The organism is Variovorax sp. DAIF25 (assembly GCF_050711835.1).
Taxonomy (GTDB): domain Bacteria; phylum Pseudomonadota; class Gammaproteobacteria; order Burkholderiales; family Burkholderiaceae_C; genus Variovorax.
Window position 1 is genome coordinate 6,682,234 of the sequence record NZ_CP136636.1, and the last position, 55,422, is coordinate 6,737,655.

Consider the following 55,422-nt stretch of genomic DNA (forward strand, 5'->3'; position numbering starts at 1 on the left):
GTCGCCATCGACACGCAGGTGCGTGAAGCCGCGCGGCCGCGCCCAGTCGGCCAGCTCGGTGTAGACGCCCTTGCGGTTGCTCACCAGCGGCGCGAGCAGGCCGATATGCTGGCCCTTGAAGTTGCGCATCAGCTGCGCCGCGATGCTGTCGGGCGTCTGCGGCTGCACGGCCGCGCCGTCCTTCACGCAGTGCTGCACGCCGAGCTTCACGAACAGCAGGCGCAGGAAGTGCCAGACCTCGGTGGTGGTGCCCACCGTGCTCTTGCGGCCGCCGCGCGACAGGCGCTGCTCGATCGCCACCGTCGGCGGAATGCCGTAGACGGCATCGACCTCGGGCCGGCCCGCGGGCTGCACGATGCTGCGCGCATAGGCGTTGAGCGATTCGAGATAGCGGCGCTGGCCTTCGTTGAACAGGATGTCGAAGGCCAGCGTGGACTTGCCCGAGCCGCTGACGCCCGTGACCACGCTGAACTTGCCGCGCGGGATGTTGACGCTGAGGTTCTTGAGGTTGTGCTCGCGCGCGTTCACGATCTCGACCGCGTCGGCGCCCGGCGCCTTCTTGGCCTGCGCGATGTAGCGCCGCGCCGCGCGCTCGGCCACCTTGTAGGCGCCCGGGCCGATCGCGAGTTCGTAGTCGGCCAGCGCGGCGCCCGTGAGCGAGGCGCGGTTCTCGCGCAGTTGCTCGGGCGTGCCCTCGGCCACCACCTGGCCGCCGCCCTCGCCGCCTTCGGGGCCGAGGTCGATGCACCAGTCGCTGGCGCGGATCACGTCGAGGTTGTGCTCGATCACGATCAGCGAATGGCCGGCGTCGAGCAGCTTGCGCAGCGCGCGCATGAGGCGCGCGATGTCGTCGAAGTGCAGGCCGGTGGTGGGCTCGTCGAACAGGAACAGCGTGCCCTTGCGCGCCACCGCCTGCTTGCTCGAGGTCGCGCCCTTCGCGGCCTCGGCCAGGAAACCCGCGAGCTTGAGGCGCTGCGCCTCGCCGCCCGACAGCGTGGGCACGGGCTGGCCCAGCTTCACGTAGTCGAGGCCCACGTCGGAGATCGGCTGCAAGACGCGCAGAACGTCGCGGTCGGCATCGAACAGCGCCGCGGCCTCGGCCACGGTCAGCTCGAGGATGTCGGCCACGTTGTAGCTCTTGCCGTGGCGCTCGATGCGCACCTCGAGGATCTCGGGCCGGTAGCGCTTGCCGTCGCAGTCGGGGCAGCGCAGGTAGACGTCCGAGAGGAACTGCATCTCGACGTGCTCGAAGCCCGAGCCGCCGCAGGTGGGGCAGCGGCCGTCGCCCGAGTTGAAGCTGAACTTGCTCGCGGTGTAGCCGCGCTGGCGCGAGATCGGCGCGGTGGCGAAGATCTCGCGGATCGCGTCCCAGGCACCGACGTAGCTCGCGGGGTTGGAACGCGCGGTCTTGCCGATCGGCGACTGGTCGACGAACACCACGTCGCCGAGGTGGTCGGCGCCGAGCAGGCGGTCGTGCGCGCCGGGCGTCTCGGTGGCCTTGCCGAAGTGGCGCATCAGCGCGGGCGCGAGCACGTCCTGCACCAGCGTCGACTTGCCCGAACCGCTGACGCCGGTCACGCAGACCAGGCGCGCGAGCGGGAACTCCACGCTGATGTCCTTGAGGTTGTGCTCGCGCACGCCCTCGAGGATGAGCCGGTGCGTGTTCTCGCTGACCAGCCGCTTGAAGCCCATGCCGATCTTCTTGCGCCCGCCCAGGTACTGGCCGGTCAGCGTGTCGGCATCGCGCAGCGCGTCGGTGCTGCCGTCGAACACGATCTGGCCGCCGCGCGCGCCGGGGCCCGGGCCCATGTCGATCACGCGGTCGGCCGCGAGCATCACGGCGGGGTCGTGCTCGACCACCACCAGCGTGTTGCCCGCGTCGCGCAGCCGCAGCATGGCCTCGGTGATGCGGTTCATGTCGCGCGGATGCAGCCCGATGCTGGGCTCGTCGAGCACGAACAGCGTGTTGACCAGCGAGGTGCCGAGCGCGGTCGTGAGGTTGATGCGCTGCACCTCGCCGCCGCTGAGCGTGCGGCTCTGGCGGTCGAGCGTGAGGTAGCCGATGCCGACGTCGTGCAGATAGCGCAGCCGGGTCGTGATCTCCTCGAACAGCAGCTTGAGCGCCTGGACCTCGCCGGCCGCGCTCGAGCGCTGCGCCTCGCCGGCCGTGGCGATGCCGCCGGCCGTCATGCGGTCGAACAGCTGGCGCAGCCGCTCGATCGGCAGCAGCATCAGGTCATGCAGGCACAGGCCCGGCAGCGCCTCGAGCTGCGCGCGCGTCCACTTCACGCCGATCGGCAGGAAGCGCTTCTCGGGCGGCAGCACCGCGTCGGCGTCTTCCTTGCTGCCGATGCGCCACAGCAGGCTTTCGAGCTTGAGCCGCGCGCCGGCGCAGGTGGGGCACGGCGTGTAGCTGCGGTACTTCGACAAGAGCACGCGGATGTGCATCTTGTAGGCCTTGCTCTCGAGGTAGCCGAAGAAGCGGCGGATGCCGTACCACTGCTTGTTCCAGTTGCCCTCCTTGTAGTTGGGCGTGCCCTCGATCACCCAGTGCTTCTGCTCGGCGGTCAGCTTGTTCCAGGGCGTGTCGCGCGGAATGCCGGCGGCCTCGGCGTGGCGCATGAGGTCGTCCTGCGCCTCCTTCCAGGCCGGGGTCTGGATGGTCTTGATCGCGCCCGCGCGCAGGGTGAGCTTGTCGTTCGGGATCACGAGGCCGAGGTCGACGCCGATCACGCGGCCGAAGCCGCGGCAGGTGTCGCAGGCGCCGACGGCCGAGTTGAACGAGAACATCGAGGGGATCGGGTCGCCGTAGCGGATGTCGCTCTCGGGGCAGTGCAGGCCCGTGGAGAACTTCCACACGTCGGTCACGGCGTTCTCCTCGGCCCCGGTCGCATGCACGGTCACGCGCCCGCTGCCGCGCTTGAGCGCGACCTCGATCGCCTCGACCACGCGCGAGCGCTCGGCGCTCGAGGCGCGGAAGCGGTCGGCCACCACGTCGAGCACCTTGCGCGGACCGGTGGGCGTGGCCACCTCGCGCTCGGCCTGCACGCGCGTGAAGCCGCTGGCCGACAGCCACTGCGTGACCTCGTCGGCCGTGGTGCTCGCGGGCAGCTCGACCGGGAAGGTCACGACCAGCCGCGGATCGCCCGCGGCCGCCGCGCGCTCGACGATCTGCGCATAGATGCTGTCGGGCGAGTCGTGGCGCACCGGCAGCGCGGTCTCGCGGTCGAACAGGTCGGCCGCGCGCGCATAGAGCAGCTTCAGGTGGTCGTTGAGCTCGGTCATCGTGCCGACCGTGGAGCGCGAGGAGCGCACCGGGTTGGTCTGGTCGATGGCGATCGCGGGCGGCACGCCCTCGACCTTGTCGACCGCCGGCTTGTCCATGCGGTCGAGGAACTGGCGGGCGTAGGCGGAGAAGGTTTCGACGTAGCGCCGCTGGCCCTCGGCGTACAGGGTGTCGAACACGAGGCTCGACTTGCCCGAGCCGCTGGGCCCGGTGACCACGGTCATCTCGCCGGTGCGGATGTCGAGGTCGAGATTCTGGAGGTTGTGCTGGCGTGCGCCACGGATGCGGATGGAGCCCTGTGTCATGAGTGCCTTGGGGGTGGGGCAAACATTCTAGGGAGTGGTCCATGACGCGCCGGTGCACCCCGCTGGAAGGACGGTGGCTGCGCAGGGGTTTGTCCGAATGGTGGTTTGAATACTTTTGGAAACAAATAAGGCGTTGGTTTGCAACGGTGGCAGCGCCATCGCAAAGAAGGGGACGACCGCACATGACGAACAAGCACGGCCGCCTGCGCGCGGCCCTGATCGCGCTCGGCGCGCTGGTCTGGCTGCCCGCGCAGGCGCAGATCCTGATCGGCCAGACCGCCGGCATGACCGGCCCGGTGGCCGCCAGCGTCAACGAGACCATCGGCGGCGCGCAGCTCGTGATCGATGCCGCCAATGCGCAGGGCGGCGTGCACGGCGAGAAGATCGAGGTGATCCGGCTCGACGACGGCTTCGACGTCAAGCGCGCGGGAGAGAACGGCCGCGCGCTGATCGAGGACCGGAAGGTGCTCGCGCTCTTCATGAGCCGCGGCACGCCGCATTCGCAGGCCATCATTCCCTGGCTCGACAAGCACGGCGTGGCGCTGATCGGGCCTTCCACCGGCGCGATGGTGCTGCACAAGCCGGTGCAGAGGAACGTGTTCAACGTGCGCGCCACCTACCAGCGCGAGGCCGAGAAGGCGGTGCAGCACCTGCTGACCATCGGCATGGTGCGCATCGCGGTCGTGCACGTGACCGACTCCTTCGGCGCCGATGCGCTCGAGGGCGCGATGACCGGCTTCGGCAAGGCCAAGGCCCAGCCCGCGGCCACCGTGCCGGCCGACCGCGACAAGCCCGACTACGCGGCCATCGTGCCCGCCATCGTCCAGGCCAAGGCGCAGGCGGTGCTGTGGATCGGCTCGGGCAGCGCGGTGGTCGACGGCATCAAGGCGCTGCGCGCGGCCGGCTCGGCGGCGCAGGTGGTCACGCTGTCGAACAACGCCTCCTCGGGCTTCATCAAGCAGCTCGGCGAGGCCAGCCGCGGCGTGGTGGTCACGCAGGTGTTCCCGAGCGAGCGTTCGATCAGCTACCCGATGGTGAAGGAGGCGATCGCGCTCGCGAAGGCCAAGGGCCAGAACGAGCTCTCGCCCGCGGCGCTCGAGGGCTTCGCCTCGGCCAAGGTGCTGGTGGAGGCGCTGCGGCGCGCAGGCCCCAAACCCACGCGCGCCCGCGTGGTGGCCGCGCTCGACGGCCTGCGCGACTACGACCTCGGCGGCCTCGAGATCAGCTACACGCCGCAGGACCACAGCGGCATCGATTTCGCCGACCTCTCGATCATCAGCGAGGGCCGCTTCAAGCGCTGAAGCGCCGCCTTTCCCTCTCGACGAAGCCGGGCCCAGCGCCCGGCTTTTTGCTTTTGCAAACAACGGTTTGACAGGGTTTGCACGAGGAATCGCATGTCACGTCTAGCTACACATAATTGCATTTGCTGACATGGACACGAATCTCGACGGGAAAGGTTTTGTCGATGAAGAAGAAGAAAAGGATCCCGCGCCTGCGCGCCGCCGCATTGCTGCTCGCACTCGCGGCGACCGGCGCCTCGGCCCAGATCGTGATCGGCCAGTCGGCCGACCTGTCGGGGCCGGTGGCGGCCAGCGTGAAGGAGACGATCATGGGCTCGCAGCTGGTCATCGACCAGGTCAATGCCCAGGGCGGCATCAACGGCGAGCAGATCGAGGTCATCCGCATGGACGACGGCCTCGATGCCAAGCGCTCGCTCGAGAACTCGCGCATCCTGATCGAGGACAAGAAGGTGGTCGCGCTGCTGCTCAACCGCGGCACGCCCAACACGCTCGCGGTGATCCCGCTGCTCGACAAGCACGGCGTGCCGCTGGTCGGCCCGTCGACCGGCGCGATGGCGCTGCACAAGCCGGTGCAGAAGAACATCTTCAACGTGCGCTCCACCTACCAGCGCGAGGCCGAGAAGGCGGTGGTGCACCTGCAGACCACGGGCATCCAGCGCATCGCGGTGGTGCAGGCCGACGACTCCTTCGGCAAGGACGGCCTCGAGGGCGCGAACCGCGGCTTCGAGAAGGCCAACCTCAAGCCGGTGGTGATCGCGCTGGCCGACCGCAACAAGCCCGACTTCGCGGCCATCGTGCCGAAGCTCGTCGAGGCCAATGCGCAGGCCGTGCTGTGGATCGGCTCGGGCACTTCGGTGTCCGACGGCGTGAAGGCGCTGCGCGCCGCGGGCTCGGCCGCGCAGGTGGTCACGCTGTCGAACAACGCGGCCTCGGGCTTCATCAAGGACCTCGGCAGCGCGAGCCGCGGCGTGATCATCACGCAGGTGTTCCCCTACGAGCGCTCGTTCGGCAATCCGCTGATCAAGGAGGCCCTGGCGCTCGCCAAGGCCAAGGGCCAGGAAGACCTGTCGCCCGCGCTGCTCGAAGGCTTCGTGGCGACCAAGGTGCTGGTGGAGGCGCTGCGCCGCACCGGGCCGAAGCCCACGCGCGCGCGGCTGCTGGCCACGCTCAATGCCTTCCAGTACGACCCGGGTGGCGGACTCGACATCTCGTTTTCGCCGACCGATCACACGGGCATCGAATACGTCGACCTCTCGATCGTGAGCGACGGCCGCTTCAAGCGCTAGGCAGCGCTTCGGAGATTTACTTCGGCGCGCTCGCGGCCGCAGCCGGTGCAGCAGGCGCCGGCTCGTGCACTTCCACGCCGTGCTTCTCGCCCGACATGTCGACCTTGTCGCCGGCCTTCGAGATCACGTACAGCGCGATGGCCGCGAAGATGGCGAAGCCGACTGCGATTTTCCACATGGGTTCTGTCTCCTGGGATGGGTAATGCGGGGTTCAAGAAAAAGGCCTCACGCCGAGGGTCGGCATGAAGCCTCTTTGTTGAACGGAGGACGCGTAGCGCCCTCCTTTCATCGGCGCCTTGGCGCTCAGTCGTGGGCGTAGATGTCCACGTCCTTCGTTTCGCGGATGAACAGCGTGCCGATCACCAGCGTGACGCCCGCGATGATGATCGGGTACCAGAGGCCGTTGTACATGTTGCCGGTCGAAGCCACGATGGCGAAGGCGGTGGTCGGCAGCAGGCCGCCGAACCAGCCGTTGCCGATGTGGTACGGCAGGCTCATCGAGGTGTAGCGGATGCGCGTGGGGAACAGCTCGACCAGCATCGCGGCGATCGGCCCGTAGACCATGGTCACCAGCAGCACCAGCCAGAACAGCAGCAGCACCGTCAGCAGCTTGTTCATCTTCGCGGGGTCGGCCTTGGCCGGGTAGCCCGCGATCTTCAGGTCTTCGGCCACGCCCTTCTTGAAGGCGGCGATCTCCTTGGCGGAGGCTTCGTCGAACTTGAGGTTCACGACGTTGCCGATCGGTGCTTCCACCGTCTTGTCGCCGATCTTCACGACGGCCTTCGAACCCGGCGCGCCGGCCACGTTCTCATAGCTCACCGAGTTCTGCACCAGGTAGCGCTTGGCGATGTCGCAGGAGCTGCGGAAGTCGATCTCGCGGGCCACCGGATTGCCCTGGAACGAGCAGGTCGCGGGGTCGGCGGTCACGGTCACGCCCGCGGTGGCCTGGGCCTTCGCGAGGTCGGGGTTGGCGGCCTCGGTCAGCATCTTGAAGACCGGGAAGTAGGTCACCACGGCCAGCAGGCAGCCGGCCATGATGATCGGCTTGCGGCCGATCTTGTCCGACAGCGTGCCGAAGATCACGAAGAACGGGGTGCCGAGCAGCAGCGCGGCGGCGATCATCAGGTTGGCGGTGGTCGCATCGACCTTGAGCTGCGCGGTCAGGAAGAAGAGCGCGTAGAACTGGCCCGAGTACCAGACCACGGCCTGGCCGGCGGTCAGGCCCACGAGTGCCAGGATCACGATCTTGAGGTTCTTCCACTCGCCGAAGGATTCGGCCAGCGGCGCCTTCGAGGTCTTGCCCTCGGCCTTCATGCGCTGGAACGCCGGCGATTCCGACAGCGACAGCCGGATCCACACCGAGATGCCCAGCAGCAGGATCGAGACCAGGAACGGAATGCGCCAGCCCCAGTCGTTGAACACCGCTTCGCCCAGGCCTTCGCGCACGCCCAGGATCACGATCAGGCTCAGGAACAGGCCGAGCGTGGCCGTGGTCTGGATCCACGAGGTGTAGGCACCGCGCTTGCCGTGCGGCGCGTGCTCGGCCACGTAGGTGGCGGCACCGCCGTACTCGCCGCCGAGCGCGAGGCCCTGCAGCATGCGCAGCGCGATCAGGATCACCGGCGCCGCGACGCCGATGGTCGCGTAGCTGGGCAGCAGGCCGACGATGAAGGTCGACAGGCCCATGATCAGGATCGTGACCAGGAAGGTGTACTTGCGCCCGATCATGTCGCCGAGCCGGCCGAACACGATGGCGCCGAACGGACGCACCAGGAAGCCGGCCGCGAAGGCCAGCAGCGCGAAGATGAAGGCCGCGCCCGCATCGAGGCCGCTGAAGAACTGCTTCGCGATGATCGCCGCGAGCGAACCGTAGAGGTAGAAGTCGTACCACTCGAACACGGTTCCCAGCGAAGAAGCGAAGATGACCTTCTTCTCCTCCGCCGACATGGGCCGGGGGGCCGGATGCGGCACTCCCCGTGAATCTAGTGTGGCTGCCATTGATCGTCTCCTGTGTATGCGTTCATGCGGCGCCCGAATTCGGGACCGTGGGGCATTCTTGGAGGCGCGACTGACCCGAGCCTTTCGCGAAACTGAACGGGCGCTTACGGATTAAGGTGAAACCCTCGACGCACGTTTCAGCCTGTAAGAAATGCAGCGTCGGTGCTGCGGATGCTCAGTTTTTGCTGCTGCGCAGCAGGGCCGGACGCTGGTCGGCCTCGGCCCATTGCGGGCCATCGAACCAGGCATCGCCCGCGAGGTAGGCGCGCAGCATCGCGAGGCCGTCGAAGCCCCAGAACAGCCGGCCGTCGACCGCATAGGCCGGCGTGCCGAACACGCCGAGCGCGATCGCGTCCGCGGTATTGCGCTGGAGCAGGGCCTTGCTCTCGTCGCTGCCGGCATCGCGACGCGGTTGCAGTTGCGCGGTGAGCGCGGCCAGCCGCGCGGGATCGGCCGCCTCGAGGCCGCCGCGCCAGACGTGGCGGAAGACGGTCTCGGCCACCAGCCGGCTCACGCGGCCGTCGTCGGAGGTGGAGAGCGCGAGCCGCAGGTGCGCGAGCGGGTTGTAGGGATGCGAGGCCGGCATCGCGATCTCGATGCCGTGCTGGTGGCCCAGCCACAGCACGTGGCGGTAGGTCCAGCCGCGCTTGGCGGGAATCTCGGCCGGCCCGAGCTGGCCGTGCGCCTTGAGCACCGCGCCCAGCAGCACCGGCCGGTAGTCCACGCTGTAGCTCAGGCCCTCGAGCGCCTGCGGCAGCTGCTCGAACGCGAGATAGGCATAGGGCGAGATGAAGTCCAGGTAGAAGTCGATGTGCTTCATGCGTCGATGTCTCCGATGGCCGGCGCGCGCCAGATGCCGGCCCGGGCCCGCCACTCTATCGCGCGCCAGACCTGCCGCCGCTCGTCGTCCTCCATGCGGCTCCAGCCCGCGATCTCGGGGATGGTGCGCAGGCAGCCCTCACAGAAGCCGCTGAGCCGGTCCATGCGGCACACCGAGCTGCAGGGCGAGGGCACCGGCTCGGCCCGCTCGCGCAGCTCGGCGGCGCGGTCGGCCAGGGCCTGTGCTTCGGCGACGTTCACGCCGCGGCCACCACCACGTCGGCCACCGGCGCGCCCGTGAGCGTCTCGAGGTCGTGCGGGCGCAGCTGGAACACCGCATGCGGATGGCCCGCGGCGGCCCAGATCTCCTCGAAGCGGAACAGCTCGCGGTCGATCAGCACCACCGGCTTCGTGACATGGCCCACGGGCGACACGCCGCCGATGGTGAAGCCGGTGCGCGCCTTCACGAAGTCGGCGTCGGCGCGGCCGGTCTTGCCGACGATCGCGTCGACCTTCTTCTCGTCGACGCGCCGGTCGCCCGAGGTGATGACCAGCACCGCGACCTCGTCGCTCTTGCGCCGGAAGATGATGCTCTTGGCGATCTGGCCGACCGCGATGCCGAGCGCGTCGGCCGCCTGCTGCGCGGTGCGGCAGGCGTCGTCGAGCATGCGCGGCGCATGCGGATGGCCGGCGTCCTGGAGCACGCGCGCGACGCGCTGGACACCGTCGGGAAGGGAATGGAGTTCGGAGCCGCACATGGCTTGGGTCTTCGGAGTTCGTGGGGGCGTGCGCCCCGCGTTGCAGGCACCCGAGCATACGAAAAAGCCCCGGGCGCCGGCGCCGCGGCCGCGCGGCCACCCTTTCGGGCACCGCACCAATGCGGACAGCGCCGCACCGCCGCCGCGCCACTTTGGGTGCGATTGCGGTGCGCGCACGGGCCGCCACCGCTCTTTTTCGGCGGCATGGATATTGCTCGACCCCATCGCGGACCTCCCGGCCTGGGTGGGTCCGCAGTGCCTCCGCTAACGACGGCGGGGTTCGAGCGAGCCGATGGCGATGAGCCACCGGATTCGTTTGTCCATCCGATTATTCGCATCCGTTCCGTCGCGGAGGCCCCCTGCCGCTGTCGCCCCGACAGCCCCGGTGGCCTGCATCCGAGGACCGGCTGCCCCCGCAGGACCTCACCATGAAAATCGCAGTCATCGGCCACGGCATGGTCGGCCACAAGTTCCTCGAGCAGCTCCACGCGCTCGGCATTCCCGGCGCGGAAGTCACCGTCCTGTGCGAGGAGCCGCGGCCGGCCTACGACCGGGTGCACCTGTCCGAGTTCTTCGCGGGCAAGACGGCCGAAGACCTCTCGCTGGTCGAGCCCGGCTTCTTCGAGCGCAGCGGCTTCACGCTGCGCCTGGCCGCGCGCGCGGTGGCGGTCGAGCGCCGCAACAACACCGTCACCACGGCCGACGGCGAGGTCGTGGCCTACGACAAGCTGGTGCTGGCCACCGGCTCCTTCCCCTTCGTGCCCGCGGTGCCGGGCCGCGACCGGCCCCACTGCTTCGTCTACCGCACCATCGAGGACCTCGAGGCGATGAAGGAATGCGGCGCGCGCTCGCGCAGCGGCGTGGTGGTGGGCGGCGGCCTGCTCGGCCTCGAATGCGCGAAGGCGCTGCGCGACATGGGCCTCGAGACCCACGTGGTGGAGTTCGCACCGCGGCTGATGGCGGTGCAGGTCGACGAGGGCGGCGGCCGCGCGCTGCGCGAGAGCATCGAGGCGCTGGGCCTGCACGTGCACACCGGCCGCAACACGGTGGAGATCGTCGACGGCGCCGCCGCGCGCCACCGCATGGTGTTCGCCGACGGCAGCTACCTCGAGACCGACATGATCGTGTTCTCGGCCGGCATCCGCCCGCGCGACGAACTCGCGCGCCAGTGCCTGCTGGCCGTGGGCCCGCGCGGCGGCGTGGCGGTCGACGACCACTGCCGCACCAGCGACCGCGACGTCTACGCGATCGGCGAATGCGCCTCGTGGAACGAACAGACCTTCGGCCTGGTCGCGCCCGGCTACGACATGGCGCGCGTGGCGGCGCGCCACATCGCGGGCGAGCAGGAAGCCGCCTTCACCGGCGCCGACATGAGCACCAAGCTCAAGCTGATGGGCGTGGACGTGGCGAGCATCGGCGACGCGCACGGCAGGACGCCGAAGTCGCGCGCCTACCAGTTCATCGACGAGCGCAAGAAGGTCTACAAGAAGATCGTCGTCAGCGAGGACGGCAAGCTGCTGCTCGGTGCCGTGCTGGTAGGCGATGCTGCCGAATACGGCACCCTGCTGCAGATGGCACTCAACGGCATCGCGCTGCCCGAGGATCCCGAGTTCCTGATCCTGCCCTCGAGCGACGGCAAGGCGAAGCCGGGCCTGGGCGTCGAGGCCCTGCCCGACAGCGCCCAGATCTGCTCGTGCAACGACGTCAGCAAGGGGCAGATCTGCGCGGCCGTGGGCCAGGGCGCCTGCACCCCGGCCGCGATGAAGGCCTGCACCAAGGCGGGCGCCACCTGCGGCGGCTGCGTGCCGCTGGTCACGCAGGTCATGAAGATGGAGATGGCCAGGCGCGGCATGGCGGTCGACAACCACCTCTGCGAGCACTTCCCCTACTCGCGCCAGGAGCTCTACCACCTGATCCGCGTGGGCGAGATCCGCAGCTTCGCCGACCTGCTCGCCAAGCACGGCAAGGGCCTGGGCTGCGACATCTGCAAGCCCGTGGCCGCGAGCATCTTCGCCTCGTGCTGGAACGAGTTCGTGCTCAAGAAGGACCTGGCCGCGCTGCAGGACAGCAACGACTACTTCCTCGGCAACATCCAGAAGGACGGCACCTACTCGGTGGTGCCGCGCATGCCGGGCGGCGAGGTCACGCCCGACGAGCTGATCGCGGTCGGCCAGGTGGCGAAGAAGTACGGCCTCTACACCAAGATCACCGGCGGCGCGCGCGTGGACATGTTCGGCGCGCGCGTCGAGCAGCTGCCCGCGATCTGGGAGGAACTGATCGCGGCCGGCTTCGAGTCGGGCCATGCCTACGGCAAGTCGCTGCGCACGGTGAAGAGCTGCGTCGGCTCGACCTGGTGCCGCTACGGCGTGGACGACAGCGTGGGCCTCGCGGTCGAGCTCGAGAACCGCTACAAGGGCCTGCGCGCCCCGCACAAGATCAAGTTCGGCGTCTCGGGCTGCACGCGCGAATGCGCCGAGGCGCAGGGCAAGGACGTGGGCGTGATCGCCACCGACAAGGGCTGGAACCTCTACGTCTGCGGCAACGGCGGCATGAAGCCGCGCCATGCCGAGCTGCTCGCGAGCGACCTGTCGAAGGCCGAGCTGATCCGCCTGATCGACCGCTTCCTGATGTTCTACGTGCGCACCGCCGACCGGCTGCAGCGCACCAGCACCTGGCGCGAGAGTCTCGAGGGCGGCCTCGACTACCTCAAGGGCGTGCTGCTGCAGGACACGCTGGGCCTCCACGCCGAGCTCGAGACCCAGATGCAGGCCGTGGTCGACACCTACCAGTGCGAGTGGAAGACCGCCGTCAACGACCCGGCCACGCGCCAGCGCTTCCGCTCCTTCGTCAACAGCGACAAACCCGACGAGCACATCGTGTTCGTGAGCGAGCGCGGCCAGAAGCGGCCCGCGCGCGCCGAGGAGCGCACCGAGGCCGCCGACGTCTCGATGGCCTGATGCACAACGAAAGAGGAAGAGCCCCATGACCCAGCAAGACCTGCACTGGACCGCCGTGTGCGCGGCCACCGACATCCTGCCCGACACCGGCGTGTGCGCGCTGGTCGAGGGCGTGCACGTGGCGATCTTCCGCGTCGGCCAGGAGGCCACGCTCTACGCCATCGACAACGTCGATCCGAAGGCCGGCGCCAGCGTGCTCTCGCGCGGGCTGGTCGGCAGCCTCGGCGACCGCGTCGTGGTCGCCTCGCCGCTCTACAAGAACCACTTCGACCTGCGCAGCGGCGAATGCCTCGAGGCGCCCGAGCACTCGGTGCGCGCGCATGCGGTGCGCGAGCACGAGGGCCGCGTGCTCGTCGCGCTGGCCTGAGCCGCGCTCCCCTTCCCCGGCATTCCACTTCTTCCCAAGGATCCCCATGGCCTACCTAGCCCCCGCCGAGTTCGTCACCAAGATGGTCGATGCCGGCGAATCCAAGCTGCTGATGTCCACGCGCGACACGCTGATCCGCTCGTACATGGCCGGCGCCATCCTCGCGCTGGCGGCGGCCTTCGCGGTCAGCATCACGGTCAACACCGGCAATGCGCTGGTCGGCGCGATGCTGTTCCCGGTCGGCTTCATCATGCTGTACCTGCTGGGTTTCGACCTGCTGACCGGCGTCTTCACGCTGGCGCCGCTCGCGGTGCTCGACAAGCGCCCCGGTGCCACCTGGGGCGGTGTGATGCGCAACTGGGGCCTGGTGTTCGTCGGCAACTTCGCGGGCGCGCTCACGGTCGCGGTGTTCATGGCGATCATCTTCACCTTCGGTTTCAGCGAGGCGCCCAACGCCATCGGCGAGCGGCTGGGCCACATCGGCGAGGGCCGCACGGTCGGCTACTCCGCGCACGGCGCGGCCGGCATGCTGACGCTGTTCATCCGCGGCGTGATGTGCAACTGGATGGTGTCGACCGGCGTGGTCGCGGCCATGATGTCGACCACCGTCTCGGGCAAGGCGATCGGCATGTGGATGCCCGTGATGATCTTCTTCTACATGGGCTTCGAACATTCGATCGTCAACATGTTCCTGTTCCCCACCGGCCTGATGCTCGGCGGCAAGTTCACGCTGATGGACTACCTGATCTGGAACGAGCTGCCCACCGTGATCGGCAACCTGGTCGGCGGCCTGAGCTTCGTCGGCCTCACGCTCTACGCCACGCACTACAAGACGGCGCCCAAGCGCGTCGCGGGCTGATCGCGCGCCCATGGCCGCCGGGCGCCCGCCGCGCGTCACGCTGGGCCAGCACTCGCTGGCCGGCGTCGGGTCGGCGGTCAACCAGGACTTCCATGGCGCGATGCTGCCCGAAGGGGCGCAGCGCGCCGCCAAGGGCATCGCGCTCGCGCTGGCCGACGGCATCGGCTCGAGCCGCGTGAGCCAGGTCGCGAGCGCGGCCGCCGTGCGCGGCTTCCTCGAGGACTACTACGCCACCTCCGACGCCTGGTCGGTGCGCCGCGCGGCGCAGCGCGTGCTGGGCGCCACCAACTCCTGGCTGCATGCGCAGACCATGCGCAGCGACGCGCGCTTCGACAAGGACAGCGGCTACGTCTGCACCTTCAGCGCGCTGATCCTCAAGGGCCGCGAGCTGCACCTGCTGCACGTGGGCGATGCACGCATCTACCGCGTGCACGCGAGCGCGCTCGAGCAGCTCACCGACGACCACCGCGTGCATGTCTCGTCGGTGGAGTCGTACCTGGGCCGCGCGCTGGGCGCGGGCCCCAACGTCGAGATCGACTACCGCTGCTGGGAGGCCGAGGCCTGCGAGGTCTACCTGCTCGCCACCGATGGCGCGCATGCGCACCTCGATGCCGCCGCCGTGAACGACGCACTGGTGCGCTGCGCCGGCGACCTCGACGCGGCCGCGCAGCGCCTGGTGCAGATCGCCCGCGCGCGCGGCGGCCAGGACGATGCCACCGTGCAGCTGCTGCGCATCGACGAACTGCCCGCGCCCGATGCGCCGGCGCTGCCGCTCGAGCGCGAAGGGCTCGCACTGCCGCCGGTGCTCGCGCCACGCGACCGCTTCGAGGGCTTCACGCTGGTACGCGAGATCCACCTGAGTTCGCGCAGCCATGTCTACCTCGCCACCGACGACGCCAGCGGCCGCCCCGCGGTGCTGAAGCTGCCCTCGGTGGACCTGCGCGAGGACGCTGCCTACCTCGACCGCTTCGTGCTCGAGGAATGGGTGGCGCGGCGCATCGACAGCCCGCACGTGCTCAAGGCCTGGCCGCTGGAGCGCGCGCGCGGCCACCTGTTCGTGGCGATGGAGTACGTGGAGGGCCAGACGCTCGCGCAGTGGATGGTCGACCACCCGCGGCCCTCGCTCGACAGCGTGCGCGCCATCGTCGCGCAGCTCGCGCGCGGCCTGCAGGCGATGCACGGCAAGGAGATGCTGCACCAGGACCTGCGGCCCGAGAACGCGATGATCGACCGCGCGGGCACGGTCAAGCTGATCGACCTGGCCGCCACCCACGTGGCCGGGCTCAACGACGGCGGCGGCGAGCCGCGCGCACTCGCGATCGAGGGCACGCCGCAGTACACCGCGCCCGAGTACTTCACGGGCCAGGGCGGCACGGCGCGCTCCGACCTGTTCTCGCTGGCCGTGATCGCCTACCGCATGCTGAGCGGCCAACTGCCCTACGGGCTGCAGGCTTCGCGCATCCGCGGCGCGGCCGATGCCCATCGCCTGCGCTATGTGCCGCTGCGCCAGTTCCGGCCCGAGCTGCCGGCCTGGGTCGACGCGGTGCTGCAGAAGGCGCTGCATCCGCAGCCCGCGAAGCGGCAGCAGGCGGTGTCGGAGTTCGCGCACGACCTGCAGTCACCGGGCGCCGAGTTCCTGCGCGCGCGAATGCCGGCGCTGATCGAGCGCCGGCCGGTGCTGTTCTGGCAATGCACCACGGTGCTGCTGGCCGTGGCGGTGGTGGTGCTGCTCGGTCTGCGCGCCTTCGGGCGCTGAAGACGCTCAGCCCGCGCGCTTGGTGCGGATCGCCTTCGAAGCGCGCGAGTTCGGCTCGCGGCCCAGCGCTTCGCTGATGTAGACGCCGGCGTCGATCAGCTTGTCGAGATCGATGCCGGTCTCGATGCCCATGCCGTGCAGCATGTAGACCACGTCCTCGGTCGCCACGTTGCCGGTCGCGCCCTTGGCATAGGGGCAGCCGCCGAGGCCGGCCGAGGACGACTGGAAGTTCCAAACGCCCAGCTCGAGCACCGCCAGCGTGTTGACCAGCGCCTGCCCGTAGGTGTCGTGGAAGTGGCCGGAGATGGCGTCGACGCCGAAGTGGGCCAGCGTGGCCTCCATCGCCGCCTGCACCTTGCGCGGCGTGCCCACGCCGATGGTGTCGGCCACGTCGACGCGCTGCACGCCGATGCCCTTCATCAGCTGCGCGAGGTAGCCGACCTTGGCCGGGGCGATCTCGCCTTCGTAGGGGCAGCCGACCGTGCACGACATCGCGCCGCGCACGCGGATGCCTTTTTCGAGCGCCGCGGCCACCACGGGCGCGAAGCGCTCGATGCTCTCGGCGATCGAGCAGTTGATGTTCTTCTGGCTGAAGGCCTCGCTGGCGGCGCCGAACACCACGATCTCGTCGGGCCATTCCGCGCGCGGCGCGGCGATGGCAGCCTCGAAGCCCTTGAGGTTGGGCGTGAGCACCGAGTAGCGCACGCCGGGCTTGCGCTTTATGCCGTGCATCACCTCGGCGTTGTCGGCCATCTGCGGCACCCACTTCGGGCTCACGAAGCTGGTGACCTCGATCTCCTCGAGGCCGGCGTCCTGCAGCCGGTGCACCAGGCCGATCTTGGTTTCGGCCGAAACCGGCTGCTTCTCGTTCTGCAGCCCGTCGCGCGGGCCGACGTCGACGATCTGGACGCGGGTGGGGAGTTTCATGGCTTGTCTCTGGTGTCGCGGGAGGATGGAAAAGCGGGATCCATTGTCCGGCAGATGGGCCCGGCCTGCCTGGTACACAAGGCGCGGAAGGTAGCAATGCGCGCCAGAGCGGTTGCAAATGGTGCCAGTCGTTGACTAGCCGTCGCTGCGCTCGAGCATGCTGGTGCGGAACGCCATCTTGCGCACGATGGCCGCGAAGGCGCGCGTGGGCGCCGCCTCGCGCGCCTTCGGCGCCCACAGCATGCCGGGCGTGCGCACCGGCGTCGGGCTCTCGAGCCGCACGGTCGCGAGCCCCGAGTTCGGCAGCACCGCGTTGGCCGAGACGATGGCCGCGAGCCGCGTCTTCGCCACCAGCCCCATGATCGGCGCCAGCGTGTTGATCTCGGCCACCACCTGCGGCTCGGCGCCGCAGGAACGGAAGCACTCGTCGAGCATCTGCCGCGTGGCGAAGCTTGCGGGCAGCAGCGCCATCGGCAGCCGGTGCAGCTCGACCATGCGCAGGCGCTTGCGCCGCGCCAGCGGATGGTCGTGCGCCACCACCAGCACCATCTCCTCGTTGTAGAGCGGCTCGAACTGCAGCGGCCCGGGCTGGGCCGGCCGGTAGGCGATGCCGAGGTCGAGCGTGCCCTGCTGCAGCCGCTGGCCGATCAGGTCGGCCGCGAGTTCGTCGACCCTCACGCGCACGCGCGGATAGCGCTGCTGGAAGCCCGCGATGCAGTCGGGAATGAAGCCGAGGTTGAAGGTGTGGGTCGAGCCGATGCGCAGTTCGCCGGCCGCCTCCTGCGGGTCCTCGCGCAGCGCGCCGAGGCCGCGGTCGATCTCCTGCAGCGCGCGCGTGGCGTGATGCAGGAAGGCCTCGCCGGCCTCGGTCAGCGCCACGCGCTTGCCGATGCGGTCGAACAGCGGCCGGCCCAGTTCCTCCTCGAGCTGCTTGATCTGGTGCGACAGCGTGGACTGCGTGACGTGCAGCCGCTCGGCCGCGCGCGTGAAGTTGAGCGAGCCGGCCAGGGCGCTGAAGTAGCGCAGGTGCCGCAGTTCCATGGAGGCCTTCCGTTGCGTCGAACGATCGATGCCATCGATGGTATCCATGCAAAACCATCATTGTTAAAAATCGGGCCGCCTGCATAGAGTTCGCTCCCATCCCGCGAGGGCATGACACGACACGACAGCAGGAGACACACGAGTGCACAAGGTCCTCAGCGGCATCAAGGTGCTGGAGCAAGGCACGTTCATCACGGGCCCGGCGGCCGGCATGTTCCTGGCCGACCTCGGCGCCGAGGTGGTCAAGGTGGAGCAGCCCGGCAGCGGCGATCCGTTCCGTTCGTTCCGCGGCGGGCTCTACAGCCCGCACTTCCAGACCTACAACCGCAACAAGCGCAGCGTCACGCTCAACCCCAAGCTGGTCGAGGACGCGGCGGTGTTCGACGAGCTGGTGAAGGACTCGGACGTCTACATCCAGAACTTCCGCCCCGGCGCGGCCGAGCGGCTGGGCGCGGGCGAGACGCGGCTGCGCGAACTCAATCCACGGCTGATCTACTGCGCCATCAGCGGCTTCGGCCAGACCGGCCCGGCCGCGGCGCGCCCGGCCTACGACACGGTGGCGCAGGCGGCCAGCGCCTTCCTCAAGCTGCTGGTGAACCCGGCCAATCCGCGCGTGGTGGGCCCGGCCGTGGCCGACGCGATGACCGGCTTCTACGCGGCCTACGGCGTGCTCGGCGCGCTGGTCGAGCGCGGGCGCACCGGCCAGGGCCGCAAGGTCGAGGTCTCGATGCTCGAGGCCATGTGCCACTTCAACCTCGACGCCTTCACGCACTACTTCTCCGAGAACGAGATCATGGGTCCGTTCAGCCGGCCCAGCGTCTCGCAGTCGTACGTGCTCGAGTGCGCCGACGGCCTGTGGATCGCGCTGCACATGTCCTCGCCCGAGAAGTTCTGGCAGGGCCTGGCCAACGCGATCGAGCGGCCCGACCTGTTCCAGGATGCGCGCTTCGCCACGCGCGAGGGCCGCATCGCGCACCAGAACGACCTGATCGCGCTGCTCGACGGCCTGTTCCGCGCGCGCACGCGCGCCGACTGGTGCGCGCGGCTCGAGGCCGAGGACGTGCCGCATGCGCCCATGTACGACACGCGCGAGGCCATGGAGGACCCGCAGGCGCGCCACCTGCAGCTCGAGGTCAGCGCACCGCATCCCGAGGGCGGCGACTGGCGCACCATCCGCTCGCCCGTGAGCTTCGACGGCGAGCGCGCGCTCGAGGTCACGGCGCCGCCGGTGCTGGGCGCCGACAACGCGGCGATCGTCGAACCCATACGCCGACGCCTGCAGCAGCGCTGACGCATTCCCACCCCAGAAGAAAAGAACGGAGACAAGCCCCATGACCCCATCGAACGCCGACGAACTGACCCGGGCCGCGCTGCAGCGCCTGGACGGCGCGGCCGACCCGCGCTTCGCGCGCATCATGCAGTCGCTGATCGAGCACCTGCACGCCTTCATCCGCGAGGTCGACCTGCAGCCCGACGAATGGATGGCGGGCATCGAGTTCCTCACCGCCGTCGGCCAGGCCTGCGACGACAAGCGCCAGGAGTTCATCCTGCTGTCGGACACGCTGGGCGCCTCGATGATGGTGGTGATGCTCGACCAGCTGCGCGCCGCCGCGCGCGCCGGCAGGAACGGCGAGGCGCTGCCCGCGACCGAGACCACCGAGGCCACCGTGCAGGGCCCCTACTACTGGGACGGCGCGCCCGAGCTGCCACTGGGCGCCGACATCGCGCCGGGCGTGTGCGGCGAACCGGCCTTCTACAGCGGCCGCGTCAGCGACACGCGCGGCGAGCCGCTCGCGAACGCGCTGCTCGACATCTGGTCGGGCGACGGCGAGGGCGTCTACGACATGCAGGTCGAGGGCGCGGGCATGGCGGCGCGCGCGCGCATCCGCACCGACGCCGAGGGCCGCTACTGGTTCTGGTCGATCAAGCCCTCGTACTACCCGGTGCCGGTCGACGGCCCGGTGGGCCGCATGCTCGACGGCATGGGCCGCCATCCGAACCGGCCCGGCCACATCCACATGAAGGTGGCGGCCGAGGGCCACGTGCCGGTGACCACGCACCTGTTCGTCGCGGGCAGCCCCTACATCGACTCCGATGCGGTGTTCGGCGTGCGGCCCAGCCTGCTGGTCGACTTCGAGGCCCATGCGCCGGGCCGCGCGCCCGACGGCCGCGCGCTCGAGCGGCCGTACTGGTCCGCGCACTACGACTTCCATCTGCAACCCGCCACCTCGAACGCCCTCCCATGAAAATCGGCAAATCCACCGTCCCGCGCACCGCCATCTGCACCTCGGACGAACACACCATCGTCGTGCGCGGCCAGGACCTCTGCCGCGACCTGATCGGCCGCGTCTCGTTCTCGGACTACTTCTTCCTGCTGCTCACCGGCCGCCGTCCCGACGCCGCCTGCAGCGCGGTGCTCGACGCCACGCTGGTGGCGATCGCCGAGCACGGCCTGGTGCCCAGCGTGCAGGCCAGCCGCATGACCTTCGCGGCCGCGCCCGATGCGCTGCAGGGCGCGGTGGCCGCGGGCATCCTGGGCTGCGGCTCGGTGATCCTCGGCGCCTCGGAGACCGCGGGCCGGCTGTTCGCCGGCGTGGCGGCGCGCGTCGACGCGGGCGAGGCGCTCGACGCCGTGGCGACCGACACCATCCGCGCGCTGAAGGAAGGCCGCCAGGCCATCCCCGGCTACGGCCATCCGCTGCACAAGGCCAACGATCCGCGCGTGGACCGGCTGATCGAGGTCGCGACCGAGGCCGGCGCCGACCTGCGCTACGTGCAGATCGCGCAGGCGCTCGAGCGCGCCATCCCCGCCATCGTGGGCCGCGAGCTGCGCATGAACGTCTCGGCCGCGATCCCGGCCGTGCTGCTGGGCGTGGGCTTCCCGGTGGCCTCGCTGCGCGGCGTGCCGATCCTCGCGCGCACCGCGGGACTGATCGCGCACCTGGCCGAGGAGGCCGAGACGCCGAGCGGCTTCGCGCTGTCCTACCAGGCCACGCGCGAGCTGCAGTACGAGGGCGAGCTGCCCGCCGGCTTCGGGAGCGCGGCATGAAGCGCCGCCTGCTGCTGGCCGGCGCGCTGCTGGCCACGGGCGCGGCGCTCGCGCAGGCACCGGGCGCGGCGCGGCCGCTGAAGATCGTCGTGCCCTTCGGTGCCGGCACCTCGACCGACATCGTCGGCCGCATCCTGGCCGATGCGCTGGGCCGCCAGCTCGGCACCGGCGCGATCGTCGAGAACAAGCCCGGCGCGGGCGGCGCCATCGGCAGCGAGCAGGTCGCGCGCGCCGGCACCGACGGGCAGACCCTGCTGCTGGGCACGGTGGGCACGCACGCCATCAACCCCTCGCTCTACAAGCGGCTGAGCTACCAGCCGCTGCGCGACTTCGTGCCGCTGGGCTTCATCGGCGCCACGCCCACGCTGCTGGTGGTGCCCGCCGGCTCGCCGTGGAAGCGCGTGGCCGACCTGGGCAACGCGAACGGCAACGTGAACTTCGCCTCGGCCGGCAACGGCACCTCGGGCCACCTGGCCGGCGAGCTGCTCAACGTGCGGCTCGGCAAGAGCTTCATGCACGTGCCCTACCGCGACGGCGCGCAGGCCATGACCGAGCTGATGGCCGGCAACGTGCAGTTCATGTTCTATCACCCGGCCGCGGTGCTGCCGCAGGTGCGCGCGGGCAAGCTGCGCGCGATCGGCGCCTCGGGCGCGAAGCGCAGCGCCGCCGCGCCCGAGGTGCCCACGCTGATGGAGCAGGGCGTGAAGGACTTCGACCTCGTCGCCTGGTTCATGTTGTACGCGCCCGCCGGCATGCCCGCTGCGCAGCGCGACCGGCTGCGCGAGGCCACGCGCCAGGTGCTGGCCCAGCCCGAGGTGCGCGAGAAGCTCGCGCAGCAAGGCATCGAGCAGGCCGAGATGAATGCCGACCAGCTCGACGCCTTCGCGCGCACCGAGATCGCCAAGTGGGGCGAGGCGGTGCAGCGCTCGGGCGCGCAGGTCGATTGATCGGTTCGATAGGAAGTTCGATAAAAAAGCGGGACCTCCCGCGACAGGAGACAGACATGCGTACCCGATTCCAATGGCTGGCCGGCCTCTTCCTGGCCCTGGCCTGCAGTCTCGCCCTGGCCCAGGGCACGGCCTGGCCCAACAAGCCGATCCGCATCGTGGTGGGCTTCGCGCCCGGCACGCCGCCGGACATCTTCGCGCGGCTCTACGGCGACTACATGGGCAAGCAGCTCGGCGTGCCGGTGGTGATCGACAACAAGCCGGGCACGGCCGGCAACCTCGCGTCCGACACCGTGGCCAAGGCGCCGCCCGACGGCTACACCTTCCTCTACAACCTCTCGACCGCGTTCACGATCAACCCCTACATCTACGCCAAGCTGCCCTTCGATCCGCAGAAGGACCTGGTGCCGGTCGCCACCACGATGCGGCAGGGACTGGTGCTGATCGCGAGCCCGAAGCTGCCCGCGAAGTCGATCAAGGAACTGCTGGCCGCCGCGAAAGCGAAGCCGGGCTCGATCTCGCATGCCTCCTACGGCGCGGGCAGCCCCTCGCACTTGATCGTGGAATGGCTCAAGGACGAGACCGGCACCGACATGCTGCACGTGCCCTACCGCGCGAGCCCGGTGGCCGACGTGATCGGCGGCCAGGTCGACACGGTGATGGAGCCGATCGCCACCGGCTATCCGCTGATCAGCAGCGGCCGCGTGCAGGCGCTGGCCTATTCGGGCCCGAGCCGGCATCCGGCCATGCCCGAGGTGCCCACGCTCGCCGAGGTGGTGCCGGGCCTCACGATGACCTCGTGGCACGGCCTGTGGGCGCCGGCCGCGACGCCGGCCGCGATCCAGCAGCGCTTCAACGCCGTGATGATCGAGGCCAGCAAGGACCCCGATCTCGCGAAGCGCATCCGCGAGCTCAACAGCGAGCCGCTGGGCCTCACGCAGGCCGAGATGGCCGCGGCGCTGCGGCGCGACGCGGAGATCTACAGCCGCATCGTGAAGGCGAAGAACATCCGCGTCGACTGAGCTCAGTAGGACTTCGGCAGCCCGAGCGCCTTCTCGGCGATGAAGTTCAGGATCATCTGCGGGCTCACGGGCGCGATGCGCGGGATGTAGCTCTCGCGCAGCAGCCGCTCGACGTGGTATTCCTTCGCGTAGCCCATGCCGCCGAGCGTGAGCACCGCGTTCTGGCAGGCGTCGTGCGCGGCCTCGGCCGCGAGGTACTTGGCGGCATTGGCCTCGATGCCGCAGGGCTCGCCCGCGTCGTAGAGCGTGGCGGCCTTGAGCATCATCAGGTCGGCCGCCTCGAGGTTGGCCCAGGCGCGCGCGAGCGGATGCGCCACGCCCTGGTTCTGGCCGATCGGCCGGCCGAACACCACGCGCTCCTGCGCGTACTGCGAGGCGATGCGCAGCGCCGCGCGGCCGATGCCGATGGCTTCCGCCGCGATCAGGATGCGCTCGGGATTGAGCCCGTGCAGGATGTACTCGAAGCCACGGCCCTCCTCGCCGATGCGGTCCTCCTCCGGCACCTCGAGCCCGTCGATGAACAGCATGTTCGAGTCGACCGCCGCGCGGCCCAGCTTGTGGATCTCGCGCACCTCGACCTTGCTGCGGTCGAGCGCGGTGTAGAACAGCGTGAGGCCCTGCGTGGGCTTCTTCACCTGCTCGAGCGGCGTGGTGCGCGCGAGGATCAGCATGCGGTCGGCCACCTGCGCGGTCGAGATCCAGATCTTGCGGCCGTGCAGCCGATAGCCGCCATCGGCCTGGCGCAGCGCCTGCGTCTTCAGCCGCGTGGTGTCGAGCCCCGCGTCGGGCTCGGTCACGGCGAAGCAGGCCTTCTCGCGGCCCGCGATCAGCGGCGGCAGGAAGCGCTGGCGCTGCGCCTCGCTGCCGAACACCACCACCGGGTTGAGGCCGAAGATGTTCATGTGCACCGACGACGCGCCCGACATGCCCGCACCCGAGGCACTGATGGCGCGCATCATCAGCGCCGCCTCGGTGATGCCCAGGCCCGCGCCGCCCTGCGCCTCGGGCATGGCGATGCCGAGCCAACCACTGTCGGCCACGGCGCGGTGGAATTCGTGCGGGAACTCGGCGCGGTCGTCGTGCTCGCGCCAGTACTCGGCGGGGAAGTCTTCGCACAGCCGTTCGATGGCCGCGACCAGCGAGCGCTGGTCGTCATTGAGGGAGAAATTCATTCGCTGTCCTTCGCAGGATCCGGTTGCAGGGTGACGCCGCGCGCGAGCAGCCCGGCGATCGCGTCCTCGGCATAGCCGGCCTCGCGCAGCAGCTCCACGCTCTGCTCGCCGATGCGCGGCGCCGGGCGGCGGATCGAGGCCGGCGTGGCGCCGTAGCGGCCGACCGGCGCGAGCGTGCGGATGCGGCCCTCGCTCGGATGGTCGAGCTCGGGGAAGAAGCCGACGGCGCGCAGGTGCGGATCGTCGAGCAGGCTCTCGGTGCTGTGCAGCCGCGCGACCGGGATGTCGGCCGCCTCGAGCAGCGCGATCCATTCCTCGCTGCCGCGCGTGGCCATCACCTCGGCCACGAACGCATAGACCGCGCCGATGTTCGCGGCGCGCGCGGTGTGGGTGCCGAACATCGGCGAGTCGCGCAGCTCGGGCCGGCCGATCAGCGCGAAGAAGGCCTGCCAGTGCTTGTCGTTGTAGATCAGCACGCCGAGGTGGCCGTCGGCCGTGGCGTAGGGCTTGCGGTGCGCGGCCAGCAGGCGCGCGTAGCCGGTGGGGCCCAGCGGCGGCTCGAAGCTGTGGCCGCCGAGGTGGTCGCCCATCACGAACTGCGAAAGCGCCTCGAACATCGGCACCTCGACCGCCTGGCCGCGCCCCGTGCGCTGCGCGTGCAGCACGGCCGCGAGCAACGCGATCGCGGCCTGCAGGCCCACCGCGCGGTCGGCCAGGGTCACGGGCGCGTAGCGCGGCTCGCCGCCGCTTTGCTGCGCGAACAGCGAGGCCACGCCGGCCGCGCCCTGGATCAGGTCGTCGTAGGCGGGCTTGCCGGCATAGGGACCGTCTTCTCCATAGCCGAAGGCGCCGAGGTAGACGATCTTCGGGTTGACCGCGGCCACCGCCTCGTAGCCCAGGCCGAGCCGCGCCATCGCCTGCGGCCGCGTGTTGTAGATCAGCGCGTCGCAGCCGGCCGCGAGCCGCAGGCAGGCTTCGCGGCCCTCGGGCTGCTTGAGGTCGAGCACGATCGAGCGCTTGTTGCGGTTGAGGTGCAGCGCCATCGCGCCCATGCCCGCATGGCGCATCGGACCGACGGCGCGCAGGTTGTCGCCGCCGGGCGGCTCGACCTTGATCACGTCGGCGCCGAGGTCGCCGAGGGTCTGCGTGGCATAGGGCCCCATCACCACCGCCGTGAGGTCGAGGATGCGGATGCCCTGCAGCGGGCCGGTGGCGGCGGGCGACTCGCTCATTCGGGCTGGATCCCCGCGGCCTGGATCAGCTTCTTCCACTTCGCGAGTTCCGCCACCGTGAACGCGCCCAGTTCCTCGGGCGTGCTGCCGAAGGCATCGAAGCCCAGCTTGCTCACGCGCTCGCGGAAGGCCGCGCCGTTGGCCATCGCCGCGAGCACCTTGTTGAGCTTCAGCACCACGTCGCGCGGCGTGCCGGCCGGCGCGAACACGCCGTTCCAGGAGGTGATGTCGAAGCCCTTGAGCTCGGGCGTGTCGGCCAGCGGCGGCAGCTCGGGAAAGAGCTGGGTGCGCTCCTGCGTGGTGACCGCGATCGCGCGCATCTTGCCGGCCTTCACCGTCGCCAGGCCGGCCGCGAGGTCGACCACCATCATCGACACCTGCCCGCCGATCAGGTCGGCGATGGCCGGCGGCGTGCTCTTGTAGGGCACGTGCAGCATCGGCACGCCGCTCATGCGCGAGAGCGTGGCGCCGCTCACGATGCCGGTGCTGTTGCCGCTCGCGTAGCTGAGCTTGCCCGGATGCGCGCGGCCCCAGGCCAGCAGCTCGGCCACGTTCTTCACGGGCAGCTCGTTGTTGACCACCAGCATGAACGGCAGGTTGCCCATGCGGCTCACGGGCGCGAAGTCCTTCACCGGGTCGTAGGGTAGCGACTTCATCAGGCTCGGGTTGGCCGAGTGCGTGGTGTTGGTGGTCATGAACAGCGTGTAGCCGTCGGGCGGCGCCTTGGCCACGAGTTCGGCCGCGATCACGCCGTTGGCGCCCGCGCGGTTGTCGACGATCACCGAGCCCTTGAGCGCCTCGCCGAGCATCTGCGCCGTGATGCGCGCCACCGCATCGGTGCCGCTGCCGGCCGCGAAGGGCACGATCAGCCTGATCGGCTGCTTCGGATAGCCGTCCTGCGCGAAGGCCCAGGGCGCGGCACCCACGAGGCCGGCGGCGGCGCCGATGGCAATGAAACGGCGGCGCTGCGCCACCGCGACTGTTTCTGTCGCGTTCTTCGTCTGCATGGTGGTTGTCTCCGGGTGGTTGTGGTCAGGGCCGGATCACGCGCTCCGGCGATTCCTCGTAGGGCGGGCTGTAGATCACCAGCACGCGCACCGGCTCGTCGCTCACCACCGTGAAGGTGTGCATCGCGTCGGCCGGAAAGAAACAGCTGTCGCCCGGGTGCAGCTCCTGCCGCTGGCCGCCGACCTCGGCCACCGCGCGGCCCTCGAGCAGGTAGCAGACCTGCTCGATGCCCGGGTGCGCATGCGGCAGCGCGCCCTTGCCCTTCTGGATGTGGCCCACCAGCACCTCGAGCTGCTTCGCGCCCACGGTCTCGGGGCCGATCAGCCGCTTGTTGAGCGTGCCCGTGTGGTTGGCGGGGTGGTAGCCCTCGATCTCGGCTTCGCGCACGAAATAGCGGGGGGCGGCGGCGGTCGTCATCGGGGGTTCTCCGTCTTGGGTTCGATCGCGAGGCAGGCCGAGCGCAGCATCGCGGCGATCTCCTCGATGCGCGCCTCCATGCGGTAGCGCGGGCCGGCGACCGAGATCGCATAGGCCTCGCCGCCGATGCGCAGCGGCCAGGCCAGGCCGATCAGGTCGGGAATGCTCTCGCCGAGGTTGCCGTACCAGCCGCGCGTGGCCGAGCGCTGCAGCTCGGCCTCGATCGCCTCGACCGTGGTCAGCGTGGCCTCGGTCAGCGGTGCCAGCGCCATGCCCTCGAGCAACAGGCGGCGCGCGTCGGGCGCCAGCGTGGACAGCAGCGCGCGGCCGATGGAGTTGGCGTAGGCCGGGCGCGTCTCGCCCGACTCGGCCGTGTAGCGGATGCTCTGCGGCGCGCTCAGCACCTCGAGGTAGACCACCTGGCCCGCGTCGCGGAACTTGCCGAACACCACCGTCTCGCGCGCCGCGTCGCGCAGCTCCTCGAGCGTGGCCTTCACGCGGTCGAGCACCGGGTCGTGGGCCGCGATGACCTGCGCCATCGCGAGCAGCCGGCCGGTCGGGTAGTAGCCCTGGCGCCGGCCGGTCTCGTACATGTAGCCCTGCTCCTCGAGCGTGCGGATCAGGCCCAGGCAGCTCGACACCGGCATGTCGAGCAGGCGCGCCATCTCCGAGAGCGCGAGCGGCTGCTTCTCGCGGGCGAAGAGCTCGACGATCTCGATCACCCGGAAGGCGGTTTTCACAGTCATGAAAAGATTTTCATACTTGTGAAAAACTATTGCTTCAGGGTTTCCCCTGCCCGCGGCGCATTCCGGCGGGCGACGGAAGGGCGTGGCTCGTCAGTAGCCGCGCACCGGATCGACCACGCCCGCGACCGGCAGCCCCTGCTCCATCGCGCGGATCTTCCCGGTGATCTGCGCGATCGATTCCTCGCGCAGCGTGCGCGCCGAGCCATGCGGCGTCACGACGATTCTTGGATGACGCCAGAAGGCATGGTCGGCCGGCAGCGGTTCGACCTGGAACACGTCGAGCGTGGCGCCCGCGAGCTGGCCGCCGTCGATCAGCGGGATCAGGTCGTCCTCGACCAGGTGCGCGCCGCGCGCGATGCTGATCAGGTAACCCTCGGGCCGCAGCTTGCCGAGCGTCTCGCGGTTGAGGATGCCGCGCGTGGCCTCGGTCAGCGGCAGCAGGTTGACCAGCACGCGCGTGGACGACAGGAACTCGTCGAACTGCGCCTCGCCGCTGAACACGCGCACGCCCTCGATCTGCTTGGGCGAGCGGCTCCAGCCCAGCACCGGGAACTCGAACTGCGCGACCGCCTTCGCGACCCGCTCGCCGAGCACGCCCAGGCCCATGATGCCGACCGGGAAGTCGCTGCGCGCCTTGGGCCGGCGGTAGCTCCACTTGCCTTCGCGTGCATCGGCCTCGTAGGCATCGAACTCGCGGAAGTGGCGGATCAGCGTGTGGCACACGTACTCGGCCATCTGCACCGACATGCCCGCGTCGTCGAGCCGCACGATGCGCGTGCCGGTTGGAATGCGGAGCTTGAGCAGCGCGTCGACGCCGGCGCCGATGTTGAAGATGCCGCGCAGCGCGGGCTGCTCGTCGATGAACTGCTGCGGCGGCGCCCACACGACCGCATGGTCGGCCTGCGGCGCGCCGGGGCGCCAGGCTTCGATCTCGGCGTCGGGCAGTTCGGCCTTCAGGCCTTCGATCCAGGGGTCGGGACGGTTGTCGGTGAGGTAGACGGTGATTCGCATGGAGCGAATCTTAGGGGCGCGCGGCGAACGCCGTGGTCGCCGAGGCGGCCCTCGTCACCACTCGCGCCATTCCTCGGTGATGTCCTCGCCCTCGGTCTCCAGGCCCGCATGGCTCGCGGCCGCGATGATCAGCTCGCACAGGTCCTCGCGCTGGTCGGTCTCGATCAGGCTGCCCTCGCTGTCCTCGTTGAGGCGGTTGAGCTGCAGCACCACGCGCTCGACGGCCGCGAGGATCGCGGCGTCGCGCTTCGCCTCCGAGGCCTCGTCGATCGCCGTCAGCGTCGCGAGGTACTCGTCGACGATCTCGGCGCAGCGGTCGACCTCGGCCTGCGTGTAGCCGGGATCGAATTCGGGATCGTGGTCCGGGTCCTCCTCGTCGTTGCGCATGTAGTCGACCATGCTCGCGAGGGTCTTGTCCTTCAGGGCCTGCAGTTCGGGTGTCATCGGTCTGTCGCTCCGTTCGTCTGAGAGGTCGTCGCACGAGCGCCGAGGGCGACAGTGCACGCCTTGTGTGCCCTTGCGCCATCTCCTATGCTCGATCGTTCAATCCGGAGACCCTACCCATGATCAAAGTCAGTGTGATGTACCCCTACACCGAAGGCGCCCGCTTCGACCACGACTACTACCGCGACAAGCACATGCCCCTGCTGAAGGCGCGCATGGGCGATGCCTGCAAGTCCTACACCATCGACAAGGGCCTGGCCGGCGGCGCGCCGGGCGCCAAGCCCACCTACGTCGGCATGTGCCACGTGTTCTGCGATTCCGTCGAGGCCTTCCAGGGCGCCTTCGGCCCGCATGCCAAGGAGATCCTCGGCGATGTGAGGAACTACACCGACATCGCGCCGGTGATGCAGATCAGCGAAGTGGTCGTCGGCTAAGAAGGACCTTGTCGCGCCGCCGCTTCAAAGCGGCGGACGCTCCAGCCGCACCCAGCGCTGGACCGAGGGCCGCTGCCATTGCGCGGCGGCATAGGCGGCCAGGCGCGGCGGCACGGCATCGCCGTTGAGCCGCAGGCGGTTCAGCATCAGGGCCGCATCGAGATCGGCCACGGACCACGCGCCGAACAGATGCTCGGCATCGGTCGGCAGCAGCGTCTCGATCACCTCGAAGAGCGTTGCCGCGGCCGAGCGTGCCGCCTCCGACAGCGGCGCCTGCGTGGGGCCGTAGAACAGCACCTCGGTCGAGCGCTCGACCCGGATCGGCATCAGGTCGCTGCGCAGCCAGGCCTGCAGCTGGCGCGCCCGCGCGCGGTCGCGCTGCGCCTTCGGATAGAGCGGCGTGCCCGGAAACAGCTCGTCGAGGTACTCGGTGATGGCCGACGACTCCGACAGCGCGAAGTCGCCATGGACCAGCGTGGGCACGCGCCGCGTCAGCGACAGGCGCGAGAAGCCGGCGGCCCGGTTCTCCCGCGCCGCCAGGTCCACGGTCGAGAGCTCGAAGGCCAGTCCCTTCTCGTGCAGCGCCACGAACACCGACAGGGCGTAGGGACTGGCGAACTGGGCGTCGACGTGGAGGTGCAGCAAGGCGGTCATCACGCGATCTTAGAAGCACGTCGGCGCAGCCACAGCCGGCGCACTCCCCACAGCACGGGCACCAGCAACAGCAGCCACGGCAGCACCGCCGCCACGAAGGTGATCAGGCTGCCCACGCTCTCGGCCAGCACGCGGCCCGCGTTGCGCAGGGCCTGCGTCATCGGGTTGTAGCTCTCGCCGCCGCCGACCAGCGCGCGCACGGTCGTGAACTGGATCTGGATGTGCTGCTTGCTGGTCTGCTGCTGCAGCACCTTGCGCTGCGTCGCCGAGGCATCGAGCTCGGCCTGAGTGTCGGCCAGCGTGCGCTGGATCTGCAGCAGGTCGGCCATGGTGCGCTTGGTGGTGGTGTCGCGCAGCATGACGCGCAGGCTGTCGCGGAACTCGGTGCGGTTCTTGATGCGCGCCTCGACGTCGATCACCTCGGCGGTCTTGTCCTCGCTGGTGGTGTTGTGCGCCACCACCTTCGCCACGCCTGAAAGGCCGGCCAGCAGCTTCTCGACGTCGGCCGGCTCCACGCGCATCTCGAGCGTGGCATTGCCGGCCTGCTGCGGCGTCTCGCGCAGCAGCGAGGACGACAGCAGCTCGCAGCGCAGGGTGCCGCAGAGGTCGCGCACCTTGCCCCAGGATTCGGCGAGCTGGTCGGGCGCGACCTCGACGTTGAGGTCCTGGCGGATCGCGAGATAGCGCTGCAGCGGCGCGCTCTCGCTCGCCTGCTTCTCGGCCTGCTGGTCGAGCGACATCGCGGCGGGCGCGGGCGGTGCCGGCTCGGCCATGCGCATGCGCCTGGACTCCATCGCGCCGCCGGCCGCGTAGCTGCCCGTGGGCCGGGCCGCGGCGGCATCGACTTCCGCGGCCCCGTCGCGCCGCTCGCAGGCGCTGAGCGTCAGGGCTGCGGCCAGCGCGAGCAGCAGCATGCGCGGACGGGCGCCGAGGCGCTGGAAGGGGGAGAACGAAGAGAGCTGCGGCTGGCGATGCGTCATGAAGAATCCTTCAAGGGAAGTGGGCATCGCGGTGATACGGCCTGTTGGCGGCGCCGGGGTTAAAACCGGCGCCGCCATCTGGTAACAGCTTGCAAGCCCCGTGACCGGGGCCGCTGATTCAGGCCGCTGCGGCCATGCGCAGCAACTCGTCGCCCTCGGCCACCTGCTCGCCGGGCGCGAACAGCAGCTCCTCGACCGTGCCGTCGGCCGGCGCGGCGATGGTGTGCTCCATCTTCATCGCCTCCATCACCGCCAGCGGCTGGCCGCGGCTGACCTTGTCGCCGGCCTTGACCGCGAAGGACACGACCTTGCCCGGCATCGGTGCCGTGAGGCGGCCGCCCTCGGCCTGCGTGTCGCCCGCATGGGCGAGGCGGTCGATGGCGGTGATGCGGGTCGCGCCGGCCGCGGCGAACACATGGGCCGTGGCGTCGTCGAGGTAGACGTCGAGAGTCTGGCGCTGGCCCGCGAACTCGAGCTCGATCTCGCCCGTGGGCAGGCGGCCGACGACCAGCGGACCGGCCACGCCGCCGGCCTCGAGCCACAGGCTGCCGTCGCGCTTGTAGGTCAGCAGCGCGCTCTGCTCGGCACCGCGGAATTCGAAGTCGAAGCGGCGCGTGTACTCGCCGAGCGCGCGCCAGCCGTCGCGGCGCGCGAAGGGATCGATGCTGCCGGCCGGCGCCGCGGCGAGCGCGGTGCGCGCCACGGCCGCGGCCGCCGCCAGCGGCAGGCCCAGGGTCTCGCGGTCGAACAGCACGGCGCGCTCGCGCTCGATCAGCGCGGTGTCGAGGTTGGCCTTCGAGAACGACTCGGTGGCCAGCACGCCGCGCAGGAACTGCACGTTGGTCGCCACGCCCACGATGTGGGTCTGCGCCAGCGCCGCGTCGAGCCGCGCGAGCGCCTCGTCGCGCGTGGCGCCATGCACGATCAGCTTGGCGATCATCGAGTCGTAGAAGGGCGAGATCTCGCCGCCCTCGCGCACGCCGTCGTCGATGCGCACGCGGCTGCGCTGGAAGGCCGTGGCCTGCGGCTTGCGGTAGATGCGCAGGGTGCCGGTGGCGGGCAGGAAGTTGTTGTCGGGGTTCTCGGCGCAGATGCGCGCCTCGATCGCATGGCCGTGGATCCGCAGCTCGGACTGCTGCGCGGGCAGCGTGCCGCCCGCGGCGACGCGCAGTTGCCATTCGACGAGGTCGAGGCCGGTGATGGCTTCGGTCACGGGATGCTCCACCTGCAGGCGGGTGTTCATCTCCATGAAGAAGAAGTTCATCTCGCCGCCGTCGCGCTGCTCCACGATGAACTCCACCGTGCCCGCGCCCACGTAGTCCACGGCGCGCGCCGCGGCCACCGCGGCCTCGCCCATCTGCTGGCGCATCGCCTCGGTCATGCCGGGCGCGGGCGCTTCCTCGAGCACCTTCTGGTGGCGCCGCTGCACCGAGCAGTCGCGCTCGAACAGGTAGACGTAGTTGCCGTGGCTGTCGCCGAAGACCTGGATCTCGATGTGGCGCGGGCGCTGAACGTATTTCTCGATCAGCACCGCGTCGTCGCCGAAGCTGTTGATGGCCTCGCGCTTGCACGAGGCCAGCGCGGCCTCGAAGTCGGCCGCCTTGTCGACCGCGCGCATGCCCTTGCCGCCACCGCCCGCGCTGGCCTTGATCAGCACCGGGTAGCCGATGCGGTCGGCCTCGCGCTGCAGCAGCGCCGGGTCCTGGTCGTGGCCGTGGTAGCCGGGCACCAGCGGCACGCCGGCCTTCTCCATCAGCTGCTTCGACTCGGCCTTCAGGCCCATGGCCTTGATCGCCGAGGGCGGCGGGCCGATGAAGACCAGGCCGGCATCGGCGCAGGCCTGCGCGAACTCCTCGTTCTCGCTGAGGAAGCCGTAGCCCGGATGCACCGCCTCGGCGCCCGTGGCCTTGGCGGCCTCGAGGATCTTCTCCCAGCGCAGGTAGCTGTCCTTCGGCGCGCTGCCGCCCAGGTGCACCGACTCGTCGCAGGCGCGCACGTGGTTGGCATGCGCGTCGGCATCGGAGTACACGGCGACCGTGCGGATCGCCATGCGGCGCGCGGTGGCAGCCACGCGGCAGGCGATCTCGCCACGGTTCGCAATCAGGATCTTCTTAAACATTGGACGAGTCTCCCGGAGGATTCTTTTTCAGTTGAAACGCGGGCACGACGCCCGGATCGGGCCGGCCGCTGAAGATGCGGGCGACGCGGGAGAACAGCGCCCTGAGGAAGCGCCAGCTCTTGCGGATCAGCCACACGCTCGCGACCAGCACGAGCACGAACAGCACGAGGAAGGCGAAGGGATGCGCCACGGCCAGCCACAGGCCCGCGGGCACCATGGTGTCCTCGACCAGCGAGGCGCCCACGTTCGAGAACGGCTCGGGCGAGGTGTTGATGGCCGCGCGCGTGGTGGCCTTGGCCGCATGCGCGGTGGCCGCGAAGCCGCCGCCGAGCAGCGCCGCCACCAGCGCCATCGCGCCATGGTCGACACCGAACACGCTGGCCGCGAGCGCCGCGCCGGCCGGAATGCGGATCGCGGTGTGGACCACGTCCCAGAGCGAATCGAGCCCCGGGATCTTGTCGGCGAAGAACTCGACGAACACCATGAAGCCGCTGGCCGCGATCACCACCGGATGCGCGAGCAGCTGCAGCCCGCCCGGCAGCGGCACCCAGCCGAGGTAGCCGACCAGGCCCGTGAGCAGCACCACCAGGTACAGCCGCACGCCGCTGGCCCAGCCGATGGCGGCGGCCAGGGCGAGCAGCTGGGGCATGTCGAGCGCGGTCATGGGATGAATGAGCCGGTCAGGACGACGCGCCCGCGAGCCAGGACGGCTTGCGCTTCTGCAGGAAGGCCTGCACGCCCTCGCGGCCCTCGTCGCTGGCGCGGATGTCGGCGATGCCCTCGACCGTCTTCGCGATCAGCGCGTCGTCGATCTCGCGGCCCGCCACGTCGGCCACCAGCTGCTTGCAGGCGCGCACGGCGGCCGGGCTCGCGCCGGTCAGCGCCTTCAGCAGCTCGTCGACCTTGGCATCGAGCGCATCGGCCGCGACCACCTCGTGCACGAAGCCGATGCGGTGCGCCTCGGCGGCGCCGAAGCGCTCGGCCGTGAGGAAGTAGCGCTGCGAGGCGCGCGTGCCCATGGCACGCAGCACGTAGGGGCTGATGGTGGCGGGCACCAGGCCGATCTTGACCTCGCTCAGGCAGTACCAGGCGCTGTCCACGCTCACGGCCATGTCGCAGGCCGCGACCAGCCCCATGCCGCCCGCGTAGACGTCGCCCTGCACGCGCGCGATGGTCGGCTTCGGGCACTCGGCGATGGTGCGCAGCATGGCGGCGAGCTTGCCGGCGTCGGCGATGTTCTCGTCGCGGCTGTAGTCGGCCATGCGGCGCATCCAGTTGAGGTTGGCACCGGCGCAGAAGGCCGGGCCGTTGGCGCCCAGCACGATGGCCTTGACCTGCGGTGCCGCGCCGGCCTCGGTGAAGGCGCGCGTCAGCTCGGCGATGACCACGTCGTCGAAGGCGTTGCGTGCCTCGGGCTGGTCGAGCCAGATGCGCGCGACGGCGCCGTCGATCGTGAGTTGCAGCTTGGTGAAGTCGCTCATGCCGCGTTCCTCCTCACATGCGGAAGATGCCGAACTTCGGCTCGGGGATCGGCGCGTTGCGCGCGGCCGCCAGGCCCAGCGCGAGCACGCGGCGCGTGTCTGCCGGATCGATGATGCCGTCGTCCCACAGCCGCGCGGTGGCGTAGTAGGGATGGCCCTGGTCCTCGTACTGCTGGCGGATCGGCGCCTTGAAGGCCTCTTCCTCGTCGGCGCTCCACTGGCCGCCCTTGGCCTCGATGCCGTCGCGCCGCACGGTCGCGAGCACGCTCGCGGCCTGCTCGCCGCCCATCACGCTGATGCGCGCGTTGGGCCACATCCAGAGGAAGCGCGGGCTGTAGGCCCGGCCGCACATGCCGTAGTTGCCGGCGCCGAAGCTGCCGCCGATGATGATGGTGAACTTCGGCACGTTGGCGGTGGCCACGGCCGTCACCATCTTGGCGCCGTGGCGCGCGATGCCCTCGTTCTCGTACTTGCGGCCCACCATGAAGCCGGTGATGTTCTGCAGGAACACCAGCGGCGTCTTGCGCTGGCAGCACAGCTCGATGAAGTGCGCGCCCTTCTGCGCCGATTCGGAGAACAGGATGCCGTTGTTGGCGACGATGCCCACCGGCATGCCTTCGATCTCGGCGAAGCCGCAGACCAGGGTGGCGCCGAAGCGGGCCTTGAACTCGTGGAACTCGCTGCCGTCGACCACGCGCGCGATGATCTCGCGCACGTCGAAGGGCTTGCGCGTGTCGGTGGGGATCACGCCGTAGAGCTCCTCGCGCGGGAACGCGGGCTCGCGCACCGCGGCCTTGGCCGGGCCCTCGGCCGCCTTCGCGTTGAGGTTGGCCACCGCCGAGCGCGCGAGCGCCAGCGCATGCAGGTCGTTCTGCGCCAGGTGGTCGGCCACGCCCGACAGCCGCGTGTGCACGTCGCCGCCGCCCAGGTCCTCGGCCGTCACCACCTCGCCGGTGGCCGCCTTCACCAGCGGCGGGCCGCCCAGGAAGATGGTGCCCTGGTTCTTCACGATGATCGATTCGTCGCTCATCGCCGGCACGTAGGCGCCGCCCGCGGTGCACGAGCCCATGACCACGGCGATCTGGCCGATGCCCTGGGCGCTCATGTTGGCCTGGTTGTAGAAGATGCGGCCGAAGTGCTCGCGGTCGGGGAACACCTCGTCCTGGTTCGGCAGGTTGGCGCCGCCCGAGTCGACCAGGTAGATGCACGGCAGCCGGTTCTGCTCGGCGATCTCCTGCGCGCGCAGGTGCTTCTTCACCGTCATCGGGTAGTAGGTGCCGCCCTTCACGGTGGCGTCGTTGCACACCACCATGCAGTCGACGCCGTTGACCCGGCCGATGCCCGCGATGATGCCGGCGCCGGGCGCGTCGCCCTTGTACATGCCGTGCGCGGCCAGCGGCGACAGCTCGAGGAAGGGCGTGCCCGGATCGAGCAGCTCGGCCACGCGCTCGCGCGGCAGCAGCTTGCCGCGCGCCGTGTGCTTGGCGCGCGCGGCCTCGCCGCCGCCTTGCGCAACCGCGGCGAACTGCGACTGCAGGTCGTCGACCAGCGCGCGCATGGCGGCGGCATTGGCCTGGAAGTCGGCCGAGCGGGCGTTGAGTTTGGTTTCGAGTTGGGTCATGGTGCAGTCAATGTCGGGAACGGGGCGCGCGGGGCCCGGTGTTCAGGCGGTGCGCGCTTCGTCGAGGCCGAGCTCGGCCTTCATCTCGTCGCGGATCTTGAACTTCTGGATCTTGCCGGTCACGGTCATCGGGAAGGCCGGCACGAAGCGGATGTACTTCGGCACCTTGTAGTGCGCGATCTGGCCCTTGCAGAACTCGCGCACCTCTTCCTCGGTGACGCTCTGGCCGGGCTTGGCGATGATCCAGGCGCAGAGCTCCTCGCCGTACTTGCGGTCGGGCAGGCCCACCACCTGCACGTCCTGCACCTTGGGATGGCGGTAGAGGAACTCCTCGATCTCGCGCGGGTAGATGTTCTCGCCGCCGCGGATCACCATGTCCTTGATGCGGCCCACGATGTTGACGTAGCCCTCGGCGTCCATGGTCGCGAGGTCGCCGGTATGCATCCAGTGCTCGGCATCGATGGCCTCGCGCGTCTTGGGCTCGTCGTCCCAGTAGCCGTGCATCACCGAGTAGCCGCGCGTGCAGAGCTCGCCCGACTGGCCCGGCGGCATGGTCCTGCCGGTCTCGGGGTCGACGATCTTCACCTCGAGGTGCGGCTGCACCGTGCCCACGGTCGACACGCGGCGGTCGAGCGGCGTGTCGGTGCTGCTCTGGCAGCTCACCGGGCTGGTCTCGGTCATGCCGTAGGCGATGGTGATCTGCTCGAGGTGCATCTCGCTGACCACGCGCTTCATCACCTCGATCGGGCACGGCGAGCCGGCCATGATGCCGGTGCGCAGGGTCGAGAGGTCGAACTCCTTGAAGCGCGGATGGTCGAGCTCGGCGATGAACATCGTGGGCACGCCATGCAGGCCGGTACACTTCTCGGCCTGCACCGTCTCGAGCACGGTCAGCGGATCGAAGCCGTCGTTCGGATAGACGATGGCCGAGCCGTGCGTGAGGCAGGCCAGGTTGCCGAGCACCATGCCGAAGCAGTGGTAGAGCGGCACCGGGATGCACAGCCGGTCGTCCGGCCCGAGCTTCATGCACTCGCCGATGAAGAAGCCGTTGTTGAGGATGTTGCGGTGCGTCAGCGTCGCGCCCTTGGGAAAGCCCGTGGTGCCGCTGGTGAACTGGATGTTGATCGGGTCGGTGGCCTTCAGCGTCCTCTGCACCGCGGCCACCTTCGGGTCGGCCGCGTCGCCGCTGGCCAGCAGCGCCGAGAAGCGCCGCATGCCGGGCACCTCGGCGCCCTCGCCGGCCTTGTCGATCCAGAAGGTGTGGGCCAGCTGCGGCAGCCGCTTCGGGCCGAGCTCCTGCAGCATGCCGAGGTAGTCGCTGGTCTTGAACTGCGCCATCGTCACCAGCGCCTTGCAGCCGACCTTGTTGAGCGCGTACTCGAGCTCGGCGGTGCGGTAGGCGGGATTGATGTTGACGAGGATCAGGCCGACCTTGGCGGTGGCGATCTGCATCAGCACCCACGGCGCGTTGTTGTGCGACCAGATGCCCACGCGGTCGCCCGGCGCGAGCCCCAGCTTCAGCAGCGCGCTGGCGAGTCGGTCCGACTCGGCCTGCAGTTCGCGGTAGCTGAAGCGCAGGCCTTCGTGGCGGCTCACGAGCGCCTCGCGATCGGGTTGCCGCTCGACCATGGCGTCGAAGAAGTCGCCGATGGTCTGTTCGATGAGGGGGACGTCGGTGGCGCCCTTGCCGTAGCTCTCGGTCAGTGCTGCAGTCATGTTGATGTCCTTGTCTCCTTGCCTTGCTCCTTCCCCCTCTGGGGGAAGGCCGGGATGGGGGCCTGCGGCGTCTTTTCAGGGAGGGGCTCATCGACCGCCGCAAGCCCCCACCCCGCCCTCCCCCAGAGGGGGAGGGAGAAAAACCGAACTATGCGGTCTCTGCGAACAGCTCGCGCCCGATCAGCATGCGCCGGATCTCGCTGGTGCCCGCGCCGATCTCGTAGAGCTTGGCGTCGCGCCACAGCCGTTCGACCGGGAATTCCTTGGTGTAGCCCACGCCGCCGAGCGCCTGGATCGCCTCGCCGGCCATCCAGGTCGCCTTCTCGGCCGAGTAGAGGATCGCGCCGGCCGCGTCCTTGCGGAAGGTGCGCGCATGGTCGTTGCGGTCGCAGGCCTTGCCCACGGCGTAGACGTAGGCGCGCGTGGCCTGCCAGGTCGAGTACATGTCGGCGATCTTGCCCTGCATGAGCTGGAACTCGCCGATGCTCTGGCCGAACTGCTTGCGCTCGTGGATGAAGGGCAGCACCGAATCCATGCAGGCGGCCATGATGCCCAGCGGGCCGCCCGAGAGCACGGCGCGCTCGTAGTCGAGGCCGCTCATCAGCACCTTCGCGCCCTGGCCCTCGCCGCCGAGCACGTTCTCCTCGGGCACCTCGCAGTTGTCGAAGAACAGCGGGAAGGTGTTGGAGCCGCGCATGCCGAGCTTGTCGAGCTTGGTGCCGGCCGAGAAGCCCTTGAAGCCCTTCTCGACGATGAAGGCGGTCATGCCGCGCGCGCCCATCTCGGGCTCGGTCTTGCCGTAGATCACCAGCGTGTCGGCGTCGCCGCCGTTGGTGATCCACATCTTGCCGCCGTTGAGCACGTAGTAGCCGTCCTTCTTCTCGGCCTTGAGCTTCATGCTGACCACGTCGGAGCCGGCATTGGGCTCGCTCATGGCCAGCGCGCCCACATGCTCGCCGCTCACCAGCTTGGGCAGGTATTTCTTCTTCTGCGCCTCGCTGCCGTTGCGGTGGATCTGGTTCACGCACAGGTTCGAGTGCGCGCCGTACGACAGGCCGACCGAGGCCGAGGCGCGCGACACCTCTTCCATCGCCACGATGTGGGCCAGGTAGCCGAGCTCGGTGCCGCCGTATTCCTCCTTCACGGTCATGCCGTGCAGGCCGAGGTCGCCGAGCTTCTTCCAGAGGTCGTGCGGGAACAGGTTCTCGCGGTCGATGTCGGCGGCGCGGGGCGCGATTTCATTCGCTGCGAAGTCCTGGATCGCGCTGCGCAGCGAGTCGATGGTCTCGCCCAGGTCGAAGTTCAGGCCGGGATCGTGCATGGGTGTTGTCTCCTCTGAAGGGGGCCGGCGCGTGGGGCTGCCCGCGCCACGACGCGCTGGAAAGGCGCCAGCTTACGCCTCGCGGCGCCGCAATTGGCGCCACAATGGTTGCAATTTGCGCCACGCCGGCTCCGCCTCGCCATGTCCTCCCCCTCCTTCCTCCGCCCCGCCCGCGCGGTCACGCCGATGGCCTTCGTGCGAGCCATCGTCAAGGGCTACGAGCGCTACGGCCAGGACCCGTCCGAGGCGCTCAAGGCGGCACAGATCACGCCGCGCGAGCTCGCGCGGCCCGGCGCACGCGTGACGGCGGCGCAGTTCGAGGCGCTGTCAGGCCACGCGATGCAGGAGCTCGACGACGAGGCGCTGGGCTGGTTCTCGCGCCGCCTGCCCTGGGGCAGCTACGGCATGCTGTGCCGCGCCTCGCTGACCTCGCCCGACCTCGGCGTGGCAATCAAGCGCTGGTGCCGCCACCACCGGCTGCTGACCGAGGACATCGGCCTCGCGCTCGAGGTGGCGGGCGGCGTGGCCACGCTGCGCATCGGCGAGAACCGGCCGCTCGACCCGGCCTTCCGCGAGTTCTGCCTCGTGACCAGCCTGCGCTTCATGCACGGCTACATGTGCTGGGCCATCGACTCGCGCATCTCGCTGCGGCAGGCCGGCTTTCCCTTTCCCGCGCCGGCGCACCGCGACGCCTACGCGGCGATGTTCACGCCCGAGGTGCGCTTCGACGCGGCGCGCGCGAGCATCGCCTTCGACGAGCGCTATCTCGCGCTGCCGCTGCAGCGCGACGAGCGCGCGCTGCGCACCATGCTCAAGCGCGCGCTGCCGCTCACGATCCTGCAGTACCGGCGCGACCGGCTGCTGGGCCAGCGCGTGCGCGAGCTGCTGCGTTCGCGCGCCGCCGAGACCACCACCGCCGAGGCGCTGGCCACGCTGCTCAACGTGTCGAGCCGCACCCTGCACCGCCAGCTGCAGGAGGAAGGCAGCTCGCTGCAGGCGCTCAAGAACGAGGTGCGACACGAGCTCGCGGTCGACCTGCTGCGGCGCACCCACCGGCCGATCAAGCAGGTCGCGCTGGCGGCGGGCTTTCGCAACGAGAAGAGCTTCTCGCGCGCTTTTCTACAATGGACGGGACTCGCACCCAGGGACTTCCGGCAGCAGGCCGCGACGCCAGCGCCCGGGACGTCACGCACCCGAGACCTCCCTCCATGAACGGTTACGCGCGGATTCGCAAGCTCCGGGTCTTCGGCGCCCGGGTCTACATCCACTGGTCCGCCCTCCTGGTCGGGGCCGGCCTGTTCCTGCTGTGCATCCGCACGCCGCTGCTCGCGGTCATCACCATCGTCTCCTACTTCGGCATCATCTTCCTGCACGAGGCCGGCCACGCGGGCTTCGCCCGCCGCATGGGCTACCGGCCGTTCGCGATCTACCTCGGCGTGATCCACGGCGTGTGCGACTATGAGGAGCCCTACAGCCACAAGGACGAGGCCATCGTGGCCTGGGGCGGCGTCGCGGCACAGATGATGGTGGCGCTGCCGCTGATCGCGCTGGCCGCCGCCACGCCGCTGGCGAGCGTGCGCGGGCTCGGGCCGGTGGTCGCCTTCCTCGGCTACTTCAACCTCGTGTTCGCGCTGCTCAACCTGGTGCCGGTGGCACCGCTCGACGGCGCCAAGGCCTGGGCGCTGATCCCGATCGCGCAGGCCGCGCGCCGCTCCGGCAAGCGCTGAGCCGCGGCGCTCACTGCGCCTCGATGCTGAGTTCGCGCATGCGCCGCGTGATGACGTCGAACTCGGCGCGGTAGGCGCTGGCGAACTGCTCGGGCGTGCTGTTCATGATCTCGAAGCCGCGGGCCACGAACTGCTGGCCGACCTCGGGCGCGCCCACCACCTCGCGCACCTCCTTCGCGAGCCGCTCCACGATGGGCTTCGGCGTGGCCGCGGGCGCCAGCAGGCCGATCCAGACGTTGCTGTCGTACAGCGGGTCGTCGAAGCCCAGCTCGTGCATCGTCGGCACCTGCGGCAGCGTGCTCGAGCGCTGGCGCCCGAGCACGGCCAGCGGCACGATCTTGCCGCCCGGCACGTGCTGCATCGCGCTCGCCACCGACGACAGGCCGATGTCGACCGTGCCCGACAGCAGGTCGGTGACCACCAGCCCCTCGCCGCGCTGCGGCACGTGCACCATGCCGCCGCCCAGGCTGCGGTTGAGGCTCTCGCCGGCCAGGTGGCCGAGGCCGCCGATGCCCCACGAGGCATAGCTGAGCTTGGCGCCGCCGGAGCCGGCCTTGGCCTTGAGGTCGGCGAGGCTGCGCAGGCCCGAGCCCGGATGGGTCGAGATCAGCGCCGGGCTGCGCACGATCTGCGTGATCGGCGCGAAGTCCTTGCGCGGGTCGTAGGCCAGCGTGCGGTAGAGCGCGGTGTTGTTGATCTGCGAGTCGGTGATCGTCATCAGCAGCGTGTAGCCGTCGGCCTTGGCGCGCGCCACCTCGGCGGCGCCGATGGCACCGGCCGCGCCCGCCTTGTTGTCGACCACCACCGGCTGGCCCAGCGCCTTCGACAGGCGCTCGCCGACGGTGCGCGCCACGTAGTCGGTGGCGCCGCCGGCCGGATAGGGCACGACGATGCGGATCGGCCGCGAGGGGTAGGCCTCCTGGGCGGCGGCGGGAACGGCGAAGGCCAGCGCGGCACAGGCGATCGAAAGCAGCTTGAGCATGGGTCTTGTCTCCTCGTGGGTTCTTGTGGGTTCCGGTGCGCAGTGTTTCAGCAGCTCGCGGCGCGCTCGGGCTGCGAGGGCACCTCGTTCCGCCGCTCGTCCTCGAGCGCCTGCGCCACCAGCCGGCGGAACTGCACCAGCGCCGAATCCATGGCCAGCGGCAGCATCGGCAGCAAGGGCGCGTGCTCGATGTTGCGGGCCTGCGCGGTGATCATGTCGCGGTCCTCGTTGAAGGCCACGATCAGGCTGTCGTAGAGCGTGCGCGTGAGCTGCTCGCCGCCGAGCGAGGGCCGGTGCGCCTGCTGGAAGAAGTAGTGGGTGCTGGTCTCGGTCTCGGGCGTCAGGGTCTGGCAGCTGTGCAGCTCGACGGCATGGCGCATGTCGCCCTCAGCGTCCTCCACGGGGCGCCCACCCGACTGCATCAGCAGCGTGCCCGGCAGCACGAAGTCGTAGACGAACCAGCGGTCGAAGCGCGCATCGGGCGCGAAGGGCCGAGCGCCGGCCCAGTGCGCGGGCGGCGGCACGTTCTCCACCCGGCGCGTCACGCGCAGGCCGCGCTCGATCTTCTCGATCTCGGGTCGCGCCTGCGCAATCGCGGTCGAGCCGCCGAGCGTCTTCTCGTGCACGTAGCTCAGGTGCGAGAAGTCCAGCAGGTTGTCGCAGATCAGCAGGTAGGGCGTGTCGTAGTGCAGGTAGCCCGGGATGTGGCGCCACTCGGGGTGGTCGCACGAGAAGTTGTCGGGCAGCAGCGCCGTGTCGGCGCGCTCGGCCTCGCCCATCCACACGAACACCCAGCGGTTGCGCACCGCCACCGGGTAGCTGCGCACCCGCGCGCGCGGCGGCACCGTCGCCATGCCCGGCACCTCGACGCAGAGGCCGCGCGCATCGAACTTGAGCCCGTGGTAGCCGCAGCGTACGCAGTCGCCCTCGCGCCGGCCCTTCGACAGCGGCGCGTGGCGATGGCAGCAGCGGTCCTCGAGCGCCACCACCTCGCCCTGCGCGGTGCGGTACAGCAGCAGCGGCTCGCCGATCACGGTGCGGTTGAACAGGCCCTCGGGGGGAATCTCGTGGTCCCAGGCGACCACGTACCAGCAGTTGCGGATGAACATGCGCGTTCTCGTCTCCATCGTGTGCGGCGGGATCGTGTGCCCGCCGCTGCCGCGATCGTGGAGCGAACGGCCAGGCGGCGCGTCCCCCGCGAAGGGGACGGCGAGGACTTCGATCAGCGAGGGAGGGTCAGGCCGCGAGCCGCACCAGCGCGGCGCGGTCGTGGATGCCGAGCTTGAGGTAGGCGCGCTTGCGCAGCGTGACCACGCTCGAGGGCGCGATGTCGAGGTCGGCCGCGATGCCGTCGGCCGTGAGCCCGCAGGCGATGCGCGCCGCCACGTCGAGCTCGCGCGCGCTCAGCGCGACCGCCAATGCCGCGATGCGCGCGCGGGCCAGCGCGATGCGGGTGTCCATGTCCGGCCCGACCCCGCCCGCGCCCACCAGGTTGCGGTGCACCTGCCGCAGCAGCGGCGACACCGCGAGCACGCGCTCGATCTCCTGCGGCGCGAAGCGACCCATGGCCTCGCTGCGGTAGAGGTTGATCGAGAACGCGGTGCGCGGCGCCGGCATGTAGAGCAGCGCCAGCCGCTCCGAGAGGTGCTCGCGCTCGTAGATCTGCTGGCGCCAGCCGGCATCGGGGATGTCGGGCGAGCGCATGTGCAGCACCGTCATCGCGGCCGACTCGCGGGTCTGCACGCGCATCTGCCGCGCGATGCGTGTGGCGTCGTCGAAGCGGTAGAAGTGGCGCCGGTACTGCGCGAAGCAGTCGCGCGTGACGTTGGGCGTGGCCGCGTGGAATGAGTGCCCCTCGATCTGCGCCGGTGCCTCGTCGCCATGCGACACCAGCGAGATGAACTCCACCGGCAGCAGCGCATTGAGGAAATGCAGCATCGCGCGCGCCGGCGCCGCGTCGCGCGGTGCATCGAGCAGCAGCGAGACCGCGCGCAGGTCGAGCACGGCCGACGACGGCCGGCCGAGGGCGGCATCGGAGACCTGCCAGGTGGATTGCGGCGGCGTCGGCTGCATGCCGGAATTGTGGCGGCCGGCGGCGCGGCGCGGAATGCCTGGCGCTCGGGATTAACCCGCGCCGGCCTTCAGGCGGCCGAGCACCTCGGGATTGACGACGTTGCTCGGCTGCCCGCGCGCGAAGGCCACGATCTGGTCGAACACGTCGGAGAACTGCAGCTCGTACTCCTCGCGCGTCACGTAGCCGATGTGCGGCGTGCAGACCAGGTTCGGCAGCTGCAGCAGCGGATCGGCGGGATCGACCAGCGGCTCGGTCTCGTAGACGTCGACCGCACCCATGCCGGGCCGGCCGGCCTGCAGCGCGGCCACCAGCGCACCGGGCTCGATCAGGCCGGCGCGGCTGGTGTTCACGAGGATCGCGTCGGGTTTCATGCGTGCGAGGTCCTCGCGCCGCACGATGCCGCGCGTGGCCGGCACCAGCCGCATGTGCAGCGAGATCGCATCGCAGTCGCCGAAGAAACTCTCTCGGTCCGGCGCGCATTCGCGGCCATCCGCGCGCGCCCGGGCCATCGATTCGGGCCGCGCCCACACGCGCACCTTCATGCCGAAGGCCTCGGCATAGCCCGCCACCGCCTGCCCGATGCGGCCATAGCCGTAGATCCCTAGCGTCTTGCCGCGCAGCGTGCTGCCCACGCCGGTCTGCCAGCCGCCGCGCTGCAGCGACGCCATCTGCTGCGGAATCCGCCGCGCCGCGCACAGCAGCAGCGCCCAGGTCAGTTCGGCCGCTGCGTAGGAAGGCGTGCCCGCATGCTGGTCCGACGACAGCACGATGCCCAGCCGCGTGCAGGCCTCGACGTCGATGTGCGGATAGACGCTGCGCTGGCTGATCAGCCGCAGCCGCGGCAGCCGCGGCAGCCGCTCGAGCACCGGCGCGCGCAGCGCGGTGCGCTCGCGGATCAGTACCACGGCATCGGCCTGCGACAGCCGCTGCACCAGTGCGTCGGGCTCGTCCACGTGGTCGTTCCACACCGTCACCTCGTGCCCGTCGAGCTTGGCGAAGCAGGGCAGCGTGCGCAGCGTGTCGAAGTAATCGTCCAGCACCGTGATGTTCATGGCCGCGGATTCTGTGCCCGCAACCCGGCTGCGTAAAATGAATTTATCTGGACCATTGCTGCAATCGCCTCATGAAAGTGGACATGCTCGGCCTGCAGGCATTCCTCGCCGTGGCGGAGCACGGCAGCTTCCATGCCGGCGCCGATTCGCTGCACATCACCTCCACCGCGCTGACGCGCCGGCTGCAGAACCTCGAGGCGGTGCTCGGCGTGCAGCTGGTGGAACGCACCACGCGCTCGCTGGCGCTCACGGTGATCGGCCAGAACTTCCTGCCGCAGGCGCGGCGGCTGCTCGCCGACATCTCCTCGGCCATGCTCGGCATCCGCGAGGCCGGCCAGGCCTCGCGCGGCAACGTGACCCTGGCCTGCGTGCCGACGGTCGGCGTGCAGTTCCTGCCCGCGGTGATCCAGGCCTACAGCGCCCTGTTCCCCGGCAACCGCATCAAGATCCTCGATCACTCGTCGGCCGGCGTGGCCGGCGCGATCCTGCAGCGCGAGGCCGAGTTCGGCATCAGCATCGCCGAGTCCTACGAGCCCGAGCTGGAGCGCATCCCGCTGCTGGAGGACCGCTTCGTGCTCGCCTGCCGCGACGACCATCCGCTGGCGCGCCGCCGCAGCATCGCCTGGTCGCAGCTCGAGGGCCACGCGCTGATCGTGCCGGGCCCGGGCAGCAGCAACCGCCCGCTGCTCGACGCGGCGCTGGCACCGAGCGGACTGAACCTGCCCTTCGTCTACGAGGTGCAGCGCAGCTCGACCGCCGTCGGGCTGGTGGCGCAGGGCGTGGGCGCCGCCGTGGTGCCGAAGCTGGCGGTGCAGGCCGGCACCTACCCGCGCATCGTGCTGATCGCGCTCGCGCAGCCCACGGTGCGGCGCAGCTTTGCGCTGCTGTCGCGCAAGGGCGCGGTGCTATCGCCCGCCGCGCAGGCGCTCTATCGACTGATCCTGTCGATGGCGAAGCCGGCGCGCGGCCGGCGCGTTCAGGCCGGCTGAGCGATCTTCGCGAGCGCCTCGGCGATCGAGGCGCTGTCGGTGGGCCGCACCAGCTTGGCCACTTCGCGGCCGTCGCGCATGAACACCAGCGTGGGCCACAGCTTCACGCCGAACGAGCGGCCCAGCGGACGCCCGCTGCCGTCCTCGACCTTGATGTGGCGCAGGCCCGGATGCTGCGCGAAGGCCGCGGCGATGTCCGGCTGCGCGGCCTTGCAGACGCCGCACCAGTTGGTGCCGAACTCGACCACCGCGGGGCCTTGCAGGGCGTCGATCTCGCTGCGTTCGGGCTGTTCGGTCTTGTACTCGGAGGTCATGCGCGGGGGCTCCTGGTGGGCATTGGATGGTGTGCAGCCGCCGCCGGCGGCCGGTCGTGATTCGATTCGAACAGAAAGCCGGCAGCCCTGCCGCCGGTGGGTGTTCGCTTCAGCCGATGGGCCGGTGCGCCGCGAGCAGTGCCGGCAGTTCGGCCATGTCGCTGAACACCTGCACCGCGCCGACGCTGCGCAGCGCCTCGGGCCCGCTGTGGCCCGACTCGCCCGTGCTGTAGCCGAACACCGTCGCGCCCGCCGCCACGCCCGCCATCGCGCCCGTGACCGTGTCCTCGACCACCGCGCAGCGCTTCGGATCCACGCCCAGCGCCGCCGCCGCCGCGAGGTACACGTCGGGCGCCGGCTTGGAGCGCGGCATCTCGTGCCCGCTGAAGATCCGCCCCGCGAAGCAGTCGAGGATGCCGACCTTCTCGAGCTGCAGCTCGACCTTGAAGCGATCCGCGCCCGAGGCGCAGGCGATACGCCCGTCGAGTTGCTCGAACAGCGCGCGCACCGCGGCGGGCGCATTCGGAATCGCCGTCAGGTCCCGCTCGAGCGCCTCGTTGCGGCGCTCACGGAAGCCGTGCAGCCATTCGGGCGTGAGGCGAAAGCCGGTCTTCGACTCGATCAGGTCGGCTTCGTCCTTCACCGCCTTGCCGGTGAAGATGCGCATCGATTCGTCGGTGGTGAGAGGCCAGCCCAGTTCGCCGAGCATCTCGGCAAGCACGCGGTTGGTGATGGGTTCGGAGTCGACGAGGACACCGTCGCAGTCGAAAAGGACCGCGGCGAAAGGAAAGGAAGACATGGGGAGATGGTACCGGCCGAGCAAAGCGAAGGCCCGGCCAGTCCCCAAAGGCCGAGCGAAGCGATGGCCCGCCCCACTCCCCTCTGGCTGTGCCGAGGAGCGCAGGGGAAAGCGGGATCAGGGCCGCAGCTGTCTGAGCGCAACGAAGTGCAGCGAGTTCTGCGGACCCCCGCTTTCCCCGAGCACCGCAGGTTGCCCGTAGCGAAGCGGAGGGACACAGACAGCGGGGTCGCCTTCTCTTTGGTTACTTTCTCTTGGCGAGACAAGAGAAAGTGACTCGCCCGCCGGGGCGAGACCCGGCCAACGACCTAACCAACAGGCGAGAAGGCGACAACAAGAAGCAGCCCGTCAGACAGCCCGAATAGGGATATACATCTCCCCCCCACCCGCCACAAACTCCTTCGACTTCTCCTCCATCCCCTTCTCCACAGCCAACGCCTCGGCCACCCCCTTCGCAGCCGCGTACTCCCGCACCTCCTGCGTGATCTTCATCGAGCAGAACTTCGGCCCGCACATCGAACAGAAGTGCGCCACCTTGCTCGAATCCTTCGGCAGCGTCTCGTCGTGGAATTCGCGCGCGGTAGCGGGATCGAGCCCGAGGTTGAACTGGTCCTGCCAGCGGAACTCGAAGCGCGCCTTGCTCAGCGCATCGTCGCGCGACCGCGCTCCCGGATGTCCCTTCGCCACGTCCGCCGCATGCGCGGCGATCTTGTAGGCAATGATTCCCTGCTTCACGTCGTCGCGATCGGGCAGCCCCAGGTGCTCCTTCGGCGTCACGTAGCACAGCATCGCGGTGCCGGCCCAGCCGATCATCGCCGCGCCGATCGCGCTCGCGATGTGGTCGTAGCCGGGCGCGATGTCGATCGTCAGCGGGCCCAGGGTGTAGAACGGCGCCTCGTGGCAGTGCTTGAGCTGCTCGTCCATGTTCGACTGGATCATGTGCATCGGCACGTGGCCCGGGCCTTCGATCATGGTCTGCACGTCGTGCTTCCAGGCGATCTGCGTGAGCTCGCCGAGGGTGCGCAGCTCGGCGAACTGCGCCTCGTCGTTGGCGTCGGCACCGCTGCCGGGGCGCAGGCCGTCGCCGAGCGAGAAGCTCACGTCGTAGGCCTTCATGATGTCGCAGATGTCCTCGAAGTGCGTATAGAGGAAGCTCTCCTTGTGATGCGCGATGCACCACTTCGCCATGATCGAGCCGCCGCGCGAGACGATGCCGGTCATGCGGTCGGCGGTCAGGTGGATGAACGGCAGCCGCAGGCCGGCGTGGATGGTGAAGTAGTCCACGCCCTGCTCGGCCTGCTCGATCAGCGTGTCGCGGTAGATCTCCCAGGTCAGGTCCTCGGCCACGCCGCCGACCTTCTCGAGCGCCTGGTAGATCGGCACGGTGCCGATGGGCACCGGGCTGTTGCGCACGATCCAGTCGCGCGTGGTGTGGATGTTCTTGCCGGTCGACAGGTCCATCACGTTGTCGGCGCCCCAGCGGATCGCCCACACCAGCTTCTCCACTTCCTCCTCGATGCTCGAGGTCACGGCCGAGTTGCCGATGTTGGCGTTGATCTTCACCTTGAAGTTGCGCCCGATCGCCATCGGTTCCACCTCGGGGTGGTTGATGTTGGCGGGAATGATCGCGCGGCCGCGCGCCACCTCGTCGCGCACGAACTCGGGCGTGATGATGCGCGGGATGCTCGCGCCCATCGGGTTGCCGGCCACGCGCTTCGCGCGCTCCTCGTTGGCGAGGTATTCGGCCATCCACTCGCGCTTGCCGTTCTCGCGCAGCGCCACGTACTCCATCTCGGGCGTGACGATGCCGCGGCGCGCGTAGTGCATCTGCGTGACGTTGGCGCCCGACTTCGCGCGGCGCGGCGTGCGCTGCAGCGCCGAGGCGCCGGCGCGCAGCTCGGCCAGGCGCTGGGCATCGCGGTCCTCGTTCTTCGCGCCGTCGTCGAGCGCATGGTGCGTGCGCCCCTCGTAGCTCTCGGTGTCGCCGCGTTCGGCGACCCAGGCACCGCGCACGTCGGGCAGGCCGCGGCGCACGTCGATCTCGACCTTCGGGTCGGTGTAGGGGCCCGAGGTGTCGTAGAGCGACACGGTCTCGCCGTTGGTGAGCTTCACGTCGCGCACCGGCACGAACAGGTCGGGCCTGCTGCCGGGGATGACGCACTTGTGCGACGCGGGGAAGGGCTCGCGCGTGAGCGAGAGCAGGGTGGTGAACTTGTCGGGGGCATTCATGCAGGGCACTCCTTGTGGATGGAAAGGGTGCTCCGCAATCGCTCGGTGGGCTGTGGGCGCCGTCTCGGGTGGAGGGACGGACCGAAGCCAGGGAGTGCAGCTCTTCTTACGCCGGTATGACCCGGATCAAGTTCGCGGGTCGGCAGCTTTGCCATCTCAGCACGCCACATGCGTGCACCCCGGAGCGGGGCCGATTGTGCGAGCGCCGGCCTTCGCCGTCAACCGCCCGCGTCAAGACGGCGCGCTTTCGCGCCGGGCTTCAGGCGCGCGCCTGCAGGTCGCCGTCGACGTAGTACCAGCGCGACAGGCCCTCGGCATCGGACTCGCGCACGAAGCGGCTGCGCTCGTGCAGCCGCGAGGCCGTGCCCGAGGCGCCGCGCTGGCGCGCGACGAACTCGACCTCGGCATGGTCGGCATCGCTCATCGAGCGGCCGCGCACGTCGAGCCCGAGCCAGCGCACGTCCGGCTCGAAGTCGAGCGAGGCCGGCCGCGTGCTCGCGTGCCAGGTGCCGAGCAGGTACTCGGCACGCTCGCGCACGAAGGCCGTATAGCGCGAACGCATCAGCGATTCGGCATCGGGCGCGGGGGTGTGCTCGAAGTCGTCGAGGTAGCGGCCGCAGCACATCGCGTAGGCGATGGGCTTGTCGCGGCGGTCGGTACGGCCGCAGGGGCAGGGTGCGGTGGAGGGATCGGGAACGCTGGGCATGGAGGCCCCTATTGGAACACCGTGCGGGCAGGGGCCTCCAGAGGGCAAGCCCTGGGGCCGTCGCGAGGGGGATCAGCGCGCCTCGGCCGGCCGCATGCTCTGCGCGATCGCCTCGCGCAGCGCCGGTGCGTCGGCCGGCTTGTAGATCAGCGCATAGCCCGCGCGCTCGACCTCGGCGCGGTTCGCGTGCGCGGTCTCGCCGGTGAGGATCACCACGTGGCGCGCCTTGCCCACCGCCTGCAGCGCCTGCGCGGCGGCCAGCCCCGAGAGCCCGCTGCCCAGGCGCAGGTCGCTGAGCATCAGGTCGAACACGCCGGCCTGCTGCAGCGCCTCGCGCGGATTGGCGGCCAGCGCCACCTCGTGGCCCCAGCCGCCGAGCAGCGAGCGCATGGCCTCGCGCACCGGCTGTTCGTCGTCGAGCACCAGGATGCGGATCGGCCCGCCGGTGGGGGGCGCTGCCTCCGGCGGCACCTCGGCAGGGGCCTCGCCCGGCAGCGGCGCCATCTGCTCGAGCACCAGCGAGAAGGTGCTGCCGCGCCCCGGCGCGCTGCGCAGCGCGATGCGCGCGCCCATCACCTGCGCCATGCTGGCCACCAGCGACAGCCCGAGGCCGAGCCCGCGGCTGCGGTCGCGCCCGGGGTTGTCGACCTGGAAGAACTCCTCGAACACCTGCTCGCTGTGCGCCGTGTCGATGCCCACGCCCGAATCGCGCACCTCGATGCGCCAGGCGGGTGCGGTGCCCGAGGGACCGCCGCGCGTGCGCCGCGCGCACACCAGCACCGTGCCGTGGGGCGTGTACTTGATCGCGTTGTCGACCAGGTTGCCGAGCAGCCGCGCGAGCATGCGCGCGTCGGCGCGCACCACCGCGGGCGTGGCGTGGATGCGCAGCACCAGCCCCTTGGCCTGCGCCAGCGCCGCGAAGCGCCCCTGCAGCGGCGCGAACAGCGTGGCCAGCCGCACCGGCTCGAAGCGCACCGGCGCCACGCCGCCGTCGAGCTGCGCGATGTCGAGCAGCGCGTCGATCGAGCCGCGCAGCGCATCGACGCTGTCGCGCATGAAGCGCAGGTTCTCGGCCGTGGGCGCGTGGCGCGTGTCGAGCGCGTCGACGAAGATCGCGAGCGCATGCATGGGCTGGCGCAGGTCGTGGTTGGCGGCCGCGAAGATGCGCGCGCGCTGCGCCGCGAGCTGCGCCACGTGCTCGAGCTGGCGCGCCAGCGCATCGGCCAGCCGCGCGTTCTCGAAGCCGTTCTCGATCGAGCCCACGATCAGCCGGTTCTGCTTGCGCGCGTAATGCAGCGCCGCCAGCAGCTGCGAGAGCGCGAGGCAGCCCATGATGACCGTCACGCTGCCGGGCTCGATCACCAGCCGCAGCGCGAGGCTCAGGAACACCGGCACGCTGAAGCACAGGGCCGCGAGCCACCACTGCGCGAGCGCCGCGATGATCACGCCGGTGACGCCGCTCACGAAGAAGTAAAGCAGCAGGATGTGCGCGAGATCGCCGCTCGGGAAGAACAGCCACGGTGCCAGCGCCCACACCACGCCCGGGAACAGCATGCGCAGCTCGAGGCGGCGGCGCGTGGCCCAGGCCGAGGCGGCATCGATCGCCTCCGGCGCGAGGCTGCGCAGGTGGCGATGCATGTGCCATTGCATGGCATGCACCAGCGCGGCCCACACCAGCGTGCCCTTGTGGCCGGTGAGCACGAGGAAGGTGATCCAGAACACCGCGGCGGTGACGGCGGCCGACAGCGGCGTGTCCATGGTGTCGACGATGTAGGCGCGCGCCAGGCTCTGGTCGACCAGCGGGTTCGGGTTGGGCGATTCGACCCAGTAGGCGCGCAGCCGCCGCAGCAGGCCGGCGGCCTGCGCGGACGAGCGCTCGGCGCTGGCGGGAGGCGTGGGCGGGGTCGGTGGCATGGCGGCTTCGCGGCCCATTCTGCCCGCGCCATGTGTCCGCCCATCGACCCGCGGGCATCCACCCTTGGCGTGCCGCTTGCTACCCGCTAACGTGGCGCCCCGGAGACCGGGGTGGACCACGAGCCGCCAACGCACACCATCGAGGAACAACGGCCATGTACCTGAGCGCTTCCGAACAGCAGGCCTTGCGCGGCGTGTTCACGCTGCTCGCGCGCGACGAGGAGGGCGGCGAGCGCGAGATCCGCGAGCGCCTCGGCCATGCGCTGCTCGGCCTGCTGCGGGCCGACCAGTTCGCCTCCTTCGTCTGGGACGCCGAGCGCGGCGGCTTCGGCTCGCGCGTGGCGATCAACATGGCGCCGGCCAACCTCGACACCTATGCGCAGTGGCACCAGCACCACGACCCGATCACCTTCGTGCTGCAGTCGCGCCGCCGCGCCACGCGCGTGACCGAGGTGATGCCGCAGCGCGAACTGATGCGCACGCCCTTCTTCAACGACTTCCTCGCGCGCGACGGCCTGCACTGGGGCCTGAACCTTCACACCTTCGACGGCGAGCGCGCGCTCGGCGACCTGCGCATCTGGCGCCGCAAGGAGCGCGGCGATTTCGGTACGCGCGAGACGCTGATGCTCGACCTGATCGAGCCCGCGTTCGCGGGCGCGCTGCTGCGGGCCCGGCAGCGCGCGCAGGCGCCCCGCGCCGCGGCGCAGGACATCGCCGCCTCGCCCTGGGCCAGCCTCAGCGCGCGCGAGCAGCAGGTGGCGCGCGCGGTGCGCGAAGGCCTCACCGACAAGGACATCGCGCGCCGCATGGCGGTGGGCGTGCCCACGGTGCGCACCTACCTGCGGCGCATCTTCGACAAGCTCGGCATCGAGCGCCGTTCGGCGCTCGCGGGCGTGTTGCCGCGCGACTGAATTACTTCGCCGCCGGCAGCCGTCCCAGCAAGGGCTCGATCGCCAGGCCCAGCGCCAGCAGGCGGCGGTCGCTGCCCGCCGGGCCGTCGAGCTCGAGCCCGATCGGCAGGCCGCTGGTCGCGCCCAGCGCCGAGGGCAGCTGCAGGCCCGGAATGCCGGCGTTGCTGCCGGGGTCGGTGTTCTGGATCAGCGCACCGAAGTTCTCGGGGCTGCTGGCCTCGGGCGCAGCCACCAGCGCCACCTGCGGCACGGTCGGGAACACCAGCGCGTCGAGCCGGTGCTTCGTGAAGGTATCGCGGTAGAGCTTCTGCAGCGCCGGCCGCGCCACGCGCATCGCGTGGTCGTAGGCCGGCCTGGCGTCGACCGTGCCGTTCGCGGCCGGCAGCTTGCGCGGCAGCACCAGGCCGTCGAAGGTGCCCTTGACGTCGGGGCTCGCGATGCCCGCGGCGAGCTGCTTGAGGTCGATGCCCGTGTCGTACTTCGCGAGGTAGGCCGCCATGTCGTCGTTCGCCTCGTAGAGCGCGACCGGGAAGCCCACCGCGCCGTTGAGCTCGGCGAGCTTCGGCATCTCGAGCTCGACCAGCGTGACGCCGGCCGCGCGCAGCTTGGCCAGCGCGGCATCGGTGGCGGCACGGGTGTCGGCATCGAGGTTGGCGAAGAAGGCCGGCACCACGCCGAGCCGCACGCGCTTCAGGTCGGCGGGACGCACCGCCGCGCCGCCCGCGATCGCGCGGTCGAGCAGCACCAGGTCGGCCACCGACAGCGCCATCGGGCCGGCGGTGTCGCGCGTGTGCGAGATCGGCGCGATGCCCTGCTGCGGATAGCGGCCCATCGAGGGCCGCAGCGACGCGCAGCCGTTGAAGGCGCAGGGAATGCGCACCGAGCCGCCGGTGTCGGTGCCCAGCGCGGCCGACACCATGCGCGCGCCGAGCGCCGCGCCGTTGCCCGACGAGGAGCCGCCCGCGATGCGGCGCGGGTCGTAGGCGTTGCGCACGCCGACCTCGGGGCCCGAGGGGAAGGCCGGGTTGTAGCCGGTGACGCCGAAGGCCAGCTCGTGCATGTGGGTCTTGCCCAGCACGATGGCGCCGGCCGCGCGCAGCTTCGCGACCACCGGCGCGTCGGCCGCCGGCACGAAGCCCTTGAGCGCGGGCGTGCCGGCGCTGGCGGGCAGGCCGCGCACCTGGATGTTGTCCTTGATCGCCACCGGCAGGCCGGCCAGCGGCTTGCAGGCCGCGCCGGGCTTGCGCGCGGCATCGGCGGCGCGCGCGGCCGCGAGCGCGCCCTGCTCGTCGAGCGTGATGAAGGCGTTGAGGTTTGCCTTGGCCCTGGCCTGCGCGACATAGGCCGTGACCAGCTGCTCGCTGGTCAGCCGGCCGGTGCAGAGTTCGCGCACCGCCTCGCTGGCGGTCAGGGTGGCGATGTCGGGCGCGGCCGGCTGCTGGGCCTGGGCACCCATGGCGAGCACGGCGAGCGCACACGCTGCAAGGCGCGCCGGGCGGCGCAAGGGGGCGGAAGAAGAACGGGTCATGGCGGCGGCCTCGATGAACGAACGGAAGACCGCCATCGTGCGCCGCCGCGCGGCGGCTGTCTGTCGTCGAAACCGATGACAAGGCGCGGGTGCGCGATCGGTGGCCCCTACTCGAACAGCACCCACTCGGGCCGCATGTTGAGGCGCACCGGCAGGATGCTCACGCCCAGGCCGCTGGTCACGTACATGCGCCGGCCGCGGTTCTCGATCCAGCCATAGGCCCAGGTGCGCGGCGCCGCGCCGGGCACGATCGGCGCGCCGTAGCCCGGCACCCAGACCTGGCCGCCATGGGTGTGGCCGGCCACGGTGAGCACCGGCGCGGGCGCGGCGAGGCGCGGCATCCCGGCCAGGCTCGCGGGGTCGTGCATCAGCACCAGCGTGGGAGCGCCGGCCGGCACGCGCGACAAGGCGCGATCGGGCCGCGAATGACCGGTGGAATGGTCGCCGATGCCCACCACCCAGAGCTCGCGCCCGGGCAGCGGCACGGCATCGTTCTCGAGCACCACGATGCCCTGCGCCGACAGTGCGTGCGTGATGCGCGCGCCGTCGTGCCACCAGTCGTGGTTGCCGAGCACCGCGTACACGCCCAGCGGCGCCTTCAGCCGCCCGAGCACCTCGGCCATGGTCTCGATCGGCAGCGGCTCGTCGCCGCCGTGGCCGGCCAGGAAGTCGCCGGGCAGCAGCACCAGGTCGGGCTGCGCGGCATTGATGGCGTCGACGATGCGGCGCGCGCGCTCCACGTCGGTCACGCGCCAGAGGCTGCGTTCGGTGATGTGCCAGTCGCTCGCGACCGCGATGCGCAGCCGCGGCTGCGCGCCCCAGGCGGCGCTGTCCAGCGTCTCGGTGCGCGCCGCGACCCAGCGCGGCTCGATCGCGAAGCTCCAGAGGCCGAGCGCGGCCAGCGCGAGCGCCGCGAAGGCGCGCCATCCGGGGCGGCGCATCAGCGCGGCCGGCTCACAGTGCCCGCTGGATCAGCAGCTTCTGGATGTCCGAGGTGCCTTCGTAGATCTGGCACACGCGCACGTCGCGGTAGATGCGCTCGAGCGGGAAGTCGTTCACGTAGCCGTAGCCGCCCAGGGTCTGGATCGCGGCGCTGCACACGCGCTCGGCCATCTCGCTGGCGAACAGCTTGGCCATCGCGGCCTCTTTGAGGCAGGGGCGAC

The 55,422-nt window shown here is 70.3% G+C and carries 51 protein-coding genes and 1 riboswitch (2 of these 52 cut by a window edge); of the genes, 16 read left to right on the forward strand and 35 right to left on the reverse strand.

From position 1 onward, the window contains the following. Window positions 1-3,591, reverse strand: partial view of an excinuclease ABC subunit UvrA gene (gene uvrA, locus R0232_RS30955; RefSeq protein WP_431510531.1) — the 5' portion only. 2,205 nt of this gene lie to the left of the window's left edge; 3,591 of the gene's 5,796 nt are visible here — the first part of the coding sequence; its start codon is at window positions 3,589-3,591; its stop codon lies beyond the left edge, outside the window. A gap of 182 nt (window positions 3,592-3,773) precedes the next feature. Between uvrA and R0232_RS30960 the strand changes: the two genes are divergently transcribed. Together R0232_RS30960 and R0232_RS30965 are read left to right on the forward strand one after the other, a co-directional pair. Then, window positions 3,774-4,892: an ABC transporter substrate-binding protein gene (locus R0232_RS30960; protein WP_431510532.1), complete on the forward strand. Its 1,119-nt coding sequence runs from the start codon at window positions 3,774-3,776 to the stop codon at window positions 4,890-4,892. A gap of 164 nt (window positions 4,893-5,056) precedes the next feature. Continuing rightward, complete coding sequence (locus R0232_RS30965; RefSeq protein WP_296793741.1) at window positions 5,057-6,178, forward strand: ABC transporter substrate-binding protein; 1,122 nt, start codon at window positions 5,057-5,059, stop codon at window positions 6,176-6,178. Between the two features lie 16 nt (window positions 6,179-6,194). Here R0232_RS30965 and R0232_RS30970 read toward each other — a convergent pair whose 3' ends face one another. The 5 genes from R0232_RS30970 to R0232_RS30990 all read right to left on the reverse strand — a co-directional run bounded on the left by R0232_RS30970 (window position 6,195) and on the right by R0232_RS30990 (window position 9,753). Beyond that, on the reverse strand, window positions 6,195-6,356 hold the full coding sequence (locus R0232_RS30970; RefSeq protein ID WP_172705265.1) for a hypothetical protein: 162 nt from the start codon (window positions 6,354-6,356) through the stop codon (window positions 6,195-6,197). Window positions 6,357-6,481: 125 nt separating this feature from the next. After that, complete coding sequence (locus tag R0232_RS30975) at window positions 6,482-8,176, reverse strand: MFS transporter (RefSeq protein WP_208508650.1); 1,695 nt, start codon at window positions 8,174-8,176, stop codon at window positions 6,482-6,484. Between the two features lie 175 nt (window positions 8,177-8,351). After that, the gene (locus R0232_RS30980) at window positions 8,352-8,996 is read right to left on the reverse strand and encodes a 2-hydroxychromene-2-carboxylate isomerase (RefSeq protein WP_296781182.1); all 645 of its coding nucleotides are present in this window, start codon (window positions 8,994-8,996) and stop codon (window positions 8,352-8,354) included. Further along, the gene (locus R0232_RS30985) at window positions 8,993-9,256 is read right to left on the reverse strand and encodes a DUF1289 domain-containing protein (protein ID WP_431510533.1); all 264 of its coding nucleotides are present in this window, start codon (window positions 9,254-9,256) and stop codon (window positions 8,993-8,995) included. The genes R0232_RS30980 and R0232_RS30985 overlap by 4 nt, the downstream gene beginning before the upstream one ends. Then, window positions 9,253-9,753: a YbaK/EbsC family protein gene (locus R0232_RS30990; RefSeq protein ID WP_057590723.1), complete on the reverse strand. Its 501-nt coding sequence runs from the start codon at window positions 9,751-9,753 to the stop codon at window positions 9,253-9,255. Before R0232_RS30990 ends, R0232_RS30985 begins: the two co-directional genes overlap by 4 nt. Before the next feature lie 428 nt (window positions 9,754-10,181). Here R0232_RS30990 and nirB point away from each other — a divergent pair, with 428 nt between their 5' ends. Genes nirB through R0232_RS31010 form a run of 4 tightly spaced genes read left to right on the forward strand, consistent with a single transcriptional unit; the run spans window position 10,182 to window position 15,692 of the window. Further along, window positions 10,182-12,710 (forward strand): nitrite reductase large subunit NirB, encoded by a 2,529-nt coding sequence (nirB, locus tag R0232_RS30995; RefSeq protein WP_431510534.1) that lies wholly within the window; start codon window positions 10,182-10,184, stop codon window positions 12,708-12,710. A gap of 25 nt (window positions 12,711-12,735) precedes the next feature. Beyond that, window positions 12,736-13,077, forward strand: coding sequence for a nitrite reductase small subunit NirD (nirD, locus tag R0232_RS31000; RefSeq protein WP_395349961.1), 342 nt, complete (start codon window positions 12,736-12,738; stop codon window positions 13,075-13,077). Window positions 13,078-13,123: 46 nt separating this feature from the next. Continuing rightward, window positions 13,124-13,936: a formate/nitrite transporter family protein gene (locus tag R0232_RS31005; protein ID WP_093348160.1), complete on the forward strand. Its 813-nt coding sequence runs from the start codon at window positions 13,124-13,126 to the stop codon at window positions 13,934-13,936. 10 nt (window positions 13,937-13,946) lie between these two features. Further along, complete coding sequence (locus R0232_RS31010) at window positions 13,947-15,692, forward strand: protein kinase domain-containing protein (protein WP_431510535.1); 1,746 nt, start codon at window positions 13,947-13,949, stop codon at window positions 15,690-15,692. Window positions 15,693-15,698: 6 nt separating this feature from the next. Here R0232_RS31010 and R0232_RS31015 read toward each other — a convergent pair whose 3' ends face one another. Both R0232_RS31015 and R0232_RS31020 read right to left on the reverse strand, forming a co-directional pair. Next, the gene (locus R0232_RS31015; protein WP_431510536.1) at window positions 15,699-16,619 is read right to left on the reverse strand and encodes a hydroxymethylglutaryl-CoA lyase; all 921 of its coding nucleotides are present in this window, start codon (window positions 16,617-16,619) and stop codon (window positions 15,699-15,701) included. A gap of 135 nt (window positions 16,620-16,754) precedes the next feature. Next, window positions 16,755-17,660 (reverse strand): LysR substrate-binding domain-containing protein, encoded by a 906-nt coding sequence (locus tag R0232_RS31020; RefSeq protein WP_093348407.1) that lies wholly within the window; start codon window positions 17,658-17,660, stop codon window positions 16,755-16,757. 142 nt (window positions 17,661-17,802) lie between these two features. Between R0232_RS31020 and R0232_RS31025 the strand changes: the two genes are divergently transcribed. The 5 genes from R0232_RS31025 to R0232_RS31045 are packed head-to-tail and all read left to right on the forward strand — an operon-like array spanning window position 17,803 to window position 22,678. After that, a complete protein-coding gene (locus tag R0232_RS31025; RefSeq protein WP_431510537.1) occupies window positions 17,803-18,951 on the forward strand; it encodes a CaiB/BaiF CoA transferase family protein in 1,149 nt (382 codons plus the stop codon). A 40-nt stretch (window positions 18,952-18,991) separates the two neighbouring features. After that, a complete protein-coding gene (locus tag R0232_RS31030; protein WP_431510538.1) occupies window positions 18,992-19,906 on the forward strand; it encodes a dioxygenase in 915 nt (304 codons plus the stop codon). After that, entirely contained in the window at window positions 19,903-20,709 is an 807-nt protein-coding gene (locus tag R0232_RS31035) for a citryl-CoA lyase (RefSeq protein ID WP_431510539.1), read from the forward strand. Before R0232_RS31030 ends, R0232_RS31035 begins: the two co-directional genes overlap by 4 nt. Then, window positions 20,706-21,656, forward strand: coding sequence for a Bug family tripartite tricarboxylate transporter substrate binding protein (locus R0232_RS31040; RefSeq protein ID WP_431510540.1), 951 nt, complete (start codon window positions 20,706-20,708; stop codon window positions 21,654-21,656). Before R0232_RS31035 ends, R0232_RS31040 begins: the two co-directional genes overlap by 4 nt. Before the next feature lie 56 nt (window positions 21,657-21,712). Continuing rightward, window positions 21,713-22,678: a Bug family tripartite tricarboxylate transporter substrate binding protein gene (locus R0232_RS31045; protein ID WP_093348177.1), complete on the forward strand. Its 966-nt coding sequence runs from the start codon at window positions 21,713-21,715 to the stop codon at window positions 22,676-22,678. A gap of 2 nt (window positions 22,679-22,680) precedes the next feature. Here the strand turns inward: R0232_RS31045 and R0232_RS31050 are convergent, their stop codons facing one another. The 7 genes from R0232_RS31050 to R0232_RS31080 form a co-directional block, all read right to left on the reverse strand. Next, complete coding sequence (locus R0232_RS31050) at window positions 22,681-23,850, reverse strand: acyl-CoA dehydrogenase family protein (RefSeq protein ID WP_431510541.1); 1,170 nt, start codon at window positions 23,848-23,850, stop codon at window positions 22,681-22,683. Further along, the gene (locus R0232_RS31055) at window positions 23,847-25,082 is read right to left on the reverse strand and encodes a CaiB/BaiF CoA transferase family protein (RefSeq protein ID WP_431510542.1); all 1,236 of its coding nucleotides are present in this window, start codon (window positions 25,080-25,082) and stop codon (window positions 23,847-23,849) included. The genes R0232_RS31050 and R0232_RS31055 overlap by 4 nt, the downstream gene beginning before the upstream one ends. After that, window positions 25,079-26,089, reverse strand: coding sequence for a Bug family tripartite tricarboxylate transporter substrate binding protein (locus R0232_RS31060; protein ID WP_093348185.1), 1,011 nt, complete (start codon window positions 26,087-26,089; stop codon window positions 25,079-25,081). Before R0232_RS31060 ends, R0232_RS31055 begins: the two co-directional genes overlap by 4 nt. 25 nt (window positions 26,090-26,114) lie before the next feature. After that, on the reverse strand, window positions 26,115-26,507 hold the full coding sequence (locus tag R0232_RS31065) for a cupin domain-containing protein (protein ID WP_057590710.1): 393 nt from the start codon (window positions 26,505-26,507) through the stop codon (window positions 26,115-26,117). Next, window positions 26,504-27,253: an IclR family transcriptional regulator gene (locus R0232_RS31070; protein WP_093348190.1), complete on the reverse strand. Its 750-nt coding sequence runs from the start codon at window positions 27,251-27,253 to the stop codon at window positions 26,504-26,506. The genes R0232_RS31065 and R0232_RS31070 overlap by 4 nt, the downstream gene beginning before the upstream one ends. 90 nt (window positions 27,254-27,343) lie before the next feature. Beyond that, the gene (locus tag R0232_RS31075) at window positions 27,344-28,264 is read right to left on the reverse strand and encodes a 2-hydroxyacid dehydrogenase (protein WP_431510543.1); all 921 of its coding nucleotides are present in this window, start codon (window positions 28,262-28,264) and stop codon (window positions 27,344-27,346) included. A 54-nt stretch (window positions 28,265-28,318) separates the two neighbouring features. Further along, window positions 28,319-28,708, reverse strand: a complete 390-nt coding sequence (locus R0232_RS31080; protein ID WP_057590707.1) for a hypothetical protein — start codon at window positions 28,706-28,708, stop codon at window positions 28,319-28,321. Between the two features lie 119 nt (window positions 28,709-28,827). Between R0232_RS31080 and R0232_RS31085 the strand changes: the two genes are divergently transcribed. Beyond that, window positions 28,828-29,142 (forward strand): EthD family reductase, encoded by a 315-nt coding sequence (locus tag R0232_RS31085; RefSeq protein ID WP_057590706.1) that lies wholly within the window; start codon window positions 28,828-28,830, stop codon window positions 29,140-29,142. A 24-nt stretch (window positions 29,143-29,166) separates the two neighbouring features. Here the strand turns inward: R0232_RS31085 and yfcF are convergent, their stop codons facing one another. The 8 genes from yfcF to R0232_RS31125 all read right to left on the reverse strand — a co-directional run bounded on the left by yfcF (window position 29,167) and on the right by R0232_RS31125 (window position 39,034). Then, window positions 29,167-29,796, reverse strand: coding sequence for a glutathione transferase (gene yfcF, locus R0232_RS31090; RefSeq protein ID WP_431510544.1), 630 nt, complete (start codon window positions 29,794-29,796; stop codon window positions 29,167-29,169). Then, on the reverse strand, window positions 29,796-30,776 hold the full coding sequence (locus tag R0232_RS31095; RefSeq protein WP_431510545.1) for a DUF4349 domain-containing protein: 981 nt from the start codon (window positions 30,774-30,776) through the stop codon (window positions 29,796-29,798). Before R0232_RS31095 ends, yfcF begins: the two co-directional genes overlap by 1 nt. 118 nt (window positions 30,777-30,894) lie before the next feature. Then, the gene (locus R0232_RS31100) at window positions 30,895-32,895 is read right to left on the reverse strand and encodes an acetyl-CoA carboxylase biotin carboxylase subunit (RefSeq protein ID WP_431510546.1); all 2,001 of its coding nucleotides are present in this window, start codon (window positions 32,893-32,895) and stop codon (window positions 30,895-30,897) included. Beyond that, the gene (locus tag R0232_RS31105; protein WP_431510547.1) at window positions 32,888-33,559 is read right to left on the reverse strand and encodes a DUF4126 domain-containing protein; all 672 of its coding nucleotides are present in this window, start codon (window positions 33,557-33,559) and stop codon (window positions 32,888-32,890) included. The genes R0232_RS31100 and R0232_RS31105 overlap by 8 nt, the downstream gene beginning before the upstream one ends. Before the next feature lie 16 nt (window positions 33,560-33,575). Next, window positions 33,576-34,376 carry an enoyl-CoA hydratase/isomerase family protein gene (locus tag R0232_RS31110; protein ID WP_296727475.1) on the reverse strand — a complete coding sequence of 267 codons (801 nt, stop codon included), beginning with the start codon at window positions 34,374-34,376 and terminating at the stop codon, window positions 33,576-33,578. A 13-nt stretch (window positions 34,377-34,389) separates the two neighbouring features. Next, complete coding sequence (locus tag R0232_RS31115; protein WP_057590701.1) at window positions 34,390-35,997, reverse strand: carboxyl transferase domain-containing protein; 1,608 nt, start codon at window positions 35,995-35,997, stop codon at window positions 34,390-34,392. Between the two features lie 42 nt (window positions 35,998-36,039). Further along, a complete protein-coding gene (locus R0232_RS31120) occupies window positions 36,040-37,713 on the reverse strand; it encodes an AMP-binding protein (protein ID WP_431510548.1) in 1,674 nt (557 codons plus the stop codon). Window positions 37,714-37,861: 148 nt separating this feature from the next. Further along, the gene (locus R0232_RS31125) at window positions 37,862-39,034 is read right to left on the reverse strand and encodes an isovaleryl-CoA dehydrogenase (RefSeq protein ID WP_209543853.1); all 1,173 of its coding nucleotides are present in this window, start codon (window positions 39,032-39,034) and stop codon (window positions 37,862-37,864) included. A 141-nt stretch (window positions 39,035-39,175) separates the two neighbouring features. Here R0232_RS31125 and R0232_RS31130 point away from each other — a divergent pair, with 141 nt between their 5' ends. Further along, a complete protein-coding gene (locus R0232_RS31130; protein ID WP_398497513.1) occupies window positions 39,176-40,246 on the forward strand; it encodes an AraC family transcriptional regulator in 1,071 nt (356 codons plus the stop codon). Then, a complete protein-coding gene (locus tag R0232_RS31135; RefSeq protein WP_431510549.1) occupies window positions 40,243-40,761 on the forward strand; it encodes a hypothetical protein in 519 nt (172 codons plus the stop codon). The genes R0232_RS31130 and R0232_RS31135 overlap by 4 nt, the downstream gene beginning before the upstream one ends. A 10-nt stretch (window positions 40,762-40,771) precedes the next feature. Here the strand turns inward: R0232_RS31135 and R0232_RS31140 are convergent, their stop codons facing one another. The 4 genes from R0232_RS31140 to R0232_RS31155 all read right to left on the reverse strand — a co-directional run bounded on the left by R0232_RS31140 (window position 40,772) and on the right by R0232_RS31155 (window position 44,869). Continuing rightward, window positions 40,772-41,743 (reverse strand): Bug family tripartite tricarboxylate transporter substrate binding protein, encoded by a 972-nt coding sequence (locus R0232_RS31140; protein WP_208510931.1) that lies wholly within the window; start codon window positions 41,741-41,743, stop codon window positions 40,772-40,774. Between the two features lie 47 nt (window positions 41,744-41,790). Continuing rightward, window positions 41,791-42,852 (reverse strand): Rieske 2Fe-2S domain-containing protein, encoded by a 1,062-nt coding sequence (locus R0232_RS31145; protein WP_431512940.1) that lies wholly within the window; start codon window positions 42,850-42,852, stop codon window positions 41,791-41,793. Between the two features lie 127 nt (window positions 42,853-42,979). After that, a complete protein-coding gene (locus R0232_RS31150; RefSeq protein ID WP_431510550.1) occupies window positions 42,980-43,816 on the reverse strand; it encodes a helix-turn-helix transcriptional regulator in 837 nt (278 codons plus the stop codon). 51 nt (window positions 43,817-43,867) lie between these two features. Beyond that, window positions 43,868-44,869 (reverse strand): D-2-hydroxyacid dehydrogenase family protein, encoded by a 1,002-nt coding sequence (locus tag R0232_RS31155; RefSeq protein WP_431510551.1) that lies wholly within the window; start codon window positions 44,867-44,869, stop codon window positions 43,868-43,870. Between the two features lie 71 nt (window positions 44,870-44,940). Between R0232_RS31155 and R0232_RS31160 the strand changes: the two genes are divergently transcribed. Next, window positions 44,941-45,858, forward strand: coding sequence for a LysR family transcriptional regulator (locus R0232_RS31160; protein WP_431510552.1), 918 nt, complete (start codon window positions 44,941-44,943; stop codon window positions 45,856-45,858). Here R0232_RS31160 and R0232_RS31165 read toward each other — a convergent pair. From R0232_RS31165 to R0232_RS31185, 5 genes are all read right to left on the reverse strand, one after another. Further along, a complete protein-coding gene (locus tag R0232_RS31165) occupies window positions 45,846-46,172 on the reverse strand; it encodes a thioredoxin family protein (protein ID WP_093348235.1) in 327 nt (108 codons plus the stop codon). The two genes, R0232_RS31160 and R0232_RS31165, sit on opposite strands and share 13 nt — an antisense overlap. Window positions 46,173-46,281: 109 nt before the next feature. After that, a complete protein-coding gene (locus R0232_RS31170; RefSeq protein WP_431510553.1) occupies window positions 46,282-46,971 on the reverse strand; it encodes an HAD family hydrolase in 690 nt (229 codons plus the stop codon). A 348-nt stretch (window positions 46,972-47,319) separates the two neighbouring features. Then, window positions 47,320-49,200 carry a phosphomethylpyrimidine synthase ThiC gene (thiC, locus tag R0232_RS31175; protein ID WP_431510554.1) on the reverse strand — a complete coding sequence of 627 codons (1,881 nt, stop codon included), beginning with the start codon at window positions 49,198-49,200 and terminating at the stop codon, window positions 47,320-47,322. A gap of 86 nt (window positions 49,201-49,286) precedes the next feature. Beyond that, a riboswitch (TPP riboswitch) is annotated at window positions 49,287-49,392 on the reverse strand. Between the two features lie 67 nt (window positions 49,393-49,459). After that, complete coding sequence (locus R0232_RS31180) at window positions 49,460-49,906, reverse strand: YchJ family protein (protein ID WP_093348268.1); 447 nt, start codon at window positions 49,904-49,906, stop codon at window positions 49,460-49,462. 72 nt (window positions 49,907-49,978) lie between these two features. Continuing rightward, a complete protein-coding gene (locus R0232_RS31185) occupies window positions 49,979-51,820 on the reverse strand; it encodes a hybrid sensor histidine kinase/response regulator (protein ID WP_431510555.1) in 1,842 nt (613 codons plus the stop codon). Window positions 51,821-51,975: 155 nt separating this feature from the next. Here R0232_RS31185 and R0232_RS31190 point away from each other — a divergent pair, with 155 nt between their 5' ends. Continuing rightward, window positions 51,976-52,731: a response regulator transcription factor gene (locus R0232_RS31190; protein ID WP_431510556.1), complete on the forward strand. Its 756-nt coding sequence runs from the start codon at window positions 51,976-51,978 to the stop codon at window positions 52,729-52,731. Window position 52,732: 1 nt separating this feature from the next. Here the strand turns inward: R0232_RS31190 and iaaH are convergent, their stop codons facing one another. The 3 genes from iaaH to R0232_RS31205 form a co-directional block, all read right to left on the reverse strand. Further along, window positions 52,733-54,187: an indoleacetamide hydrolase gene (gene iaaH, locus R0232_RS31195; RefSeq protein WP_431512941.1), complete on the reverse strand. Its 1,455-nt coding sequence runs from the start codon at window positions 54,185-54,187 to the stop codon at window positions 52,733-52,735. Window positions 54,188-54,366: 179 nt separating this feature from the next. Further along, window positions 54,367-55,200, reverse strand: coding sequence for a metallophosphoesterase (locus tag R0232_RS31200; RefSeq protein ID WP_431510557.1), 834 nt, complete (start codon window positions 55,198-55,200; stop codon window positions 54,367-54,369). A 13-nt stretch (window positions 55,201-55,213) separates the two neighbouring features. Next, window positions 55,214-55,422 carry the 3' end of an acyl-CoA dehydrogenase family protein gene (locus R0232_RS31205; RefSeq protein ID WP_431510558.1) on the reverse strand. Its footprint extends 919 nt past the window's final position, so the window shows 209 of its 1,128 coding nt (coding positions 920-1,128); its start codon lies beyond the right edge, outside the window; its stop codon occupies window positions 55,214-55,216.

Excerpts from the sequence above, each read along its gene's own strand:
- R0232_RS30960 (WP_431510532.1), top strand. The coding sequence starts at position 3,774 with ATGACGAACAAGCACGGCCGCCTGCGCGCGGCCCTGATCGCGCTCGGC.
- R0232_RS30965 (WP_296793741.1), top strand. The coding sequence starts at position 5,057 with ATGAAGAAGAAGAAAAGGATCCCGCGCCTGCGCGCCGCCGCATTGCTG.
- R0232_RS30970 (WP_172705265.1), bottom strand. The coding sequence starts at position 6,356 with ATGTGGAAAATCGCAGTCGGCTTCGCCATCTTCGCGGCCATCGCGCTG.
- R0232_RS30975 (WP_208508650.1), bottom strand. The coding sequence starts at position 8,176 with ATGGCAGCCACACTAGATTCACGGGGAGTGCCGCATCCGGCCCCCCGG.
- R0232_RS30980 (WP_296781182.1), bottom strand. The coding sequence starts at position 8,996 with ATGAAGCACATCGACTTCTACCTGGACTTCATCTCGCCCTATGCCTAT.
- R0232_RS30990 (WP_057590723.1), bottom strand. The coding sequence starts at position 9,753 with ATGTGCGGCTCCGAACTCCATTCCCTTCCCGACGGTGTCCAGCGCGTC.
- nirB (WP_431510534.1), top strand. The coding sequence starts at position 10,182 with ATGAAAATCGCAGTCATCGGCCACGGCATGGTCGGCCACAAGTTCCTC.
- nirD (WP_395349961.1), top strand. The coding sequence starts at position 12,736 with ATGACCCAGCAAGACCTGCACTGGACCGCCGTGTGCGCGGCCACCGAC.
- R0232_RS31005 (WP_093348160.1), top strand. The coding sequence starts at position 13,124 with ATGGCCTACCTAGCCCCCGCCGAGTTCGTCACCAAGATGGTCGATGCC.
- R0232_RS31010 (WP_431510535.1), top strand. The coding sequence starts at position 13,947 with ATGGCCGCCGGGCGCCCGCCGCGCGTCACGCTGGGCCAGCACTCGCTG.
- R0232_RS31015 (WP_431510536.1), bottom strand. The coding sequence starts at position 16,619 with ATGAAACTCCCCACCCGCGTCCAGATCGTCGACGTCGGCCCGCGCGAC.
- R0232_RS31020 (WP_093348407.1), bottom strand. The coding sequence starts at position 17,660 with ATGGAACTGCGGCACCTGCGCTACTTCAGCGCCCTGGCCGGCTCGCTC.
- R0232_RS31030 (WP_431510538.1), top strand. The coding sequence starts at position 18,992 with ATGACCCCATCGAACGCCGACGAACTGACCCGGGCCGCGCTGCAGCGC.
- R0232_RS31035 (WP_431510539.1), top strand. The coding sequence starts at position 19,903 with ATGAAAATCGGCAAATCCACCGTCCCGCGCACCGCCATCTGCACCTCG.
- R0232_RS31040 (WP_431510540.1), top strand. The coding sequence starts at position 20,706 with ATGAAGCGCCGCCTGCTGCTGGCCGGCGCGCTGCTGGCCACGGGCGCG.
- R0232_RS31045 (WP_093348177.1), top strand. The coding sequence starts at position 21,713 with ATGCGTACCCGATTCCAATGGCTGGCCGGCCTCTTCCTGGCCCTGGCC.
- R0232_RS31050 (WP_431510541.1), bottom strand. The coding sequence starts at position 23,850 with ATGAATTTCTCCCTCAATGACGACCAGCGCTCGCTGGTCGCGGCCATC.
- R0232_RS31055 (WP_431510542.1), bottom strand. The coding sequence starts at position 25,082 with ATGAGCGAGTCGCCCGCCGCCACCGGCCCGCTGCAGGGCATCCGCATC.
- R0232_RS31060 (WP_093348185.1), bottom strand. The coding sequence starts at position 26,089 with ATGCAGACGAAGAACGCGACAGAAACAGTCGCGGTGGCGCAGCGCCGC.
- R0232_RS31065 (WP_057590710.1), bottom strand. The coding sequence starts at position 26,507 with ATGACGACCGCCGCCGCCCCCCGCTATTTCGTGCGCGAAGCCGAGATC.
- R0232_RS31070 (WP_093348190.1), bottom strand. The coding sequence starts at position 27,253 with ATGACTGTGAAAACCGCCTTCCGGGTGATCGAGATCGTCGAGCTCTTC.
- R0232_RS31075 (WP_431510543.1), bottom strand. The coding sequence starts at position 28,264 with ATGCGAATCACCGTCTACCTCACCGACAACCGTCCCGACCCCTGGATC.
- R0232_RS31080 (WP_057590707.1), bottom strand. The coding sequence starts at position 28,708 with ATGACACCCGAACTGCAGGCCCTGAAGGACAAGACCCTCGCGAGCATG.
- R0232_RS31085 (WP_057590706.1), top strand. The coding sequence starts at position 28,828 with ATGATCAAAGTCAGTGTGATGTACCCCTACACCGAAGGCGCCCGCTTC.
- yfcF (WP_431510544.1), bottom strand. The coding sequence starts at position 29,796 with ATGACCGCCTTGCTGCACCTCCACGTCGACGCCCAGTTCGCCAGTCCC.
- R0232_RS31095 (WP_431510545.1), bottom strand. The coding sequence starts at position 30,776 with ATGACGCATCGCCAGCCGCAGCTCTCTTCGTTCTCCCCCTTCCAGCGC.
- R0232_RS31100 (WP_431510546.1), bottom strand. The coding sequence starts at position 32,895 with ATGTTTAAGAAGATCCTGATTGCGAACCGTGGCGAGATCGCCTGCCGC.
- R0232_RS31105 (WP_431510547.1), bottom strand. The coding sequence starts at position 33,559 with ATGACCGCGCTCGACATGCCCCAGCTGCTCGCCCTGGCCGCCGCCATC.
- R0232_RS31110 (WP_296727475.1), bottom strand. The coding sequence starts at position 34,376 with ATGAGCGACTTCACCAAGCTGCAACTCACGATCGACGGCGCCGTCGCG.
- R0232_RS31115 (WP_057590701.1), bottom strand. The coding sequence starts at position 35,997 with ATGACCCAACTCGAAACCAAACTCAACGCCCGCTCGGCCGACTTCCAG.
- R0232_RS31120 (WP_431510548.1), bottom strand. The coding sequence starts at position 37,713 with ATGACTGCAGCACTGACCGAGAGCTACGGCAAGGGCGCCACCGACGTC.
- R0232_RS31125 (WP_209543853.1), bottom strand. The coding sequence starts at position 39,034 with ATGCACGATCCCGGCCTGAACTTCGACCTGGGCGAGACCATCGACTCG.
- R0232_RS31130 (WP_398497513.1), top strand. The coding sequence starts at position 39,176 with ATGTCCTCCCCCTCCTTCCTCCGCCCCGCCCGCGCGGTCACGCCGATG.
- R0232_RS31135 (WP_431510549.1), top strand. The coding sequence starts at position 40,243 with ATGAACGGTTACGCGCGGATTCGCAAGCTCCGGGTCTTCGGCGCCCGG.
- R0232_RS31140 (WP_208510931.1), bottom strand. The coding sequence starts at position 41,743 with ATGCTCAAGCTGCTTTCGATCGCCTGTGCCGCGCTGGCCTTCGCCGTT.
- R0232_RS31145 (WP_431512940.1), bottom strand. The coding sequence starts at position 42,852 with ATGTTCATCCGCAACTGCTGGTACGTGGTCGCCTGGGACCACGAGATT.
- R0232_RS31150 (WP_431510550.1), bottom strand. The coding sequence starts at position 43,816 with ATGCAGCCGACGCCGCCGCAATCCACCTGGCAGGTCTCCGATGCCGCC.
- R0232_RS31155 (WP_431510551.1), bottom strand. The coding sequence starts at position 44,869 with ATGAACATCACGGTGCTGGACGATTACTTCGACACGCTGCGCACGCTG.
- R0232_RS31160 (WP_431510552.1), top strand. The coding sequence starts at position 44,941 with ATGAAAGTGGACATGCTCGGCCTGCAGGCATTCCTCGCCGTGGCGGAG.
- R0232_RS31165 (WP_093348235.1), bottom strand. The coding sequence starts at position 46,172 with ATGACCTCCGAGTACAAGACCGAACAGCCCGAACGCAGCGAGATCGAC.
- R0232_RS31170 (WP_431510553.1), bottom strand. The coding sequence starts at position 46,971 with ATGTCTTCCTTTCCTTTCGCCGCGGTCCTTTTCGACTGCGACGGTGTC.
- thiC (WP_431510554.1), bottom strand. The coding sequence starts at position 49,200 with ATGAATGCCCCCGACAAGTTCACCACCCTGCTCTCGCTCACGCGCGAG.
- R0232_RS31180 (WP_093348268.1), bottom strand. The coding sequence starts at position 49,906 with ATGCCCAGCGTTCCCGATCCCTCCACCGCACCCTGCCCCTGCGGCCGT.
- R0232_RS31185 (WP_431510555.1), bottom strand. The coding sequence starts at position 51,820 with ATGCCACCGACCCCGCCCACGCCTCCCGCCAGCGCCGAGCGCTCGTCC.
- R0232_RS31190 (WP_431510556.1), top strand. The coding sequence starts at position 51,976 with ATGTACCTGAGCGCTTCCGAACAGCAGGCCTTGCGCGGCGTGTTCACG.
- iaaH (WP_431512941.1), bottom strand. The coding sequence starts at position 54,187 with ATGGGTGCCCAGGCCCAGCAGCCGGCCGCGCCCGACATCGCCACCCTG.
- R0232_RS31200 (WP_431510557.1), bottom strand. The coding sequence starts at position 55,200 with ATGCGCCGCCCCGGATGGCGCGCCTTCGCGGCGCTCGCGCTGGCCGCG.